The organism is Rhizobacter sp. P5_A1, assembly GCF_056400745.1.
The window spans coordinates 1-55,812 of record NZ_JBFUKR010000004.1; the positions used below are offsets into that span (position 1 = coordinate 1).

58 protein-coding genes and 1 tRNA gene (1 of these 59 only partly in view) are annotated in these 55,812 nt (G+C 70.1%); 41 read left to right on the forward strand and 18 right to left on the reverse strand.

What is annotated here, in order from left to right; all coding sequences use genetic code 11:
• The 11 genes from AC1DTW_RS05200 to AC1DTW_RS05250 form a co-directional block, all read left to right on the forward strand.
• The coding region (locus AC1DTW_RS05200; RefSeq protein WP_477979843.1) for a hypothetical protein at nt 1-373 on the forward strand (373 nt) is incomplete at its 5' end.
• Nucleotides 374-464: 91 nt separating this feature from the next.
• Nucleotides 465-1,160 carry a P-loop NTPase family protein gene (locus AC1DTW_RS05205; protein WP_477979845.1) on the forward strand — a complete coding sequence of 232 codons (696 nt, stop codon included), beginning with the start codon at nt 465-467 and terminating at the stop codon, nt 1,158-1,160.
• Nucleotides 1,161-1,196: 36 nt separating this feature from the next.
• Entirely contained in the window at nt 1,197-2,717 is a 1,521-nt protein-coding gene (locus AC1DTW_RS05210) for an alkaline phosphatase D family protein (RefSeq protein WP_477979847.1), read from the forward strand.
• Nucleotides 2,718-2,779: 62 nt separating this feature from the next.
• Entirely contained in the window at nt 2,780-3,289 is a 510-nt protein-coding gene (locus AC1DTW_RS05215; RefSeq protein ID WP_477979849.1) for an RDD family protein, read from the forward strand.
• 24 nt (nt 3,290-3,313) lie between these two features.
• Nucleotides 3,314-4,021 carry an RDD family protein gene (locus tag AC1DTW_RS05220; RefSeq protein ID WP_477979851.1) on the forward strand — a complete coding sequence of 236 codons (708 nt, stop codon included), beginning with the start codon at nt 3,314-3,316 and terminating at the stop codon, nt 4,019-4,021.
• Nucleotides 4,018-5,043, forward strand: coding sequence for a stage II sporulation protein M (locus tag AC1DTW_RS05225; RefSeq protein ID WP_477979853.1), 1,026 nt, complete (start codon nt 4,018-4,020; stop codon nt 5,041-5,043). The genes AC1DTW_RS05220 and AC1DTW_RS05225 overlap by 4 nt, the downstream gene beginning before the upstream one ends.
• Complete coding sequence (locus AC1DTW_RS05230) at nt 5,033-5,767, forward strand: hypothetical protein (RefSeq protein WP_477979855.1); 735 nt, start codon at nt 5,033-5,035, stop codon at nt 5,765-5,767. The genes AC1DTW_RS05225 and AC1DTW_RS05230 overlap by 11 nt, the downstream gene beginning before the upstream one ends.
• 4 nt (nt 5,768-5,771) lie before the next feature.
• Nucleotides 5,772-6,563 (forward strand): DUF4129 domain-containing protein, encoded by a 792-nt coding sequence (locus tag AC1DTW_RS05235; protein WP_477979856.1) that lies wholly within the window; start codon nt 5,772-5,774, stop codon nt 6,561-6,563.
• Nucleotides 6,560-7,897, forward strand: a complete 1,338-nt coding sequence (locus AC1DTW_RS05240) for a DUF4350 domain-containing protein (RefSeq protein ID WP_477979858.1) — start codon at nt 6,560-6,562, stop codon at nt 7,895-7,897. The genes AC1DTW_RS05235 and AC1DTW_RS05240 overlap by 4 nt, the downstream gene beginning before the upstream one ends.
• Nucleotides 7,898-7,913: 16 nt before the next feature.
• Entirely contained in the window at nt 7,914-8,906 is a 993-nt protein-coding gene (locus AC1DTW_RS05245; RefSeq protein ID WP_477979860.1) for an AAA family ATPase, read from the forward strand.
• A gap of 16 nt (nt 8,907-8,922) precedes the next feature.
• Nucleotides 8,923-10,296, forward strand: a complete 1,374-nt coding sequence (locus tag AC1DTW_RS05250; protein WP_477979863.1) for a DUF58 domain-containing protein — start codon at nt 8,923-8,925, stop codon at nt 10,294-10,296.
• Here the strand turns inward: AC1DTW_RS05250 and AC1DTW_RS05255 are convergent.
• From AC1DTW_RS05255 to mdtD, 3 genes are all read right to left on the reverse strand, one after another.
• Nucleotides 10,293-10,910 (reverse strand): hypothetical protein, encoded by a 618-nt coding sequence (locus tag AC1DTW_RS05255; protein ID WP_477979864.1) that lies wholly within the window; start codon nt 10,908-10,910, stop codon nt 10,293-10,295. The genes AC1DTW_RS05250 and AC1DTW_RS05255 overlap by 4 nt on opposite strands.
• Before the next feature lie 82 nt (nt 10,911-10,992).
• The gene (locus tag AC1DTW_RS05260) at nt 10,993-13,404 is read right to left on the reverse strand and encodes a UvrD-helicase domain-containing protein (protein ID WP_477979866.1); all 2,412 of its coding nucleotides are present in this window, start codon (nt 13,402-13,404) and stop codon (nt 10,993-10,995) included.
• A 38-nt stretch (nt 13,405-13,442) separates the two neighbouring features.
• The gene (gene mdtD / locus AC1DTW_RS05265) at nt 13,443-14,846 is read right to left on the reverse strand and encodes a multidrug transporter subunit MdtD (protein ID WP_477979868.1); all 1,404 of its coding nucleotides are present in this window, start codon (nt 14,844-14,846) and stop codon (nt 13,443-13,445) included.
• A gap of 128 nt (nt 14,847-14,974) precedes the next feature.
• Here mdtD and AC1DTW_RS05270 point away from each other — a divergent pair, with 128 nt between their 5' ends.
• From AC1DTW_RS05270 to AC1DTW_RS05285, 4 genes are all read left to right on the forward strand, one after another.
• A complete protein-coding gene (locus AC1DTW_RS05270; protein ID WP_477979870.1) occupies nt 14,975-15,952 on the forward strand; it encodes a GMP reductase in 978 nt (325 codons plus the stop codon).
• A 74-nt stretch (nt 15,953-16,026) separates the two neighbouring features.
• Nucleotides 16,027-16,320, forward strand: coding sequence for an AbrB/MazE/SpoVT family DNA-binding domain-containing protein (locus tag AC1DTW_RS05275; RefSeq protein WP_477979872.1), 294 nt, complete (start codon nt 16,027-16,029; stop codon nt 16,318-16,320).
• A 17-nt stretch (nt 16,321-16,337) separates the two neighbouring features.
• Nucleotides 16,338-16,712, forward strand: coding sequence for a type II toxin-antitoxin system VapC family toxin (locus AC1DTW_RS05280; RefSeq protein WP_477979874.1), 375 nt, complete (start codon nt 16,338-16,340; stop codon nt 16,710-16,712).
• Between the two features lie 29 nt (nt 16,713-16,741).
• On the forward strand, nt 16,742-19,609 hold the full coding sequence (locus AC1DTW_RS05285; RefSeq protein WP_477979876.1) for a valine--tRNA ligase: 2,868 nt from the start codon (nt 16,742-16,744) through the stop codon (nt 19,607-19,609).
• On the opposite strand, the gene AC1DTW_RS05290 is transcribed toward AC1DTW_RS05285, so the two are convergent.
• Complete coding sequence (locus tag AC1DTW_RS05290; protein ID WP_477979879.1) at nt 19,551-20,528, reverse strand: NAD(P)-dependent oxidoreductase; 978 nt, start codon at nt 20,526-20,528, stop codon at nt 19,551-19,553. The genes AC1DTW_RS05285 and AC1DTW_RS05290 overlap by 59 nt on opposite strands.
• A 102-nt stretch (nt 20,529-20,630) precedes the next feature.
• Between AC1DTW_RS05290 and galU the strand changes: the two genes are divergently transcribed.
• Nucleotides 20,631-21,497 (forward strand): UTP--glucose-1-phosphate uridylyltransferase GalU, encoded by an 867-nt coding sequence (gene galU / locus AC1DTW_RS05295; RefSeq protein ID WP_477979881.1) that lies wholly within the window; start codon nt 20,631-20,633, stop codon nt 21,495-21,497.
• A 5-nt stretch (nt 21,498-21,502) separates the two neighbouring features.
• On the opposite strand, the gene AC1DTW_RS05300 is transcribed toward galU, so the two are convergent.
• From AC1DTW_RS05300 to AC1DTW_RS05315, 4 genes are all read right to left on the reverse strand, one after another.
• Entirely contained in the window at nt 21,503-21,730 is a 228-nt protein-coding gene (locus AC1DTW_RS05300) for a sulfurtransferase TusA family protein (protein WP_477979883.1), read from the reverse strand.
• 26 nt (nt 21,731-21,756) lie between these two features.
• A complete protein-coding gene (locus AC1DTW_RS05305) occupies nt 21,757-22,311 on the reverse strand; it encodes an NUDIX domain-containing protein (protein WP_477979885.1) in 555 nt (184 codons plus the stop codon).
• Nucleotides 22,308-23,240 (reverse strand): cysteine synthase CysM, encoded by a 933-nt coding sequence (gene cysM, locus AC1DTW_RS05310; protein ID WP_477979887.1) that lies wholly within the window; start codon nt 23,238-23,240, stop codon nt 22,308-22,310. The genes AC1DTW_RS05305 and cysM overlap by 4 nt, the downstream gene beginning before the upstream one ends.
• Before the next feature lie 56 nt (nt 23,241-23,296).
• A tRNA-Leu gene (locus AC1DTW_RS05315) sits at nt 23,297-23,381 on the reverse strand.
• Between the two features lie 149 nt (nt 23,382-23,530).
• Between AC1DTW_RS05315 and AC1DTW_RS05320 the strand changes: the two genes are divergently transcribed.
• Nucleotides 23,531-24,118: a rhomboid family intramembrane serine protease gene (locus tag AC1DTW_RS05320; protein WP_477979889.1), complete on the forward strand. Its 588-nt coding sequence runs from the start codon at nt 23,531-23,533 to the stop codon at nt 24,116-24,118.
• Between the two features lie 11 nt (nt 24,119-24,129).
• On the opposite strand, the gene AC1DTW_RS05325 is transcribed toward AC1DTW_RS05320, so the two are convergent.
• Nucleotides 24,130-25,023, reverse strand: a complete 894-nt coding sequence (locus AC1DTW_RS05325) for an SDR family oxidoreductase (RefSeq protein ID WP_477979891.1) — start codon at nt 25,021-25,023, stop codon at nt 24,130-24,132.
• 83 nt (nt 25,024-25,106) lie between these two features.
• On the opposite strand from AC1DTW_RS05325, the gene AC1DTW_RS05330 reads away from it, so the two are divergent.
• The 24 genes from AC1DTW_RS05330 to AC1DTW_RS05445 all read left to right on the forward strand — a co-directional run bounded on the left by AC1DTW_RS05330 (nt 25,107) and on the right by AC1DTW_RS05445 (nt 47,916).
• Nucleotides 25,107-26,147, forward strand: coding sequence for a CDP-6-deoxy-delta-3,4-glucoseen reductase (locus AC1DTW_RS05330; RefSeq protein WP_477979893.1), 1,041 nt, complete (start codon nt 25,107-25,109; stop codon nt 26,145-26,147).
• 51 nt (nt 26,148-26,198) lie between these two features.
• Entirely contained in the window at nt 26,199-26,768 is a 570-nt protein-coding gene (locus AC1DTW_RS05335) for a cytochrome b (RefSeq protein WP_477979895.1), read from the forward strand.
• Entirely contained in the window at nt 26,765-27,340 is a 576-nt protein-coding gene (locus AC1DTW_RS05340; protein WP_477979897.1) for a YceI family protein, read from the forward strand. Before AC1DTW_RS05335 ends, AC1DTW_RS05340 begins: the two co-directional genes overlap by 4 nt.
• 16 nt (nt 27,341-27,356) lie before the next feature.
• On the forward strand, nt 27,357-28,337 hold the full coding sequence (locus AC1DTW_RS05345) for a Bug family tripartite tricarboxylate transporter substrate binding protein (protein WP_477979899.1): 981 nt from the start codon (nt 27,357-27,359) through the stop codon (nt 28,335-28,337).
• A 141-nt stretch (nt 28,338-28,478) separates the two neighbouring features.
• Nucleotides 28,479-28,748, forward strand: coding sequence for a phosphopantetheine-binding protein (locus tag AC1DTW_RS05350; protein WP_477979901.1), 270 nt, complete (start codon nt 28,479-28,481; stop codon nt 28,746-28,748).
• A 23-nt stretch (nt 28,749-28,771) separates the two neighbouring features.
• Complete coding sequence (locus AC1DTW_RS05355; RefSeq protein ID WP_477979903.1) at nt 28,772-29,434, forward strand: COG4648 family protein; 663 nt, start codon at nt 28,772-28,774, stop codon at nt 29,432-29,434.
• Nucleotides 29,431-30,816 carry an AMP-binding protein gene (locus AC1DTW_RS05360; protein WP_477979905.1) on the forward strand — a complete coding sequence of 462 codons (1,386 nt, stop codon included), beginning with the start codon at nt 29,431-29,433 and terminating at the stop codon, nt 30,814-30,816. The genes AC1DTW_RS05355 and AC1DTW_RS05360 overlap by 4 nt, the downstream gene beginning before the upstream one ends.
• 5 nt (nt 30,817-30,821) lie before the next feature.
• On the forward strand, nt 30,822-31,142 hold the full coding sequence (locus tag AC1DTW_RS05365; RefSeq protein WP_477979907.1) for an ApeI family dehydratase: 321 nt from the start codon (nt 30,822-30,824) through the stop codon (nt 31,140-31,142).
• On the forward strand, nt 31,139-32,110 hold the full coding sequence (locus AC1DTW_RS05370; protein WP_477979909.1) for a lysophospholipid acyltransferase family protein: 972 nt from the start codon (nt 31,139-31,141) through the stop codon (nt 32,108-32,110). The genes AC1DTW_RS05365 and AC1DTW_RS05370 overlap by 4 nt, the downstream gene beginning before the upstream one ends.
• Nucleotides 32,079-32,726 (forward strand): LolA-related protein, encoded by a 648-nt coding sequence (locus AC1DTW_RS05375; protein WP_477979911.1) that lies wholly within the window; start codon nt 32,079-32,081, stop codon nt 32,724-32,726. The genes AC1DTW_RS05370 and AC1DTW_RS05375 overlap by 32 nt, the downstream gene beginning before the upstream one ends.
• An 8-nt stretch (nt 32,727-32,734) precedes the next feature.
• The gene (locus AC1DTW_RS05380; protein WP_477979913.1) at nt 32,735-35,134 is read left to right on the forward strand and encodes an MMPL family transporter; all 2,400 of its coding nucleotides are present in this window, start codon (nt 32,735-32,737) and stop codon (nt 35,132-35,134) included.
• Between the two features lie 31 nt (nt 35,135-35,165).
• Complete coding sequence (locus AC1DTW_RS05385; protein ID WP_477979915.1) at nt 35,166-36,002, forward strand: polysaccharide deacetylase family protein; 837 nt, start codon at nt 35,166-35,168, stop codon at nt 36,000-36,002.
• 16 nt (nt 36,003-36,018) lie between these two features.
• A complete protein-coding gene (locus AC1DTW_RS05390) occupies nt 36,019-37,203 on the forward strand; it encodes a beta-ketoacyl-[acyl-carrier-protein] synthase family protein (RefSeq protein ID WP_477979917.1) in 1,185 nt (394 codons plus the stop codon).
• A complete protein-coding gene (locus tag AC1DTW_RS05395) occupies nt 37,200-38,000 on the forward strand; it encodes a beta-ketoacyl synthase chain length factor (RefSeq protein WP_477979919.1) in 801 nt (266 codons plus the stop codon). The genes AC1DTW_RS05390 and AC1DTW_RS05395 overlap by 4 nt, the downstream gene beginning before the upstream one ends.
• Nucleotides 37,997-38,470 carry a hotdog family protein gene (locus tag AC1DTW_RS05400; RefSeq protein ID WP_477979921.1) on the forward strand — a complete coding sequence of 158 codons (474 nt, stop codon included), beginning with the start codon at nt 37,997-37,999 and terminating at the stop codon, nt 38,468-38,470. Before AC1DTW_RS05395 ends, AC1DTW_RS05400 begins: the two co-directional genes overlap by 4 nt.
• Entirely contained in the window at nt 38,467-39,213 is a 747-nt protein-coding gene (gene fabG / locus AC1DTW_RS05405; RefSeq protein ID WP_477979923.1) for a 3-oxoacyl-ACP reductase FabG, read from the forward strand. Before AC1DTW_RS05400 ends, fabG begins: the two co-directional genes overlap by 4 nt.
• A 115-nt stretch (nt 39,214-39,328) precedes the next feature.
• A complete protein-coding gene (locus tag AC1DTW_RS05410) occupies nt 39,329-39,607 on the forward strand; it encodes a ribbon-helix-helix protein, CopG family (protein ID WP_477979925.1) in 279 nt (92 codons plus the stop codon).
• 3 nt (nt 39,608-39,610) lie between these two features.
• Nucleotides 39,611-41,635 carry a hydrogenase 4 subunit B gene (hyfB, locus tag AC1DTW_RS05415; protein ID WP_477979927.1) on the forward strand — a complete coding sequence of 675 codons (2,025 nt, stop codon included), beginning with the start codon at nt 39,611-39,613 and terminating at the stop codon, nt 41,633-41,635.
• A 6-nt stretch (nt 41,636-41,641) separates the two neighbouring features.
• A complete protein-coding gene (locus AC1DTW_RS05420) occupies nt 41,642-42,589 on the forward strand; it encodes a respiratory chain complex I subunit 1 family protein (RefSeq protein WP_477979929.1) in 948 nt (315 codons plus the stop codon).
• A gap of 261 nt (nt 42,590-42,850) precedes the next feature.
• Nucleotides 42,851-43,510 carry a formate hydrogenlyase gene (locus AC1DTW_RS05425; protein WP_477979931.1) on the forward strand — a complete coding sequence of 220 codons (660 nt, stop codon included), beginning with the start codon at nt 42,851-42,853 and terminating at the stop codon, nt 43,508-43,510.
• Between the two features lie 13 nt (nt 43,511-43,523).
• Complete coding sequence (locus AC1DTW_RS05430; protein WP_477980241.1) at nt 43,524-44,981, forward strand: hydrogenase 4 subunit F; 1,458 nt, start codon at nt 43,524-43,526, stop codon at nt 44,979-44,981.
• Nucleotides 44,982-44,984: 3 nt separating this feature from the next.
• Nucleotides 44,985-46,538: a hydrogenase large subunit gene (locus AC1DTW_RS05435; RefSeq protein WP_477979933.1), complete on the forward strand. Its 1,554-nt coding sequence runs from the start codon at nt 44,985-44,987 to the stop codon at nt 46,536-46,538.
• Nucleotides 46,539-47,078, forward strand: a complete 540-nt coding sequence (locus AC1DTW_RS05440; RefSeq protein ID WP_477979935.1) for an NADH-quinone oxidoreductase subunit B family protein — start codon at nt 46,539-46,541, stop codon at nt 47,076-47,078. It begins immediately after the preceding gene.
• Between the two features lie 271 nt (nt 47,079-47,349).
• A complete protein-coding gene (locus tag AC1DTW_RS05445; protein ID WP_477979938.1) occupies nt 47,350-47,916 on the forward strand; it encodes a PEP-CTERM sorting domain-containing protein in 567 nt (188 codons plus the stop codon).
• A gap of 48 nt (nt 47,917-47,964) precedes the next feature.
• On the opposite strand, the gene AC1DTW_RS05450 is transcribed toward AC1DTW_RS05445, so the two are convergent.
• From AC1DTW_RS05450 to AC1DTW_RS05490, 9 genes are all read right to left on the reverse strand, one after another.
• A complete protein-coding gene (locus AC1DTW_RS05450) occupies nt 47,965-48,744 on the reverse strand; it encodes a glycosyltransferase family 2 protein (protein ID WP_477979940.1) in 780 nt (259 codons plus the stop codon).
• The gene (locus tag AC1DTW_RS05455; protein WP_477979942.1) at nt 48,741-49,472 is read right to left on the reverse strand and encodes a lysophospholipid acyltransferase family protein; all 732 of its coding nucleotides are present in this window, start codon (nt 49,470-49,472) and stop codon (nt 48,741-48,743) included. Before AC1DTW_RS05455 ends, AC1DTW_RS05450 begins: the two co-directional genes overlap by 4 nt.
• An 8-nt stretch (nt 49,473-49,480) precedes the next feature.
• Complete coding sequence (locus AC1DTW_RS05460; protein ID WP_477979944.1) at nt 49,481-50,359, reverse strand: MipA/OmpV family protein; 879 nt, start codon at nt 50,357-50,359, stop codon at nt 49,481-49,483.
• The gene (locus tag AC1DTW_RS05465) at nt 50,356-51,345 is read right to left on the reverse strand and encodes a chorismate transformation FkbO/Hyg5 family protein (protein WP_477979965.1); all 990 of its coding nucleotides are present in this window, start codon (nt 51,343-51,345) and stop codon (nt 50,356-50,358) included. The genes AC1DTW_RS05460 and AC1DTW_RS05465 overlap by 4 nt, the downstream gene beginning before the upstream one ends.
• Nucleotides 51,346-51,365: 20 nt before the next feature.
• A complete protein-coding gene (locus tag AC1DTW_RS05470) occupies nt 51,366-52,697 on the reverse strand; it encodes an NAD(P)/FAD-dependent oxidoreductase (protein WP_477979967.1) in 1,332 nt (443 codons plus the stop codon).
• A gap of 153 nt (nt 52,698-52,850) precedes the next feature.
• Nucleotides 52,851-53,564 (reverse strand): ABC transporter ATP-binding protein, encoded by a 714-nt coding sequence (locus tag AC1DTW_RS05475; protein ID WP_477979969.1) that lies wholly within the window; start codon nt 53,562-53,564, stop codon nt 52,851-52,853.
• A gap of 11 nt (nt 53,565-53,575) precedes the next feature.
• Nucleotides 53,576-54,352, reverse strand: coding sequence for an ABC transporter ATP-binding protein (locus AC1DTW_RS05480; RefSeq protein ID WP_477979971.1), 777 nt, complete (start codon nt 54,350-54,352; stop codon nt 53,576-53,578).
• A gap of 14 nt (nt 54,353-54,366) precedes the next feature.
• On the reverse strand, nt 54,367-55,527 hold the full coding sequence (locus AC1DTW_RS05485; protein ID WP_477979973.1) for a branched-chain amino acid ABC transporter permease: 1,161 nt from the start codon (nt 55,525-55,527) through the stop codon (nt 54,367-54,369).
• A 13-nt stretch (nt 55,528-55,540) separates the two neighbouring features.
• A protein-coding gene (locus tag AC1DTW_RS05490; RefSeq protein ID WP_477979975.1) for a branched-chain amino acid ABC transporter permease crosses the window boundary here: on the reverse strand, nt 55,541-55,812 show its 3' end. 652 nt of this gene lie beyond the right edge of the window; only the last 272 of its 924 coding nucleotides appear in the window; the start codon falls outside the window, past its right edge; the stop codon is at nt 55,541-55,543.

Genomic DNA, 55,812 nt, shown 5'->3' on the forward strand with positions numbered 1-55,812 from the left:
GTGTGGCGGCGCGTACTGGGCCGCCGCGGCGCGCGGCGCGTTCGCACCCGACGCGGCCTGGTCGGCGGCCGATCCGCGGCTCGCGGCCTGCCGGCCCGATTGCGCCCGCCTGCCGGCCGGCGTGCCGATCTTCCAGCCCTTCGTGTACTCGCTCGACGTGCTGCTGCCGCTCGCCGAGCTGCGCCAGCAACGCCACTGGGTGCCGGCGCGCGCAGCGCTCGCGCCCGAGCTCGAAGCCTGGACCGGCGTGCCGCTGCTGGAGCTGCTGATCTGGTTCGAGGCCGCGTGCGGGTGGGCGATTGCGTTGACCTGGTTGGCCGGCCTGTTCGGCCTGACCCACCGCGATCGCGGGTTCGAGCTCGAGCCGACCTGAGGCCGATCAGGCCGGCGCTCGCGCCGAAGGGTCCGGAACTTGCTGCCGCGAGAAGCATGCAGAATCGGCGGCACAACCAAGGGACCCATTGATGGCGCATATCCATTTCATCGGCGGCGAAAAAGGCGGCGTCGGCAAATCGCTGACCGCACGCGTGCTGGCGCAGTACATGATCGACAAGAACATGCCGTTCCTCGGCTTCGACACCGATCGTTCGCACGGCGCGCTGATGCGCTTCTACGCCGCGTATGCATCGCCGGTCGTGATGGACCACTACGAGGCGCTCGACGTGATCGTCGAGGCCGCGGCCTACCAGCCCGAGCGCCGCATCCTCGTCGACCTCGCGGCACAAACGCACGAGCCGCTGGTCCAGTGGATGGAAGACGCCGGCGTCATCAACATGGCCGAAGAGATGGGCATGACGATCCACTATTGGCACGTGATGGACGCCGGCAAGGATTCGGTCGACCTGCTGCAAAAGCTGCTCGACCGCTTCGGCACCGGGCTGAACTACGTGCTGGTGCGCAACCAGATCCGCGGCAACGACTTCTCGGTGCTCGAGCAGTCGGGCCAGCAGCAGCGCGCGCTCGAACTGGGCGCGAAGATCATCTCGGTCAAGCGTCTGCACGACGGCGTGATCCAGAAGATCGACGCCGGCAGCAGCAGCTTCTGGAAGGCCAAGAACCCGCAGGAGCCGAACAGCGGCGGCCTCGGCCTGATGGACCGCCAGCGCGTCAAGATGTGGCTGCGCGATGTGTACCGCGAGATCGACGATGTCGGCGTGTGAGCTCGCCGGCAACGTGATCGACACGACCGTGCCGTGATGCGGACGAGCCGGCGCCTGCTGCTGCAAGGGGCGGCGGCCCTCACCTTCGCCCCCGCGCTGCTGCGCCACGCGCGCGCCGACGCTGCGCCGCGCTTCGCGCTCGGCATCGCCTCGGGGCAGCCGCGCGCCGATCGCATCGTGCTCTGGACGCGCCTCACCGGCGCCGGGCTGCCCGCGCGCGTGACGGTCGAATGGGAGATCGCGCGCGACGAGGCCTTCACCGACATTGCGGCACGCGGCGAAGAAGTCGCCGAGTTCGAGGAGGCGCACAGCGTGCACGCCGAGCCCGCCGGCCTCGCGCCGGCGCGCTGGTACTGGTATCGCTTTCGCGCGCTCGGCGCGCAGAGCGCGGTCGGCCGCACCCGCACCGCGCCGGCGCCGGACGCCGCGAGCGCGCCGCTGAACTTCGTGATCGCGAGCTGCCAGCGCTACGACGTCGGCCACTACGCCGCATGGCGTCACGTGGCCGCCGAATCGATCGACCTCGTGATCTTTCTCGGCGACTACATCTACGAATATCCATCGAGCCCGAAGGCGGTGCGCCCGGTCGAGGGCGGCCTCGTGCGCACGCTGGCGCAGTACCGCGCGCGCTACGCGACGCACAAGAGCGACCCCGCGCTGCAGGCCGCGCACGCCGCGGCGCCGTGGCTGCTGGTCTGGGACGATCACGAGGTCGGCAACGACTATGCCGGTCTGCAGGGCCAGGATCTGCAGCCCGATTTCGCCGCGCAGCGCGCGGCGGCGTACCGCGCGTACTGGGAGCACATGCCGTTCCCGAAATCGGCGCGTCCGGCGATCGACGGCGGGATGCGCGTCTTCGACCGGCTCGACTGGGGCACGCTCGCGCGCATCCACCTGATCGACGACCGCCAGTACCGCGATGTGCAGGTCTGCCCGAAACCCGGCCAGGGCGGCTCGAACACCGTCGCGCTGAAGACCTGCCCCGAGTTCCTCGACCCGAAGCGCACGCTGCTCGGCGCGGCACAGGAGCAATGGCTCGCGCAGGGCTGGGACATGCGCCGGCCGTGGAACCTGCTCGCGCAGCAGACGCTGATGGCGCGCTGCGCCTGGAGCGACCCGTCGGACGGCGCCGGAACCTACTGGACCGATGGCTGGGACGGCTACCCCGCCGCGCGCCAGCGCTTGCTCGGCGCCATCGCGCAGCGCCAGGTTCCGGGCGTCGTCGTGCTCGGCGGCGATGTCCACGCGAACTATGTCGCCGACCTGAAGGCCGACTTCGACGACCCGGCCGCGAAGGTCGTCGCGAGCGAGTTCTGCGGCACGTCGATCACCAGCCTCGGGCTCGCGCAGGCGCGCCTCGACGGGATGCGCGCATTCAACCCGCACCTGCGCTACGCGCGCAGCGATCAGCGCGGCTACCTGCGCTTCACGGCCGATGCGAAGCAGCTGGACGTGCAGCTGCGCGTCGTCGACAACGCGCTCGACCCGGCCAGCGGCATCGCGACCGCGGCGCGCTTCGTCGTCGCGGCGGCGCGGCCCGGCGCCGTCGCGGCCTGACACCGGCGCGGCCGCGGCGCTCGGCTAACATTCGCACACAACTCGCTCAAATCGGAGGATGAATGAGCACTGCACCCGACACGACGAACCGCTTCGCCCCGCCGACCGCCCACGTCGAGGATGTCTCTGCAGACGGCAGCCCCGAGCTCGGAGGTCGCGGCGCCCGGCTCGGCGCGGTGCTGATCGACGGTCTGATCCAGGGCGGCATCTACTACGCGCTGGCGTTCACGGTGTTTCCGGCACTGATCCCGTCGGGCACGCAGTCCTTCGGTCGCTTCGTGCTGCAGCTGATCGTCAGCCTCGTGCTGTTCACCGCATTGCAGGGTTACCTGCTGATGACCCAGGGCCAGACCATCGGCAAGAAGCTGCTCGGCCTGCGCATCCTGCGCAGCGACGGCGAGCGCGTCGACATCCTGCGCGTGCTCGGGCTGCGCACGTTCGTCGGCTGGGCCCTGACGATGGTGCCGTTCATCGGCGGCGTCTATGCGCTGGTCGATTGCCTGCTGATCTTCCGCGCGTCGCACAAGTGCCTGCACGACAACATCGCGGACACCATTGTCGTAAAGGCTTGACGCAGCACCCCCGAGGCGCGTGACGTGAGCGCGCCGCTCGACACGGTCTTCACCGCCGAGACGCCCGAAGGCATCGCGCTCGAGCTGCGCCCGGCCGGGCTGGTCGCGCGCGGCTACGCGTTCGTGATCGACGCGGCGATCCGCCTCGCGGTGCTGATCGCGGCGGCCGGCGCGCTGGCGGCGATGTCGCGCTTCGGCGCCGGCATCTACCTGATCCTGTTCTTTCTGCTCGAGTGGTTCTACCCGGTGCTGTTCGAGCTGCTGCCGGGCGCGGCGACGCCGGGCAAGCGCGCGGTCGGGCTGCGCGTCGTGATGGACTCGGGACTGCCGGTCACGCCGGCGGCGTCGCTGGTGCGCAACCTGCTGCGCGCCGCCGATTTCCTGCCGGTGCTCTACGGCCTGGGCGGCTTGATGCTGCTGCTGCGCCCGGACTTCAAGCGCCTCGGTGACCTGGCGGCCGGCACGCTGGTCGTGCACACAAACGCCGCGACGCTGCACGGCCCGCTCGGCGGCGCCGATCCGCTCGCGCCATCGCGGCCCCTGTCGACGCGCGAACAGGCCGCGGTGATCGCCTGGGCCGGCCGCGCGACGCGGCTCACCGAAGCCCGGCTCGGCGAACTCGCCGTACTCGCCGGCACGCTCGCCGGCGTCACGACCACGCGCGAACCGGACCCTGCACGCGCGACGAAGCGGTTGCTCGGCGTCGCGCAATGGCTGATTGGCAAACGATGACCCCGTTGCAGTTCGAGGCGGGCTACCGGCCGCTTTGGGATGAGCTCGAAGCCGCCCTCGCACATCTCGACGCCGGCCAGCGCACGTGGTTCAGGCGCACGCCGAAAGGCGCGTCGACCGAGGCCGCGGTGCGACCCGACGCTGCCCGCATGGCCATGCTCTATCGCAGCGCCTGCGAGCACCTCGCGCTGGCGCGCGCGCGCGCATACCCGGCCCACCTGACCGCGCGGCTCGCCGCGCTGACGCAGCGTGCCCACGAGCTGATCTACCGGCGCAGCGACTATGGCGTCGCGCGTCTGGCACGCCTGTTCCTGATCGACTTCCCGCAGGCGGTGCGGGCGCACTGGCGCTACGTGCTGGTGGCCGGGCTCGTGTTCGGCCTGCCGCTCGTGCTGCTGGGCATCGCGACCTATGTCGACCCCGGCTTCATCCTGACGATGCACGACGCGCAGACCGTGCGCGGCTTCGAGGCGATGTACGGCCCCGAGGCCGCCAGCATCGGCCGCGAGCGCGGCGCGCAGACCGACTGGCTGATGCTCGGCTTCTACATCCGCAACAACATCGGCATCGCGTTCCAGTGCTTCGCGGGCGGCATCTTCGTCGGCCTCGGCAGCCTGTTCTTCCTCGCCTACAACGGCATCGTCGCGGGCAGCCTCGCGGGCTACCTGACCGCGCGCGGCCACGGCCAGACCTTCTATTCGTTCGTGATCACGCACGGCGCGTTCGAACTGACCGCGATCGTGCTCGCCGGCGCCGCGGGGCTGCGCCTCGGGCACGCACTGCTCGCGCCCGGCCGGCGCACGCGCCGCGCCGCACTCGAAGCGGCCGCGGCCGAGGCGGCGGTGCTGGTCTACGGCGTGGTCGCGATGCTGCTGATCGCCGCCGGCATCGAGGCGTTCTGGTCCTCGGCGCGCTGGGTCGCGCCGACGGTCAAGTTCGGCGTCGGCGGCGCGTGCTGGGCGCTCGTGATCGCCTACCTCGTCTGGCAAGGCCGGCCGCGCGGAGCGAAGCGTGCAAGTTGAGACCCTCGCGCTGCAGCTGCGGCCGCGCTCGATGAGCGAGGCGGTCGACCTCGGCATCCGGCTCGTGCAGGCGAACGCGCGCTCGGTCTGGGCCACGTTCGCGCCTGTCTACGCGCTGGTCGCGATGATCGCGCTGGCCAGCGGCGCGATCGCCGAGTGGTTGCCGGCGCTGCTCATCTTCTGGCTCAAGCCCTGGCTCGATCGCACGCTGCTGTTCGTGCTGTCGCGCGCCGTCTTCGGCACGCCGACGCGGCTGATCGATGTCTGGATCGCGCGCCGCGAGGTCGGGTGGTCGATGCTGCTGCCGACGCTGACGACGCGCCGCCTGTCGCCGTGGCGCTCGTACACGCAGCCCGCGCTGCAGCTCGAGGGCCAGCGCGGCACCGGGTGGCGTGCGCGGCGCAGGCAGTTGCTGCGCGGCAAGCAGGGCGCCGCGATCGGCATGCACCTGGTGTTCGCGCACTTCGAGGTGCTGCTGCTCGTCAGCGCGATCGCGCTGGCCGCGCTGTTCGCACCGCAGGATGCGCGGCTCTCCGTCTGGGGTGCGCTGTCGCAGAGCGAAGGTCCGGCGGCCTCGATGCTCGTCGCCACCGTCTACGCAGGCCTGGTGCTGCTGCTCGAGCCGTTCTATGTCGGCGCCGGCTTCGCGATGTACCTGAACCGCCGCGTCGAGCTCGAGGCCTGGGATATCGAACAGGAGTTCCGGCTTGCGTTCGCGGCCTGATGCGATGAGGTCGCTGCGCCAGCTCACGTTCGCCGCGTTGCTCGCCTCCGTCGGCAGCGCCTGGGCCGCCGAACCCGTGGCACCCGCCGCCTCGGCGCCGCTGACGATCGACCCCGTGCGCAGCGTCGTCGCCGAGATGCGTGCCGACCCGAGTTTCACGAACCGCCACACCGAGCGGCGGCTGCGCTGGATCGACAGCGCGGCATCGAAGCCGCCGCCGGGCCAATCGCCGACCTGGCTGCGCGGCCTGGCGCGCTGGCTGTCCGAGGGCGGGCGCGGGCTGGTCTGGGTGCTCGGCGCGATCGCGGTCGCGATGTTCGCGGTCTTCGTCTGGCGCTGGGCCCGCGTCACGGCCGACGATGTGCGTGCACGCGCCGCGCTGCGCCCCAGCCATGTCAACGACCTCGACATCCGCCCCGAGAGCCTGCCCGACGACATCGCCGGTGCCGCGCGCGCGCTGCTGCAGCGCGGCGAGCAGCGCGCGGCCCTGTCGCTGCTGTACCGCGGCGCGCTCTCGCGGCTGGTGCACGACCACGGCCTGGCGATCCGCGCCGCGAGCACCGAGGGCGAGTGCCTGCGGCTTGCGCAGCGCGCGTTGTCGAGTGACGCCGGTGCGTACTTCGAGCGCCTGGTGCAGGCCTGGCAGACCGAGGTCTACGCCGGCCGCAGCATCGACGGCGCGAGCCTCGAGGCGCTGTGTGCAGAGTTCGATGCACACTTTGCCACGCGTCAGCCCACCGCGCCGCCGCCGGCGGGCAACGCGGTACCGACACGACCCCGCGGAGCTGGCGCATGACGCTGACGCGCGAACACGGCCTCTGGGCGATCGTCGCGGCGGTGCTGGTCGCCGGGGGGGTCTGGGCCGCGCGCCATACCGAGTGGATCGACGAGGAAGTTCGCGACCCGCCGACCGGCGAACTGCGGCGCGATCCCGATCTGCGCCTGAAGCACGTGCTGACGAAGCTGGGCGTCAAGGTGGCCGCACCCGGCAACCTCGACCAGCTGCCGCCGATCGGCGCGACGCTGGTGCTGAGCTCATGGAACTGGAACCTGTTCCCCGAACGCGAGGCCGCACTGCGGCGCTGGGTCGAGGCCGGCGGCGAGCTCGTCGTGCCGAGCTTCAACTTTCGCGACAAGGGCCTGGGCTGGGTGCCGGTCAAGGCGGTGCCGTTCCCGCGCGCGCCAACGCCCGGCGCATCGCAGCCCGCCGCGCGCGTCGAGCCCGCGCACGACGGCGAAGACGATGAAGACGACGACAGCGACGACGCGCCCCGCAAGCCGGCAGCGCCGCCCGCATCCGCACCCGCACCCGCGAGGCCGGCATCGGCCCCGACCTTCGACCCGGCGCTCGCCGCGCGCCGCGGCTGCCCCGGCGTCAACGAACCCGCCGGCGTGACGCCCGCGTTCGACGCGACCCCGCGCGGCTTCTCGACCTGCATGTCGCTCGGCGCGACCCTGCAGACGCGCGCGCCGCTGCTGTGGGCGCTCGACGGCCCGCTCGGCCATGTGCTCGTGCGCGTGCCGCTCGGACGCGGCCGCGTCACCGTCGCGAGTGCGCCGCTGCCGTCGGGCAACGACGAGCTGCTCGAGCGCGACAACGCGCTGCTCACGCTGGCAGCGCTGCGTGCGCAACCCGGCCGCGAGGTCTGGCTGGTGCGCGAAGAGGCGCGACCGCCGCTGCTCGCATTCCTGTGGAACACCGGCGCGCCGGCGGTGTTGCTCGGCGCTGCGGCACTGGCGTTCGCACTGTGGCGTGGCGCACGCCGCTTCGGCCCGCGCAGCGCGACGCCGGCGCTGGCCCGGCGCTCGATGGCCGAGCAGATTCGCGGCACCGCCGCCTTCATCGCGCAGCGCGGCAGCCCGGCCCTGCACACGGCGCAGCTGCGCGCGTTGAACGAGACGGCGGCGCCGCGCATCCGCGGCTTCGACGCGATGATCCTCGGCCAGCGTGCACAGGCGATCGCGACGCTGACAGGCCTCGACGCGCACACGCTCGCGCACGCGATGAACCCGTCGCTGAACGCGACGCCGACGCGCCACCCCGCCGCCGCGCTCGCGCTGATCGAAACCGCGCGACGCCGCCTGCTGCAAGCGACACGCCGACCCGCCTTCCCCAACGAATCCCGCTGACAAGGAACAACCAGCCATGCAACTCAACCCCGACGACATCACGCGCGCCGCGGCCGCGCTCGGCGCGCTGCGCGACGAGGTCGGCAAGGCCGTGGTCGGCCAGCGCGCGGTCGTCGACCAGACCCTGATCGCGCTGGTCGCCTCCGGTCACGTGCTGATCGAAGGCGTGCCGGGCCTCGGCAAGACGCTGCTGGCGCGCGCGCTCGCGAAGGCGCTGGCGCTCGACTGCACGCGCGTGCAGTTCACGCCCGACCTGATGCCGTCGGACATCACCGGCCACACGGTGCTCGACTCGAACGCCGCCGGCGCGGTCGACCTGAACGCGCTGCGCGTGCGCCGCGGCCCGGTGTTCACGAACCTGCTGCTTGCCGACGAGATCAACCGCGCGCCGGCGAAGACACAGAGCGCGCTGCTCGAGGTGATGCAGGAGTACCAGGTCACGATCGAAGGCCAGACGCTGACGCTCGCGAAGCCGTTCATGGTGCTCGCGACGCAGAACCCGCTCGAGACCGAAGGCACCTACCCGCTGCCCGAGGCGCAGCTCGACCGCTTCCTGTTCAAGATCGAGGTCGGGTATCCGTCGCTCGAGGAGGAGGCGGCCGTCGTCAAGCTGACGACGCTGAACCAGGCCGGCGATCAGCTGCCGCTCGCCGCCGTGCAGCCGCGCCTCGACCAGCGTGCGGTGCTGTCGCTGCAGCGGATGGCGGCGCATGTGCGCGTCGACGACAAGGTGCTCGATTACGCGGTGCGCATCGCGCGCACCACGCGCGACTGGAACGGCCTGGCCGTCGGTGCCGGTTCGCGCGCCGCGATCGCGCTGGTGCGCGCCGCGCGCGCCGCCGCGCTGCTGAACGCGCGCGACTTCGTCACGCCCGACGACATCAAGCAGTACGCGCTGCCGGTTCTGCGCCATCGCGTGCTGCTCGCCCCCGACGCGCAGCTCGAGGGCCGCAAGGTCGACGAGCTGTTGGGTGCGCTGCTCGACAGCGTCGAGGCGCCGCGTCTGTGAGCCGGCACGGACCGCGATGCGCCTGAGCATCCTGCCGTCGCGCGCGAGCGTCTGGGCGCTCACGGCGCTCGCGCTCGGCTGCGCGATCGCGCTCGTCGCCGGCGTGCCGCTGGCGGCGATGGCGCGCGGCGTCTCGAGGCTCGCGCTCGTGCTGCTCGGCGTCGCCGCGCTCGATGTGAGCTGGAGTCTGATCGCCTGGAGGCGCGCGCCGCTGCAATGGCAGCGCCGGCTGCCGGCGGCGTTCGCGATCGGCGTGCCGCACGCGCTGACCGGTGCGTTGGTCAACGAGGGCGCGCGACGCTGGCGCGTTGCGCTGTTCGATCACGTCGATCCGAGTCTGGCCTTCGAAGGCCTGCCGCGCACGCTGACCGTGCCGGCGCGCGCGCGCGTCGAGGTCGGCTACCAGATCACGCCGCGACGGCGCGGCCTCGTGACGTTCGCGCCGGCCGATCTGCGCGTGCGCACCGTGCTCGGCAGCTTCGAGCTGCTGCTGCGCGCCGGTGTCGACGAATCGCGGCGCGTCTACCCGAACTTCGCCGCGGTCGCGCGCTACGCCTGGCTCGCGAGCGACAACCGGCTCGCCGAGATCGGCATCAAGACCGCGCCGCGGCGCGGCGCCGGCACCGACTTCAAGCAGCTCGCCGAGTACAGGCCGGGCGACTCGATCCGCCACATCGACTGGAAGGCGACGCTGCGCCACCGGCGCCCGATCGTGCGCGAGTACCAGGACGAGCGCGATCAGACCGTGCTGTTCCTGCTCGACTGCGGCCGCCGCATGCGCGCCGACGAGGGTGCTGCCGCGAGCGGCGGCGGCAGCCACTTCGACGAGGCGCTGAACGCGCTGATGCTGCTCGCGCACGTCGCGCTGAAGGAAGGCGACGCGGTCGGCGCGATGACCTTCGGCACCGAGCCGTCGAACGCGCGCCACTTCGCGCCGCGCAAGGGCCATGCGTCGCTGAACGCGCTGATCGCCGCGATCTACGACATCGAGCCGCGTGCGACCCACTCCGACTACCTGAGCGCCGCGGCCGAGGTGATGCGCGTGCAGCGCAAGCGGGCCCTCGTCGTCGTGCTGACGAACTTCCGCGACGAGGACAGCGCCGAGATCGAACCGGCGCTGCGCCTGCTGCGCTCGCGCCACCTGGTGCTGCTCGCGAGCCTGCGCGAAAGCGTGCTGCGCAGACTCGCCGAGCAGCCGCTGGGGGCCGGCGTCGGCGGCGACGCGACAGCGGTCGAGATCGCCGGCGCGCACCTGTTCGCGCAGTCGCGCCGCGACGCCTTCGCGCGGCTCGCGACGCGCGACGGGCTGCTGATCGACGTCGAGCCCGCGCAGCTGCCGGCGCAGCTCGTGAACCGCTACCGCGCGGTCAAGCGGGCTGGATTGCTTTAGAACAACCCGGCGCTGCCGGCCGCGTCGAGCACGCTCTTCGAGAGTTCGGCGAACTGCTCGTTGATGTTCGACGACGGCGGCGCGCTGGCGCGCGCGGTCCACATCAGCCGGCCCGAGGCGACATCGGTGACGCGGCCGCTCGCCGCATAGCCCTGGCTGACCTGGCCGCCGCCGATCGGCGCCGACACGCCGATGCCGCCGGCCGAATGGCGCCCGAAGCCGAAGCCGCCGATGCCGATCGAGACGCCCTGGCTGACGCTCTGCGAGCTCAGGCCCACCGTGACGCTGAGCACCGCCTTCGCGCCGCTGGCGCGCGCCGCCGGCAGGTACTGCACATCGGAGACGCCCGGCTGCGCTGCCTCGACCGTACCCGGCGCGGGCAGCACCGGCCGCATGCCGCGCGCGCTCAGATCGGCGAGGACCTGGTCCTCGCAGATGCGCTTCAGGACCACCTCGCGGGTCTCGCAGCTGACGAGCACGGTCGCGCCGCGCAGGTAGGCGGCCGGCAGGTCGACGCTGCGCCATTGGGCATCGACCTGGGTCGTCGCGCAGCCGGCGAGCAGCGCGGCGGCGCAGACGGGCGCGGCGAAGAAGAGGCGAATCGTGGTGGGCATCGTGGTCTCCGGGCAATCCGATGTTCGAAGCATAGGCACCTCGGCGCGCGCTTCCAAGCCTGTGCGCCGATGCGACGGGCTCTCAGGTGATCGGCGTGAGCTTCGCGACCGACAGCGCGAGCCACTTCATGCCGTGGCGGCCGAAGTTGACCTGCGCGCGCGCGTCGACGCCCGAGCCCTCGAGCGTGACGATCACGCCTTCGCCGAACTTGGTGTGGAACACGCTCTGGCCCGAGCGCAGCCCGTGGCTCGGTGCCTTCGGCACGAGGGCCGGCGCGCTCGGCAGGCCGCTGACGTTGCCGGCGCCGACGATCGAATGCAGCCCGGAGCCACGCGACCACGCGGCCTGGTAGTCGCGCTGGAAACCCGAGCCGAAGCCCTGGTTGCGCGGCGTGATCCACTTCAGCGCGCCTTCGGGCAGTTCCTCGAGAAAACGGCTCTTGACGTTGTAGCGCGTCTGGCCGTGCAGCATGCGCGTCTGCGAGAAGCTCAGGTACAGGCGCTTGCGCGCGCGTGTGATCGCGACATACATCAGCCGGCGTTCCTCCTCGAGCCCGTCGGGATCGGCGGCCGAGTTCTCGTGCGGGAACAGGCCTTCCTCGAGGCCGGTGATGAAGACGCAGTCGAACTCCAGGCCCTTGGCCGAATGCACCGTCATCAGCTGGATCGCGTCCTGCCCGGCCTGGGCCTGGTTGTCGCCGGCTTCGAGCGAGGCGTGGGTCAGGAACGCGGCGAGCGGCGACATGATCTCGCCAGTCTCGGCATCGGGCGCGAGATCGGGCGCGGGCGTCACGATGCGCCCGCTCGCCGGCTCGGCACCTGGCGTGTTGAACTCGGCGCGACCGCCCTCGCGGTCACCGTGCTCGTCGACCGGCAACGCGACCGCATCCTTGCCGAAGCCCTCCTGTGTCACGAAGGCCTCGGCGGCGTTGACGAGTTCGTCGAGGTTCTCGAGCCGGTCGCGGCCTTCCTTGTCGGTCTTGTAGAAATCGACCAGGCCGGAAGCGCCGAGCATGTGCTCGATGATGTCGCGCAGGGTCATGCCGCGGGTCTTCTCGCGCATGCCGTCGATCAACGCGACGAAGCCCTGCAGGTTCGACCCGGCCTTGCCGCTGAGCGCGCCGACGCTCTGGTAGAGGCTGCGGCCCGTGGCTCCGGAGGGGCCACTTCCGTGGCCCTGGCGCGCGGCATCCTGCAGCTGCTCGACCGAGCGCGCGCCGATGCCGCGGGTCGGGAAGTTCACGACGCGCAAGAAGCTCGTGTCGTCGCTCGGGTTCTCGATCAGCCGCAGGTAGCTCAGCGCGTGCTTGACCTCGGCGCGCTCGAAGAAGCGCAAGCCGCCATAGACCTTGTACGGGATGCCGGCGTTGAACAGCGCGCTCTCCATCACGCGGCTCTGTGCGTTGCTGCGGTACAGCAGCGCGATGTCGCTGCGCGGTGTGCCCTCGCGGTGCAGTTGCTGCGCCTCTTCGACGAACCACTGCGCCTCGGCGAAATCGCTGGTCGCCTCGCGCACGCGCACCGGCTCGCCGGGGCCGGCCTCGGTCGTCAGGTTCTTGCCCAGGCGCTGCGTGTTGCGCGCGATCAGCTCGTTGGCGGCGTCGAGGATGTTGCCGAACGAGCGGTAGTTGCGTTCGAGCTTGATCACGCGATCGACCTTGAACTCGCGCTCGAACGCGGCCATGTTGCCGACCTGCGCGCCGCGGAACGCGTAGATGCTCTGGTCGTCGTCGCCGACCGCGAACACCGCGGTGTGCGGGCCCGCGAACATCTTCAGCCACGCGTACTGCAGCTTGTTCGTGTCCTGGAACTCGTCGACCAGGATGTGACGAAAGCGATGCTGGTAATGCTGGCGCAGCGCGTCGTTGTCGCGCATCAGCTCGAAGGTGCGCAGCATCAGCTCGGCGAAGTCGACCACGCCCTCGCGCTGGCACTGGTCTTCATAGGCCTGGTAGACCTGCACCTGCACGCGCGATTGCTCGTCCTTGACCTCGCAGTCCTTCGGGCGGTAGCCGTTCTCCTTCGCGCCGGCGATGAACCAGGTCACCTGCTTCGGCACGAAGCGCTCCTCGTCGAGGTTCACCGCCTTGATCACGCGCTTGACGGCCGAGAGCTGGTCGGCCGAGTCGAGGATCTGGAAACCCTGCGGCAGGCCCGCGAGCTTCCAGTGCGCGCGCAGGAAGCGGTTGCACAGGCCGTGGAAGGTGCCGATCCACATGCCGCGCACGGGGATCGGCAGCATCGCGCCGAGGCGCGTCAGCATCTCCTTCGCGGCCTTGTTCGTGAAGGTCACCGCCATCACGCCGCCGGGCGACAGCTGACCGGTCTGGATCAGCCATGCGATGCGCGTCGTCAGCACGCGCGTCTTGCCCGAGCCGGCGCCGGCGAGGATCAACGCGGGGCGCGCCGGCAGCGTCACCGCGGCGAGCTGTTCGGGGTTCAGGTTGTGCAGCAGCGGCGAGGCGCCGCCGCCGGCTTCGGGTTCAAATGCCATGCGCCGATTGTCGGCGACGCTGGCGATGACCCTTCGATTCAGGATTCGTCGACGACCGTCGCCGGCCCGGCCGGGCCTTCGCCGCGGCCGAGCTGGAAGAAGATCGCCGCGGCCACCGCCGAGAGCGCGCCCATGCACAGGTAGGTCGCGTGGAAGGTGTGCACGAGGTCGGGCCGCGCCGAGGTCGGCGGTGCGAATGCGGCGAGCAGCGCGCCGGCAGCCGCGACGCCCAGGCTCATCGACAGCTGCATCACGACCGAGAGCAGGCCATTGCCGCCGCTCGCGCGCGCCTCGTCGAGATCGCCGAGCGTCAGCGTGTTCATCGCGGTGAACTGCATCGAGTTGCAGACGCCGAACAGGCCGAGATAGACCAGGATCGCCAGGTGCAGCGTCGTGTGCCCGACGAGCGCGAAGCCGGCGATGAAGCCGCCGAGCAGCAGCGTGTTGACGACCAGCACGCGGCGGTAGCCGAAGCGCTTGATGACCCGCTCGGCAAAGAACTTGATCAGCATCGCGCCGACGACGGTCGGCACCATCGTCAGCCCGGCGACGCTGGGCGAGTAGCCGAGACCGACCTGCAGGAACAGCGGCGTCAGGAACGGCATCGCGCCGCTGCCCAGCCGCGCGAACAGGTTGCCCAGGATGCCGACCGAGAAGGTCGGGATCTGGAACAGCGTCAGGCTGAACAAGGCCTTCTCGGTGCGCGCCGCGTGAACCCAGTAGGCCGCCATCGCGCCGAGCCCGCCGATCACGAGCAGGATCGACACCGCAGCGCTCAGCGCGTGCTCGCCCAGCCCCTGCAGCCCGAGCGACACCATCACGAGCCCGAGCGAGAACATCGCGAAGCCGGGCCAGTCGAAGCGCTGGCCGGTCGCGCCGCGCAGGTCCGGCATGTAGCGCAGCGTGGCGAACACACCGAGCGCGCCGACCGGCAGGTTGATCAGGAACACCCAGTGCCAGGTCGCGACCTCGACCAGCCAGCCACCCAGCGGCGGGCCGACGAGCGGGCCGACGAGGCCGGGAATCGTCACGAACGACAGCACCTTCAGCAGCTCGCTGCGCGGGAACGCGCGCAGCACCGTCAGCCGGCCGACCGGCAGCAGCAGCGCGCCGCCGACGCCCTGCAGCACACGCGCCGCGACCAGCCACGGCAGCGACGGCGACAGCGCGCACAGCAGCGAACCGAGGCTGAACAGCAGGATCGCCGCGAGAAAGGCGCGCCGCGTGCCGAAGCGGTCGGCGAGCCAGCCGGAGGCCGGGATGAACAGCGCCACCGTCAGCATGTAGGCGATCACGACCGACTGCATCCGCAGCGGGCTCTCGCCCAGGTCCTTCGCCATCGTCGGCAGCGTGGTGTTGAGGATCGTGCCGTCCAGCGTCTGCATGAAGAACGCGATCGCGACGACCCAGGGCAACAGGCGTTTGGTGGCGGGATCGAGCAAGCGGCAAAGCTCCGTGGGCGGGTTGTCGGGGCCTCAGTTTAGGTCGGTGTGGGGACAGGCACAGCCGCGTAGAATTCGTCACCGGGCCCAAATTTTGGCGCCCGGTTTTTTATGGGCGGGCGCAAATCATGGAAATCTTCGACTACGACAACATCCTCTTGCTGCCACGCAAGTGCCGGGTCGAAAGCCGGTCGGAGTGCGATGCGTCGATCCAGTTCGGCGCGCACCGCTTCAACCTGCCGGTCGTGCCGGCGAACATGAAGACCGTCGTCGACGAGCCGATCACCGAGTGGCTGGCCGCGAACGGCTACTTCTACGTGATGCACCGCTTCGACATCGACAACCTCGCCTACGCACGCAAGATGCGCGGCAAGGGGCTGATCGTCTCGATCAGCTCGGGCGTCAAGCCGGCCGACTACGCGGCGATCGACCGCCTCGCGGCCGACGGCGTCGGCGCCGACTACATCACGATCGACATCGCGCACGGCCACGCCGAGAGCGTGCGCAAGATGATCGAGTACATCAAGAACAAGCTGCCCGCCACGTTCGTGATCGCCGGCAATGTCGCGACGCCCGAAGCGGTGATCGATCTCGAGAACTGGGGCGCCGACGCGACCAAGGTCGGCGTCGGCCCAGGCAAGGTCTGCATCACGAAGCTGAAGACCGGCTTCGGCACCGGCGGCTGGCAGCTCTCGGCCCTGAAGTGGTGTGCGCGCGTCGCGACCAGGCCGATCATTGCCGACGGCGGGATCCGTGACCACGGCGACATCGCGAAGAGCATCCGCTTCGGCGCCTCGATGGTGATGATCGGCTCGCTGTTTGCGGGCCATGAAGAGTCGCCGGGCCAGACGGTCGAGGTCGACGGCAAGCTCTACAAGGAGTACTACGGCAGCGCGTCCGACTTCAACAAGGGCGAGTACAAGCACGTCGAAGGCAAGCGCATCCTCGAGCCGATCAAGGGCCACCTCGCCGACACGCTGCGCGAGATGCGCGAGGACGTGCAGAGCTCGATCTCGTACGCCGGCGGCACCAGGCTCGCCGATCTGAAGAAGGTCAACTACGTCGTGCTGGGGGGCGAGAACGCGGGCGAGCACCTGTTCATGTAGGGCCTCGGGCGTTTCATGGCGCATTCCTTACCCGATTACAATCGAAAGGAATCCACGCAAGACAAGGAACCGCGATGCTCGCCACACTGACCAGCAAGGGCCAGGTCACGCTGCCCAAGGAAATTCGCGACGCGCTCAAGCTCGATGCCGGCGCCAAGCTCGACTTCCTCCTGCAACCGGACGGCAGCCTGACCGTTCGGCCGCTGACGCGGTCGGTGTCGGCGATCGTCGGGCTGCTGAAGCGTCCGGGCCGCGACGTGCTCAGCGTCGATGCGATGAACACCGGGGTCGCACGCCACCTCGCCGACAAGCACGAGCGCATCCGCCGTGACGCGGTGCGTACCAAGCCGGCCAGGCCGCCGCGGTGATCGGACTCGACACGAATGTGCTGCTGCGCCTGCTGCTGAACGACGACGCGGCGCAAGCGCGCCGAGCGCAGCAGGAGGTCGAGGCCGCCGAGGCCGCCGGGCGGCCGCTCTGGCTCAACGACATCGTGCTGGCCGAAGCCGTCTGGACGCTGCGCGGCAGCTACGACATGTCGAAATCGGAACTGGTCTCGATGCTGCAGGGCCTGCTCCAGACGGCCTCGTTCGCCTTTGAAAGCCGGGACGTTCTGGCCGCGGCGTTGGCGCTGTACGAGCGGTCGTCGGCGGATTTCCCGGATTGCCTGATCGCCGCGAAGAACGCCACTGCCGGCTGCGACTACACCGCCACGTTCGACCGCGCACTGCGGTCCCTGCCGGCGATCAAGCTGTTGTGATGCCGACCGCTGCTTCTAAACTTGTCACCATGACCGAACTCGCCAAATCGTTTGAACCCGCCGCCATCGAGGCCCGCTGGGCGCCGCTGTGGGAGCGCAGCGGCGTCTATGCGCCGACGCTCGATGCGAGCAAGCCTTCGTTCAGCATCCAGCTGCCGCCGCCGAACGTGACCGGCACGCTGCACATGGGGCACGCGTTCAACCAGACGATCATGGATTCGCTGACGCGCTACCACCGGATGCGCGGCGACAACACGCTGTGGGTGCCCGGCACCGACCACGCCGGCATCGCGACGCAGATCGTCGTCGAGCGCCAGCTCGAGCAGCAAAAGGTCAGCCGCCATGACCTCGGCCGCAAGAACTTCGTCGCGAAGGTCTGGGAATGGAAGCAGGAATCCGGCGCGACGATCACGAACCAGATGCGCCGCATGGGCGCGAGCGTCGACTGGTCGCACGAGTACTTCACGATGGACGAGAAGCTCTCGACCATCGTCACCGACACCTTCGTGAAGCTGCACGAACAGGGCCTGATCTATCGCGGCAAGCGCCTGGTGAACTGGGATCCGGTGCTGAAATCGGCCGTCTCGGACCTCGAAGTCGTCAACGAAGAGCGCAGCGGCTTCATGTGGCACATCCTGTACCCGTTCTCCGATGGGCCGCTGCCCGGTGCGGACGGGCAACCGATGCGCGGGATGCACATCGCGACGACGCGGCCCGAGACGATGCTGGCCGACGGCGCGTTGGCGGTCCACCCCGACGACGCGCGCTACAAGCACCTGGTCGGGCGCTATGTCGACCTGCCGCTGTGCGACCGGCGCATCCCGATCATCGCCGACGACTTCGTCGATCGCGAGTTCGGTTCGGGCGCGGTCAAGATCACCGGCGCGCACGACTTCAACGACCATGCCTGCGCGCTGCGGCACGACCTGCCGATGATCACGATCTTCACGCTCGACGCGAGGATCAACGACAACGGCCCGATCGCCTACCGCGGGCTGGATCGCTACGAGGCACGCAAGGCCGTGCTGCGCGACCTCGATGCGCAGGGCTTCCTCGAAAAGGCCGTGCCGCACCAGAACACGGTGCCGGTCTGCGAGCGCACCGGCCAGGTGGTCGAGCCGATGCTGACCGAGCAATGGTTCATGGCGGTCAGCAAGCCCGCGCCCGACGGCCGGAGCATCGCGCAGAAGGCGATCGATGCGGTGGCTTCGGGCGAGGTCAGGTTCGTCCCCGAGAACTGGGTCAACACCTACGACCAGTGGATGAAGAACATCCAGGACTGGTGCATCTCGCGCCAGCTCTGGTGGGGCCACCAGATTCCGGCCTGGTATGGGAGCGGCGGCGAGATCTTCGTCGGCCGCAACGAGGACGAGGCGCGCGCGAAGGCGACAGCCGCCGGCTATGGCGGCACGCTGACCCGCGACGAGGACGTGCTCGACACCTGGTACTCGTCGGCGCTGGTGCCGTTCTCGACCCTGGGCTGGCCAGAGCAGACGAAGGAGATGGACCTGTTCCTGCCGTCGAGCGTGCTCGTGACCGGTCACGACATCATCTTCTTCTGGGTCGCCCGCATGATCATGCTGACGACCCACTTCACCGGCCGCGTGCCGTTTCGCACCGTCTACATCCACGGCATGGTGCGCGACAGCGAAGGCAAGAAGATGAGCAAGTCGGAGGGCAACGTGCTCGACCCGATCGACCTCGTGCAAGGCGTCGATCTGGCGACGCTGATCGAGAAATCGACGACCGGGTTGCGCCGTCCCGAGACGGCGCCCAAGGTCGCGGCCCGTGTGACGAAGGAGTTCCCCGACGGCATGCCGGGGTACGGCGCCGACGCGCTGCGCTTCACGATGGCCTCGTACGCGAGTCTGGGTCGCAACATCAATTTCGACACCAAGCGTTGTGAAGGCTATCGCAACTTCTGCAACAAGCTCTGGAACGCGTCGAAGTTCGTGCTGATGAACTGCGAGGGTCAGGATTGCGGGCTCAAGGAGCACACGAAGGCCGAGTGCGCGCCGGGCGGTCCGGCGCACGGCTACCTGGGCTTCAGCCCGGCCGACAAGTGGATCACGAGCGAGCTGCAGCGCGTCGAAGCCGCCGTCGAGTCTGGCTTTGCCGACTACCGGCTCGACAACGTCGCAAACACGATCTATTCGTTCGTCTGGGACGAGTACTGCGACTGGTACATCGAGATCGCCAAGGTGCAGATCCAGACCGGCACCGAAGCGCAGCAGCGCGCGACGCGCCGCACGCTGATCCGCGTGCTCGAAACCGTGCTGCGCCTGATGCACCCGGTGATGCCGTTCATCACCGCCGAGCTGTGGGACACGGTCGCCGCGGTGGCCGGCCGCAAGGCCGACGGTGCGAACATCGTGACCGCGCCGTACCCGAAGGCGCAGCTCGACCGGATCGATGCCGGCGCCGATGCCTGGGTCGCGAAGCTGAAGACCGTCGTCGGCACGAGCCGTGCGTTGCGCAGCGAGATGAACCTGTCGCCGTCGGCACGCGTGCCGCTGTACGTGATCGGCGACGACGCGTTCATCGCGCAGGCCGAGCCGCTGCTGAAGGCGCTCGCGAAGGTCTCGCAGGTGCAGCGCTTCGACAGCGACGCGGCGTTCGCACAGGCGACACGCAGCGCCGCGGTGTCAGTGGCCGGCGAATCGCGCCTGGCCTGGCATGTCGAAATCGATGTGGCGGCGGAGACCGAGCGCCTGGGCAAGGAGATCGCGCGGCTCGAGGGCGAGATCAGCAAGGCCGCCGGCAAGCTGGCGAACGAGAGCTTCGTCGCGCGTGCGCCGGCCGCCGTCGTCGCTCAGGAGCAGCAGCGCGTCGCCGATTTCACGGCGACAGTGGCTCGGTTGCAAGATCAGCGGGCTCGCCTGGTGCCGTCGCCTTGAAGCTGCGCACGGCGGTGCCCGCCGTGCCAAGCATCTCGTCGATGCGCTTTGCCACGGCCCACGCGCTGCGCAGGCGCGACTCGCGCGTCGTGCTGGCGACGCGCGGCGTGATCTGCAGGTTCTCGATGCCGTGCAGCGGCCGGCCCTCGTCGAGCGCGCCGGGCTCGAGGCTGTCGAGCCAGGCCGCGGCGATGCGGCCGCGGGTCAGCGCCTCGGCGAGCGAGGCTTCGTCGAACAAGCCCGAATGCGCAATGCTGACCAGCACCTGATCCGGTTTGCAGAACGGCAGGAAGCGGTCGCCGAGCAGGCCGTGGTAGCGGCTGAAGTAGCTCAGCTGCACGCACACCGCATCCGATTGCTCGAGCAGCTCGCGCAGGCCGAGCGGCTTGACGCGCCAGCGCGCGAAGACGCTGTCGCTGGCGTGCAGTGCCGGGTCGTAGCCGACCATCTTCGAGCCGAAGCCGGCGAGCATCTGGGTCATCGTGCGCGCGGCCGGCGCCATGCCGATCAGGCCGACGGTCGCGGCGCCGAGCTCGCGGCCGACGAGCATGCCGTCAGAGCCGACGACCGGCACGCGGCGCAGCAGCGACAGCAGCGCACCGATCATGAATTCGGCCTCGGCCTGCGCAGTGGCGGTGAGGCCGCGCACGACCTCGACGCGCGCCCTGGCACAGGCCTCGAGGTCGATGTTCTCGGCGCCGGCGCTGACCCGGCCGACGGCGCGCAGCACCGGCGCGTAGTGCAGCGCCTGGGCGTCGATCGTCACCGTCGGCGGGACGATCAGCGCACGCACGTTGTAGAGCGCCTGGCGGAATGCGCGCGGGTCTGCAGCGAGCTCGGGCGCGTAGAGAAGTGCGTAGCGCGACTGCAGCCACTGCATCACTTCGGCTTCGAGCGGTTCGATGATCAGCAGATCCATGCGCTATGGAGCCATCGTGAGGTGTTGTCTGACGGGTTTCCCCGGGAGGCCGTGCCAGAATGAAGCCACACCGAATGAACCAGTGAAGGGCATTGTAAGTAAATGTTAGTCACCAAAGCGATTTTTCCCGTGGCCGGCCTGGGCACGCGTTTTCTGCCCGCGACCAAGGCTCAACCCAAGGAAATGCTGCCGGTCGTCGACAAGCCGTTGATCCAGTACGCCGTGGAGGAAGCCTATGCCGCAGGCGTCCGCGAAATGATCTTCGTGACGGGCCGTCACAAACGCCCCATCGAGGATCACTTTGACATGACTTTCGAGCTCGAGGTAGCCCTCGAACAGGCGGGTAAGCAAGAGTTACTGGACGTCGTGCGCAGCGTCAAGCCCGACGACATGGAGTGCATCTATGTGCGCCAGCCGCAGGCGCTGGGCCTGGGCCATGCGGTGCTGTGCGGCCAGCGGCTGGTCGGCAACCACCCGTTCGCGGTGTTGCTGGCCGACGACTTGATGGTCGGCGCGAAGCCGATCCTGCAGCAGATGGTCGAGCAGTACAACGAGTGGCGCGTGTCGATCCTGGCGGTCCAGGAAGTGCCGGCCGCGCACACGCGGCGCTACGGCATCGTCGATGGCGTGACGGTCAACGACCATCTGATGGACGTGAGCCGGATCGTCGAGAAGCCGGCGCCGGAGGACGCGCCGTCGCTGCTCGGCGTCGCCGGCCGCTACATCCTGACGCCGGGCGTATTTCATGAGATCGCGAACCAGCAGCGCGGCGTCGGCGGCGAAATCCAGCTGACCGACGGCATCGCCGGGCTGTTGCGGCGCGAGAAGGTGTTCGCCTACCGCTACGACGGCAAGCGCTACGACTGCGGCAGCAAGGAAGGGTTTCTGCAGGCCAATGTCGAACTGGCGCTCGCGCACCCGGTGCTCGGCCCGGCCTTTCGCGACTACCTCAGGGGCGTGTCGATCTGAGCCTCTCAGCGCCGCCGCAGGAAGTGGATGAACTCGTCGGCGCTGGTTTCCTGCTCGACGAGCTCGTTGCCGGTCTGGCGCGCGAAGGCTTGAAAGTCACGCATCGAGCCCGGGTCGGTCGCGACCACCTTCAGCACCTCGCCGCTGCGCATGTCGGCCAGTGCCTTCTTCGCCTTCAGGATGGGCAGCGGGCAGTTCAGGCCACGGGTGTCGAGTTCTTTCTGGGCTTGCATGGCGGTCCTTGTGAGGCGGCTCGATTTTAGGCCGCATCCGCAGCTGGCCGCGGCGGCAGATCGACCCACTGCGGCGTGATGCCGCGGCCCGTCAGCCAGTCGGCGACCGCGTAGCCCGTGCCGGCGCGCCAGCACTTGATGTCTTCGGGGCGAAACAGGCGGTACTCGGCGAGCTCGGGTGACAGCGAAATCTCGCCGCGCGCGACCGCGTGGTACGCGACGATGATCTGGTTCATGCGCTGGAAATCGTAGACGCCGACCAGCTTCAGCGCGTCGACCTTGAGGCTGGTTTCTTCGAGCACCTCGCGCGCGATGCCTTCTTCGGGCGTTTCGCCCGCCTCCATGAACCCGGTGATCAGCGCGAACATGCGATGCGTCCACGCGGCATTGCGCGCCAGCAGCACCAGGCCGTCGCGATCGGCGCATTCGACGATCGCGGCGAGCACCGGCGTCGGGTTGTTCCAGTGCGTGAAGGTGCAGGCCGGGCAACGCAGGCGGGCCTTGTCGCCGCCGTCTTCCATCAGCGTCAGCAACTGCAAAGGCGTCGCGCAGTTCGGGCAGAACTTGAACGATGGGCTCATGCGGGGAAGACGCCGGTCGACAGATACCGATCGCCGCGGTCGCAGACGACGAACACGATCGTCGCGTTCTCGACCTGCGCCGCGATCTGCATCGCGACCCAGCACGCGCCCGCGGCCGAGATGCCGGCGAACAGGCCTTCCTCGGCGGCCATGCGGCGCGCCATCTGCTCGGCGTCGGCCTGGCTGACGTAGACCATCTCGTCGATGAAGGTCGGGTCGTAGATCTTCGGCAGGTAGGCCTCGGGCCACTTGCGGATGCCCGGGATGCGCGAGCCTTCGCTCGGCTGCGCGCCGATCACGCGAACGCTCTTGTTCTGCTCCTTCAGGTACTTCGACACGCCGGTGATCGTGCCGGTCGTGCCCATCGCGCTGACGAAGTGCGTCACGCGGCCCTTCGTGTCGCGCCATATCTCGGGGCCCGTGGTCTCGTAGTGGATGCGCGGGTTGTCGGCGTTCGCGAACTGATCGAGCACGCGGCCCTTGCCGTCCTTCTGCATCTGCTCGGCCAGATCGCGCGCGTACTCCATGCCGCCGGAGCGCGGGGTCAGGATCAGCTCGGCACCGAAGGCCTTCATGGTCTGCGCGCGCTCGACGCTCAGGTCCTCCGGCATGATCAGCAGCATGCGGTAGCCGCGGATCGCCGCGGCCATCGCGAGCGCGATGCCGGTGTTGCCCGAGGTCGCCTCGATCAGCGTGTCGCCGGGCTTGATCTCGCCGCGTTCCTCGGCCCCCCGGATCATGCCGATCGCCGGCCGGTCCTTCACCGAGCCGGCCGGGTTGTTGCCTTCGAGCTTGCCGAGGATGACGTTGCCGCGCTGCTCGTTGGCCAGGCCCGGGATGCGCATCAGGCGCACCAGCGGCGTGTTGCCGATGACGTCTTCGACGCTGTTGTACTTGGGGGCGGCCTTGCTTCGGGACGAAACGCTCATGAACTCTCCTCGGCGCGATTCTCGCAGGCCGTGGACAAGCGCGCTCGATCAGGGCTTGGTGCCTCGGGTCGGAATCGAACCGACACTCCTTGCGGAACGGGATTTTGAGTCCCGCGCGTCTACCGATTTCGCCACCGAGGCCGGTGCTGTAGAGGGCGGAATTCTGCCACAGCGCCGCTCCCGCCCGAGCGAGCACACCCGCGTCGGCGCGATGGGTTCGGCGCCGCGCCCGCGGCTTTCGGATCGGCCCTTAGACTCCGTCCTCCTGCCGTCGAAATGAGAGTTTGCGCATGCCGCCGTTGCCCCCCGTGACCCAAGCCCTGCTGCTGATCAACGTCGCGGCGTTCTGCATCGAACTGTTCCTCGGCCCCTGGTTCACGCGCGCGCTCGCGCTGTGGCCGCTCAGCGATGGCTTCCTGCCCTGGCAGGTCGTCAGCTACGCGTTCCTGCACGGCAGCTTCATTCACCTGTTCTTCAACATGCTCGGGCTGTGGATGTTCGGCTCCGACCTCGAGCGCCTGTGGGGGCCGAAGCGGTTCCTGCAGCTGTACATCGCGAGCGTCCTGACGGCCGCGCTCGCGCAGCTGCTCGTCGCCGCGTTGACCGGCGCGATCTACCCGACCATCGGTGCCTCGGGCGGCCTGTTCGGGCTGCTGCTGGCCTTCGGCATGATGTTCCCGAACCGCATGATCATGCCGCTGTTCCCGCCGATCCCGATGAAGGCGAAGGTGTTCGTCGCGGTGTTCGGCGCGCTCGAGCTGATGTTCGGCGTGACCGGAACGATGCCGGGTGTCGCGCACTTCGCGCACCTGGGCGGCATGCTCGGCGCCTTCCTGCTGATCCGCTACTGGCAGGGTCGCGCGCCGTTCGGCAAGTAGCCCGTCGCCGGTCAGGCGATCAGGCCTTCGGCAACCGTCGGGTAGCGCAGTCGCAGGCGCAGCTCGCGCTTCAAGCGGTCGTTGATCAGCCGGCGCGATTCGCCCATGAAGCTGAGCTGCATCGGCGACAGCGTCTCGCGCGCCCGATCGAGCGAGACGCGCGGCGGGCGCGGCAGGCCTTCGAGGTCGGCGGCGAGGTCGAAGTAGTCGCCCATCTTCAGTTCGGTGTCGTCGCTGACGTGCACCGCGCGTTGCGGCAGGCCGCGCTGCAATGCGGCGACGCAGGCACGCGCGAGGTCGTCGGCATGGATGTGGTTCGTGAACACGTCGTGCGCCGCCTCGAGCACCGGCGCGCCGCGCGCAAGGCGCTCGCGCGGGTGCCCGCCGGCGCGGTCGCCGGCGTAGATGCCGGGGATGCGCAGCAGCGTCACGCGCGCACCGAACGCGCGGCCGTACCAGCGCAGTCGCTGCTCGGCGTCGACACGGCGGCGCGCGCGATCGGTGCCGGGATTCGGCGCGCGCGTCTCGTCGATCCGTGCGCCCGCGCAGTCGCCGTAGACGCCGCTGGTGCTGGCATACACGATGCGCCGCACGCGCCCCTTGCGTGCGAGCGCCTGCAGCAGGTGGGCGGTGCGCGGGTCGGTGTGCCCGCTGGCCGGCGGCGGCGCGAGGTGCAGCACCGCATCGGCCAGGCCGGCGAGCCGCGCGAGCGTGGCGGGCACATCGAGGTCGCCGAGCAACGGCTGCACGCCGGCGCGGCGCAGCACCTCACAACGCTCGGCGCTGGTCGTCAGCGCGATCAGGCGCCAGCGACCGCGCAGCAGCCGCACGACGCGCAGCCCGACATCGCCGCAACCGACGATCAACAGCACGGGTCGCTTGAAGCGGGTCGAGCGCTCGCTCACGTGGGCGTCATGGGGAAATGGGATGTGCAGGCAAAATCACCGGCTCAGTTTAATGAGAACGCTTCGCTGCGCTCGCCCCTTCCATGCCCTTCACCGTTACCGTTCAACCCAGCGGCCGCACTTTTTCCGTCGACCGCGACGAACCGATCCTGAGCGCCGCGATCCGCCAGGGCGTCGGCCTGCCCTACGGTTGCAAGGACGGCGCCTGCGGCACCTGCAAGTGCCGGATGCTCGAGGGTCGCGTGATTCACGGTGCGCATCAATCGAAGGCGCTGAGCGCCGACGATGAGGCAGCCGGCTGGATTCTCGCGTGCCAGGCCGCGCCGCAGACCCACATCGTGCTCGAGGCCCGCACGGTGCCCGGCGCCGGCGAATTCGCGATCCGCAAGATGCCGACACGCGTGACGACGATCGCGCGGCCCGCGCCCGACGTCGCGATCCTGCAGATGCAGCTGCCGGCGAACGACCGGCTCGAGTACCACGCCGGCCAGTACGTCGAGTTCATCCTGCGCGACGGCTCGCGCCGCAGCTACTCGATGGCGAATGCGCCGCACACCCAGCTCGACAGGCCCGGCATCGAACTGCATGTGCGCCACCTGCCCGGCGGCAAGTTCACCGATCACGTGTTCGGCGCGATGAAGGAGAAGGACATCCTGCGCATGGAGGGCCCGTTCGGCAGCTTCTTCCTGCGCGAGGACGCCGACGAGAAGCCGATGATCCTGCTCGCCTCGGGCACCGGCTTCGCGCCGATCAAGGCGATCATCGAGCAGATGCAGTTCAAGCACAGCCAGCGTCACGCGGTGCTGTACTGGGGCTGCCGCAGCAAGGCCGACCTGTACCTGCACGACTGGGCACTGAACGCCGCGGCGGCGATGCGCAACCTGACCTACATCCCGGTGCTGTCGGAGCCGACGCCCGAAGACGCCTGGACCGGGCGCACCGGCCTCGTGCACCAGGCCGTGATGCACGACCACCCGAACCTGATGAACCACCAGGTCTACGCCTGCGGCGCCCCGATCATGGTCGAGTCGGCGCAGCGCGATTTCGTGCTGAAGTGCGGGCTGCCGGACGACGAGTTCTACGCCGACGCGTTCACGTCGGAAGCCGACAAGCATGGCGCGTAGCGCCATGCCTGCGTCGCAGGCTCGCTCCGCGAAGCGAAGCTGAGGCTCGAAGTGCCGGCCGAAGACACAAGCGCTCGCTACGGCGCGGTCGCGATCGCGTTCCACTGGGTGCTCGCGCTCGCGATCGTCGGCTCGTTCAGCGTCGGCCTGTACATGGCCGATCTGCCGTTCTCGCCGGCGCGCGTCAAGCTCTTCAACTGGCACAAGTGGGCCGGCATCACGATCCTCGCGTTGTCGGCGGCGCGGCTGCTGTGGCGGCTCGCGCACCGGCCGCCGGCCTTGCCCGACCGCGTGCGCGCGGCGATGCCCGGATGGCAGCATCGCGCGCACCACGCGACGCATGCCCTGCTCTACCTGTTCTTCTTCGTCGTGCCGCTCACCGGCTGGGCCTACAGTTCGGCCGCCGGGTTTCCGGTCGTCTGGTTCGGCGTCTTGCCGCTGCCCGACTGGGTAGCCGTCGACAAGGATCTCGCCGACGCGGTGCTGAAGCCGCTGCATCACGCCTGCGCGTTCGGGCTGGCGGCGCTGGTCGCGCTGCACGTGGCAGCCGCCTGCAAACACCAGTTCGTCGATCGCGATGGATTGTTCTGGCGCATCTGGCCGCGGAGGATCGAATCTTGAAGAACTTGAAGGCCTTGCCCGGCGCGCTGCTCGCACTGGCGGCGCTGGCCGGCCCCGCGCACCCACAACCCGCCGCGACGCTCTTGCCCGCGCAGAGCGAGATCGCGTTCACGAGCACGCAGATGGGCGTGCCGGTCGACGGCCGCTTCCGCCGCTTCGACGCGAAAATCGCACTCGATCCCAAGCAGCCGCAGACCGGCAGCGTGTCGCTCACGATCGATGCGGGCAGCGCGACGCTCGGCGTGCCCGAGAGCGACACCGAACTCGCCAAGCCGAACTGGTTCGACACCGCGAAGTTTCCGCAGGCGACCTTCCAGTCGACCGGCGTCAGGAGTCTCGGTGTCGGCAAGTTCGAGGTCGCCGGCACGTTGTCGATCAAGGGCCGCGCGCAGGCGATCGTCGTGCCGGTCACGCTGGCGCAATCGGGCGCGACTTCCACCGCCACCGGCAGCTTCACGATCAAGCGCCTGACGTTCCGGATCGGCGACGGGGAGTGGGCCGATACCTCGATGGTCGCCAACGACGTGACGGTGCGCTTCCGCCTCGCGCTGGCCGGCCTGCCACCGCTTTGACATCACCGACGCGCCCATGAAGAAGACGAAGTTCATCGCCCCGCTGCTGCTCGCGTTCGCCGCATTCAGCGCCTGCGCGCAAAGCGCCAAGCCGATCCGACTGATCGTGCCCTACCCGCCCGGCGGCCCGCTCGACATCGTCGCGCGCGCGCTCGCCGAGAAGGTGCAGCCGACGCTCGGTACCGTGATCGTCGACAACCGCCCCGGCGCCGGCGGCAACCTCGGCGCCGATCTCGCCGCGAAGGCAGCGCCCGATGGCACGACGCTGGTGATCGGCGCCGTCGCAACGCACGCGATCAACCCCTGGCTCTTCGCGAAGATCCCGTACGACCCGATCCGCGACTTCACGCCGATCACGGGCATCGCGCAGGTGCCGAACGTGCTCGTGATGAACACGCAGCGCGCCGACGCGCTGCAGATCCGCAGCGTCGCCGACCTGATCGCCTACGCGAAGAAGAACCCCGGCAAGCTGAACTATGGCTCGGGCGGCAACGGCAGCGCCGGCCACCTGGCCGGCGAGATGTTCAAGTCGCAGGCCGGCGTGTTCATGGTGCACATCCCGTATGCCGGCGGCAACCCGGCGCAGCTGGCGCTGCTGTCGGGCCAGGTCGACCTGACCTTCGACAACCTCGCATCGGCGGCCGCGAACATCCGCTCCGGCAAGTTGCGCGCGATCGCACTGACGACGAGCGCGCGCTCGTCGGCGATGCCCGATCTGCCGACGATCGCCGAAGGCGGCAAGGCGCTGGGTCTCGGCCAGTTCAGCATCAACACCTGGTTCGGGCTGTTCGGCCCGGCCAAGCTGCCGGGCGAGACGACGCAGCGCCTGAACAAGGCCTTCGTCGATGCGCTGAACTCGCCCGATCTGAAGGCGCGGCTCGCGAGCCTGATGGCCGAGAACGCCGCCTCGACACCCGAGCAGTTCGGCGCCTTCGTGAAGAGCGAGCTCGTGAAGTACGAACGCGTCGTCAAGGCCAGCGGCGCGACGGTCGAGTGAAGGCGGTGGCGCGGCACTCCCTTTGTTAAACTCGCCCCCGCGGCGCCGGCATGGGCCGGCACCGGAACCTTCGATTTTCCTTGGGCGCTTGCCCGCTCTGCGCACTGCGCGGCGACACCTGCCCCACGGGCCCCAGCAGCAATGACCTCCGTCCAAACCGATCTGCAGCGCGAAATCGCTGCACTCCTCGTCGAAGCCCTGAACCTGGACATCGCGCCCGAATCGATCGACCCGCAGGCGCCGCTGTACGGCGAGGGCCTCGGCCTCGATTCGATCGACATCCTCGAGGTCGCGCTGGTCGTCTCGCAGCGCTACGGCTTCCAGCTGCGCTCGGACGACGAAGACAACGTGCGCATCTTCACCTCGCTGGCCAGCCTGACCGAGCACATTTCCACGCACCGGGCCGGTTGAGCCTCGCCGCTGGAGCGTTCGCCATGCCCACCCGCCTCGGGATCCGCGTCGCCGCGATCGTGCTGGCCAGCGCGCTGTACGTGCTCGGCAGCCATTGGCTGATGACACGTGCGGCGGCCTCGCCGTGGAACGTCGTCGGCGTGCTGACGCCGATGCTCGCGGCGATCGCGCTCGGTGCCTGGCGCGGCGGCCAGCGCGGCCTCGGCGCGATGGCCGCGCTGGCGATCGCGGCGCTGTGCGCGCAGGCCCTGCTCGGCGTGCAGGTGTCGCCGCAGCGGCTCTATCTGGCGCAGCACGTCGGCATCAACCTGTTCCTCGCGGTCGGCTTCGGCAGCACGCTGCGCGCCGGGCAGGCACCGCTGATCTCGACGCTGGCGGCGCGCCTGCATCGCGACTTCACACCGGCGATGGCGGCCTACACGCGCAACTGCACGCTGGCCTGGACGCTCTACTTCGTCGCGATCGCGCTCGTTTCGGTCGCGCTCTACGCGGCGGCGAGCTTCGACACCTGGGCGCTGTTCGCCAACCTGCTGTCGCCGCTGTCGGTGGCCGCGATGTTCGGCGGCGAGTACCTGCTGCGCTATCGCCTGCATCCGGAGTTCGAGCGCGCGAGCCTCGCCGATGCGATCCGCTCGTACCTGCACAGCACGGCGAAGGCCCCGCCGCCGCGCGACTCGGCCGCATGAGCTCCGCCCGGCCGCTGGTCACCGGCGACGACCTCGACGCGCCGCTGGCCTGGCGCGACGGCCACGCGATCACGCGCCGCGCGTACCTGGCGGATGTGCACGCGCTCGCCGCGCGCCTGCCCGACGCCGGCCCGATGCTGAACCTGACCGCCGATCGCTATCGTTTCGCGGTCGGCCTCGGTGCGGCGATGCTGCGCGGCCAGAGCAACCTGATGCCGCCGAACCACACGCCCGACACTGTCGAGCGGCTGCGCGGCCTGTTCCCGACGGTCTATGGGCTGACCGATGCGCCGCGCGACGAGCTGGCGCTGCCGATGGTCCGCCACATCGACGCATCCGCCGCACAGGCCGCCGCGGATGCGCCCGCCGGCGTCCCGCCGATCGACGCCGACCTGCTCGCCGCGCAGGTGCTGACCTCCGGCTCGACCGGTGCGCCGTTGCCGCATGCCAAGCATTGGGGCCTGCTGGTGCGCAACACGCAGGCCGGTGCACGGCGCCTCGCGCAGCAGATGGGCTGCCGCGATCTGGCCGGCGTGACGCTGGTCGCCACCGTGCCGGCACAGCACATGTACGGCTTCGAATCGAGCGTGCTAATCGCGCTGCTCGGCGGTGCCGCGTTCGACAGCGCGCGGCCGTTCTACCCGGCCGACATCGCCGCCGCACTGACGCGCGCGCCGCGCCCGCGCATGCTCGTGACGACGCCGTTCCACCTGAAGATGCTGCTCGACTCCGGTGTCGCGCTGCCGGCGATCGACCTGACGCTGTGCGCGACGGCGCCGCTGGCGCCGCAACTCGCGGCGCGCGCCGAGGCCGCGCTCGCCGCGCCGCTGATGGAGATTTACGGCTGCACCGAGGCCGGACAAGTCGCGTCGCGGCGCAGCACCGAGGGCCCCGACTGGCTGACCTACGACGGCCTGCGGCTGAGCGGCGACGGCGCCGAGACCGTCGTCCAGGGCGGCCACGTGCCGCAGCCAACGCTGCTCGCCGACGTGCTCGAGGTCATCGACCCGCAGCGCTTCCGCCTGCTCGGCCGTTCCAACGACCTGATCAACATCGCCGGCAAGCGCAGCTCGCTCGGGCACCTGAACTTCCACCTGAACTCGATCGCCGGCGTGCAGGACGGTGCGTTCTGGCTCCCGCCCGATCCGGACGGTGGCGGCGTCGTGCGACCGGTCGCGTTCGTGGTCGCGCCGGCGCTCGCGGCGCCGGGCGCGCACGAGACGATCCTCGCGGCGCTGCGCCAGCGTGTCGACGCCGCGTTCCTGCCGCGGCGCATCGTCGCAGTGGCGGCGCTGCCGCGCGAGCCGGGCACCGGCAAGCTCCCGGCCGGGCCGTTCGCCGCCTGGGCCGAACGCGCGCTGGCCGCGGCGCCGAAGGGCTGACGGCGATGAGCGCGCAGACGGTCGCCTCGGAGGTCACGCTGCAGGTCGCGCCCGATCACCCGGCGTTCGCGGGGCACTTCCCCGGCCAGCCGCTGCTGCCCGGCGTCGTGCTGCTCGCCGAGGTGCTCGAAGCGGTGCTCGATGTCCCGGCGCTGGCCACGCTCGTCGGCGCTGCACCGCGCATCGCCGCCGCGAAGTTCCTGGCCCCGGTGCGGCCGGGCGCAGCGCTGACGATCCGGCTCGACCCGGGTCCGCGCGGCGTTCGCTTCGAGGTCCGCGAAGGCGAGCGCATCGCGGCCTCGGGCCAGTTCGAGGCCTCGGCGTGAGCACGCCGGCCGACCGCGCCCCTGGGTCCTGGGCCGCGGACCGGGAGCGCAGCAACCTGTGGGCGCTGCGCCTGATGCGCTGGATCGCGATCGGCGCGGGCCGCCCGCTCGCGCGTTGCGTGCTGCACCCGATCACGCTGTACTTCCTGCTCGTGCACGGCAAGGCGCGGCGCGCGTCGCTGAACTACCTCGTGCGCGCACTCGGCCGACCGCCGACCTGGGTCGACGCCTACCGGCACATCCACCGCTTCGCATCGACGATCCTCGACCGCGTCTACTTCCTGCAGGAGCGTTTCGAGCAGTTCGAGATCGGCGCGAGCGGCGGCGCCGCGATCGATGCGCCGCTGGCCGCGGGCGAAGGCGTGATGCTGGTCGGTGCGCACCTCGGCAGCTTCGAGGCGCTGCGCGCGACCGCGCAGGGCCGCGGCGCGCGCGTCGCGATGCTGATGTACGAAGACAATGCGCGGCTGATCAACGCGACCCTCGCGGCGGTCGCGCCGCATGCGCAGCTGCAGACGATCGCGCTCGGCCGCCCCGGCGCGATGCTCGCGCTGCGGCGCTGGCTCGACGAAGGCGGCCTCGCCGGCTTGCTCGCCGATCGCACGCTGCCCGGCAACTCGCCGCGTTCGCGCACGCTGCGGCTGGACTTTCTCGGCGAGCCCGCGCGCTTCTCCGACGGGCCGTTCCGGCTCGCCGCGATGCTGCACCGACGCGTCGTGTTCATGGCCGGGCTGTACCACGGCGGCCATCGCTACGAGCTGCGCTTCGCCGAGCTCGCCGACTTCCGGCCGCAGGCCGAGACCTGCGGGCTGGACACCGACACCCGCGTGCGCGAGGCGATGCAGCGCTACGTGACCCTGCTCGAAACCCTGTGCCGCGAATCGCCGTACAACTGGTTCAACTTCTTCGACTTCTGGGCCCCCGAGGCCGCTGCCGATGCTGCCGACACCCCGACCGCCGCGCATTGAACGGCGCACCGCGCTCGCGCTGCTGCTCGCGGCAGTGGCCGGGTTCGCCGCGCCCGCGCCCGCGCAGGCCGCGTTCGACCTGGGCCAGCTGATGCAGACGCTCGCGCAGGTCAAGGCCGGCGAAGCCACGTTCACCGAAACGCGCACGGTCGCGATGCTCGAGCGCACGCTCGAATCGAGCGGGCGCCTCAGCTTCGCGGCGCCCGACACCTTCGTGCGCGAGACGCTGCGGCCGCGCCGCGAGAAGGTCGCGGTCGTCGGCAACACCGTGACGATGAGCATCGGCACGCGCAGCCGCACCGTGCCGCTAGATTCGGTGCCCGAGGCGGCGGTGATCATGGAGGCGATCCGCGGCACGCTGACCGGCAACCGCGACGCGATCGAGCGCAACTTCGCTCCCGCGGTCAGCGGCACGCCGCAGCGCTGGCTGCTCGAACTGAAGCCGCTCGAGCCGCGCCTGCGCGAGCTCGTGATCGCGGTGCGCGTGAGCGGCGAGAAGGCGCTGGTGCGCGAGGTCACCGTCGCGATGGCCGACGGCGACCGCTCGGTGATGACGATCGACCCCATCGTGCCGACATCGCCGCCCGCGCCGAAGCCGGCGAGCGGGCCGAACTGACGGCCCCGATGCCTGTCGCCCGCCTGCGCGCGCTCGCCGAGTTCGCACGCCGCCGCGCGGTCGCGCTGTGGTTCGCGTGCGTCGTGATCGCCGCGCTGATCAGCGTGCGCACGAACTACGTCGCCGACCTGTCGGCCTTCCTGCCGTCGGCGCCGAGCGCCGAGCAGGCGGTGCTGCTCGACCAGCTGAAGAGCGGCGTCGCGGCGCGCCTGGTGCTGATGGGCATCGAGGGTGGCACGCCGGCGCAGCGCAGCGCGGCGTCGCTGCAATTCGCGCAGGCGCTGCGCCGGAGCGGCGCGTTCGACGCGGTCCACAACGGCGACAACGCCGGCTTCGAGGCCACCGGCAAGTTCCTGTTCGAGCACCGCTACCTGTTCAGCCCCGCAGTCGATGCGCAGCGCTTCACGGTCGAGGGGCTGCGCACTGGCATCCTCGACGCGACCGCGCTGCTCGGCACGCCGGCCGGCGCGATGATCAAGCCGGTGATCCTGCGCGACCCGACCGGCGAGACCGTGCGCATGGCCGAGGCGATGCTGCCGTCGCAGGCGCCGCGCAGCGACGGTCGGGTCTGGATCTCGCGCACCGCCGCGCGCGCGGTGCTGATCGCGACGACGCACGCCGACGGCGCCGACCTCGATGCGCAACAGCGCACGCTGCAGCTGATCGGCACGAGCTTCGCGCCGTTCGAGGCGCAGGGGCTGAAGCTGATCGTGTCGGGTTCGGGGACGTTCGCGGTCGAGTCGCGCACACAGATCAAGTCCGAGGTCGAGCGCCTCGCGATCGCCGGCGGCGTCGCGATCGTCGGCCTGATGCTGCTCGCGTTCGGCGGCTCGCTGCGCACGCTCGGCGTCGCGCTGCTGCCGGTCGGCTCGGGCGTGCTCGCCGGCATCGCCGTCGTCAGCGGGGTCTTCGGCAACGTGCACGGCATCACGCTGGGCTTCGGCACGACGCTGATCGGCGAAGCCGTCGACTACGCGGTCTACTACCTGATCCAGGCGCGTCCGGCCGCCGGCAGCGCGGCCGGCGCCGGCGCACGGCACTGGGTCGCGACCAACTGGCCGACCGTGCGCCTGGGCCTGTGGACCTCGGTCTGCGGCTTCGCGGCGCTGCTGTTCTCGGGCTTCCCCGGGCTTGCGCAGCTCGGCCTCTTCTCGATCGCCGGCCTCAGCGCCGCAGCGTTGACGACGCGCTGGGTGCTGACCCGCACCTCCCCCGACGGCGCGCCCGGCATGGGGCTGCGCCGCCATCTCGGGCGCTTCGTCGGCTGGTGCACCGCCGCGCTGCCGCGGCTGCGCTGGCCGCTCGCCGTGGTCGCGCTGCTCGCCGCGGCCGCGCTCGCGTGGCTGCCATCGCCCTGGCATGGCGACCTGGCCTCGCTGAGCCCGGTCGGTGCGGCGAAGATGAGGCTCGATGCCGAGCTGCGCGCGGATGTCGGTGCGACCGACGCCGGCACGCTGGTCGCCGTGACGGCGCCCGACGAGGCCGGCGTGCTCGCCGCCACCGAGGCCGCCGGCGCCCGGCTCGACGCACTTGTCGATGCCGGCGTGCTGGCCGGCTACGAATCCCCGGCGCGCCTGCTGCCGAGCCCGGCAACGCAGAAGGCGCGGCGCGATGCGCTGCCCGATGCCGCGACCCTGAACGCGCGCCTCGCCGAAGCCACCGTCGACGGCCCGCTGCCCGCGGCGCGCCTCGGCGGCTTCGTCACCGACGTGCAGGCCGCGCGCCAGCAGCCGCTGCTGACGCGCGCGTCGCTGCGCGGCACGCCGCTGTACGCCGCGCTCGACGCGCTGCTCGTGCCCGGCAGCGGCGCGCGGCCGTGGCGCGCGCTGCTGAGCCTGCAGGCCGGCGCGCAGCCGATCGATGCGGCGCGTCTGCGCAGCGCGCTCGCCGACGTGCCCGGCGCGCAGGTCGTCGACATCGGTGCCGAGCTCGGCACGCTGTATGCGCGCTACCTGCACGAGGCCGGGCTGCAGGCGCTGCTCGGCGCGCTCGCGGTGTGCGTGCTGCTCGCGCTGCACCTGCGCTCGCTGAAGCGGCTGTGGCGCATCGCGCAGCCGGTCGCGGCCGCGGTGCTGATCGTGCTCGCGCTGTTCAGCGCGAGCGGCGCAGCACTCGGCATCCTGCACCTGGTCGGGCTGCTGCTGACGGTCGCGATCGGCTCGAACTACGCGCTGTTCTTCGACCAGATCCGCGCCCGGCAGGACGCGGCGCCGAGCGGCGCGCCGCTCGTGATCGACAACGACACGCTCGCCTCGCTGGCGCTGGCGAACCTGACCGCGGTGATCTCGTTCTGCCTGCTCGCGTCGTCGAACATCCCGGCGCTGTTCGCGATCGGCCAGGTCGTGGCACCGGGCATCCTGCTGAGCCTGGTGCTGTCGGCCGCGTTCATCCCGACGCGCGGGCGCTGAGAGGCTGACAGGCGTGGGAAAATCCGCTCCCATGCGCGCCCCGTCGACCACCGCGACCGCGAGCGCCGCCCTGCCCCGCTGGCGCTGGCCGGCGCTGCTCAAGGCCAGCGCCGCCTGCCATGTCGGCGCCGCCGGCCTCGCGCTCGCGCAGCCGGCGCTGTGGCCATGGGCGCTCGGCGCGGTCGCGCTCGATCACGCGCTGATCACCGGCGCCGGCCTGTGGCCGCGCTCGACCTGGCTCGGCGCGAACCTGCTGCGGCTGCCGCCGGCGTCGATCGCGCGGCGCGAGATCGCACTGACGATCGACGACGGCCCCGACCCGCAGATCACGCCCGCGGTGCTCGACCTGCTCGACGCGCACGCCGCGCGCGCGACCTTCTTCTGCATCGCGCGCCACGCCGAGCAGCATGCCGCGCTGTGCCGCGAGATCGTGCGGCGCGGCCACAGCGTGCAGAACCACAGCTTCGACCACGTGCACACCTTCTCGCTGCTCGGCCCGCGCGCGCTGCGGCGCGAGATCGCGCGCGCGCAAGATGCGCTCGCGCAGGTGACCGGCCAGCGCCCGAGCCTGTTTCGCGCGCCGGCCGGACTGCGCAACCTGTTCCTCGACAAGGTGCTGCACGAGCTCGACCTGCAACTCGTCGCGTGGACGCGGCGTGGCTTCGACACCGTGCAGCGCACGCCCGCCGACGTGCTAGCGCGGCTGACCCGCGAGCTCGCGGCCGGCGACATTCTGCTGCTGCACGACCACAACAGCGCGCGCACGACCGACGGCCGGCCGGTCACGCTCGCGGTGCTGCCCACGCTGCTGCAGCGCTTCACGCAGCTCGAGCTGCGCGCGGTGACGCTGCCCGAGGCGCTCGCATGACGGCCGCGGGGTGCCGATGAGGCCGCTGCCGATCCGCGCCTTCACGTTGACGAGCGCACTCGGCGCCGGCAACGCGGCCACCACCGACGCGTTGCGCGCGCAGCGCAGCGGCCTCGCGCCGCTGCGCTTCCTCGATCTGCCGCTGTCGACCTGGGCCGGCGAGGTCGACGGCGTCGACGCGGTGCGCGTTCCCTCGCATCTGGGCGAATTCGATTGCCGCAACAACCGCCTCGCCTGGCTCGCACTGCAGCAAGACGGATTTCTCGACGCCGTCACCGCGGCGCGCGCGCGCTGGGGCGCGGGCCGAGTCGGCGTGTTCCTCGGCACCAGCACCTCGGGGCTGCTGCAGACCGAGCTCGCCTACCGGCGCCGCGGCGCCGACGGCGCGCTGCCGGCCGACTTCCACTACGGGCCGACGCAGAACACCTTCTCGGTCGCCGATTTCGTCGCGCGCGCGTTGCGGCTCGACGGGCCCTGCTGGGTCGTCTCGACCGCGTGCTCGTCGAGCGCGAAGGTCTTCGGCAACGCGGCGCGACTGATCGCGGCCGGGCTGATCGACGCCGCGGTCGTCGGCGGCGTCGACAGCCTGTGCCTGACGACGCTGTACGGCTTCAACTCGCTCGAGTTGTTGTCGAACGAGATCTGCCGACCCTGGGACGCGGCGCGCAACGGCCTGTCGATCGGCGAGGCGGCGGCGTTCGCGCTGCTCGAGCGCGTGGCCGATGGGCCGCCGCAGGGCTGGCTGCTCGGCGTCGGCGAGAGCAACGACGGCTACCACATGAGCACGCCGCACCCCGAAGGCCTGGGCGCGATCGCCGCGATGCGCTCGGCGCTGGCCGATGCCGGCCTGCAGCCCGCCGACATCGACTACATCAACCTGCACGGCACCGCGACGCCGAGCAACGACGCGAGCGAAGACGCTGCGGTCGCGTCGGTGTTCGATGCCGCGACGCCGTGCAGCTCGACCAAGGGCGCGACCGGCCACACGCTCGGCGCCGCCGGCGCCGTCGAGGCCGCGATCGCGCTGCTCGCGCTGCGCCACGGGCTGCTGCCGGCCGGGCTGAATGTGCTGGGCCGCGATCCGACGCTGCGCATGCGTTACCTCGTCGAAAACCGCGCGGCCCCGCTGCGCCGCGTGCTGTCGAACTCGTTCGGCTTCGGTGGCTCGAACGCGAGCCTCGTGCTGGGGGCTGTGGAATGAGCGGATTGACGGTCTGGGTCCAGGGCATTGGCCTGCTCGGGCCGGGGCTCGGCTCGTGGGCCGGGTCGCTCGATATGCTGCGCGGCGCGCAGCCGTATGCCGCCACGCCGACCGCGCTGCCCATGCCGATGCGCCTGCCGCCGGCCGAACGCCGCCGCGCCGGCGCGGCCGTGAAACTCGCGCTGGCGGTCGCCGACGAAGCGGTGACGCAGGCAGCGCTCGAGCCCGCCCGGCTCGCGACCGTGTTCACCTCGAGCAGCGGCGAAGGCGTGAACTGCCACGCGCTGTGCGAGACGCTCGCGATGCCGGCGCCGATGGTCTCGCCGACCCGCTTCACGAACTCGGTGCACAACGCCGCAGCAGGCTGCTGGCACATCGCCGTCGGCAGCCGCGCGGCGTCGACCAGCCTGTGCGCGTTCGACGGCAGCTTCGGCGCCGGGTTGATCGAGGCCGCGACCAGCGTGCTGAGTTGCGGCGAGCCGGTGCTGCTGGTCGCAAGCGATTCGCCCTACCCGGAGCCGCTGCATGCGGTGCGGCCGTTGCCCGATCACTTCGGTCTCGCGCTGGTGCTGGCGCCGGCGCCGAACCCGGCCTCGATCGCCGCGCTGACGATCGCGACGGTCGACGCGCAGCACGCGGCGACGCGTTGCGCCGACGCGGCCCTCGAAACGCTGCGCCGTGCGATTCCCGCCGCCGCCGCGCTGCCGCTGCTGCTCGCACTGGCGCGCCGCGGACCGCGCGAGCGCGTGGTGCTCGACTACCTGGGCCGGATGCGGCTGCAGGTCGATCCGTCGTGAACGCGAACGCCGGCCTGGCCCACGACGGCATCGCCGCGCTGATCCCGCACAGCGGCACGATGTGCCTGCTGGCGCGCCTGGAGCAATGGGATCTGCAGCACATCGTCTGCGCCGCCGACAACCACCGCGCCGCCGATCACCCGCTGCGCACCCGGCGCGGCCTGCTCGCACCGTGCGCGATCGAGTACGCGGCGCAGGCGATGGCGCTGCACGGCGCGCTGATCGGCCGCGCCGCGGGCACGCCGGCGACGCCGGGCTACCTCGCGAGCGCGCGCGGCGTGCGACTGCACGTGCTGCGGCTCGACGATCTGCCGGCGGCCCCAGATGCAACCGACGAGTTGCGCATCGAGGCCACACGCCAGGCCGGCGACGCGCAGCAGATCCTGTACACCTTCACGGTCCGCCATGCCGGCCGCCTGCTCGCCGAAGGGCGCGCGGCGGTCGTGCTGAACACCGCACTCGCCGCATGACCGAAGCTCTCGCGAAGACATCCAAACGCGCCCTCGTCACCGGCGCCAGCGGCAGCCTCGGCCGCGCGATCGCATGGCGCCTGGCGCGCGACGGACTGCATGTGATCGTGCACGCGAACCGCCGCCTCGACGCCGCCGCCGCACTGGCCGACGAGATCAGCGCGGCCGGCGGCAGCGCCGAGCCCGTCGCGTTCGACGTGACCGATCGTGCCGCCACGCACGCCGCCTGCGCGAAGCTGCTCGAGGCGGGCCCGATCCAGGTGCTCGTCAACAACGCCGGCACGCACGACGACGCCGCATTTCCGGCGCTGCGTGAGGCGCAATGGCACGACGTGATGGCGGTCTCGGTCGACGGCTTCTTCAACGTCACGCAGCCGCTGAGCCTGCCGATGATCCGCACGCGCTGGGGCCGCATCGTCAACCTGTCGTCGGTCGCCGCGCTGACCGGCAACCGCGGCCAGGTCAACTACGCGGCCGCGAAGGGCGCGTTGAACAGCGCGACGAAGGCGCTCTCGCTCGAACTCGCGAGCCGCGGCGTCACGGTCAACGCGGTCGCGCCCGGGATCATCGATTCGGGCATGGCCGCACAGGCCGGCTTCGACAAGGCGACGATCGAGCGCCTCGTGCCGTGCAAGCGCGCCGGCCGCGCCGACGAGGTCGCCGCGCTGGTCGCGTTCCTCGCGTCGGACGACGCGGGCTACATCAGCGGCCAGATCATCTCGATCAACGGCGGCATGGTCTAGGGGCCCCGGTCGGCAGAGAAAGTTCGGTCCGGGCGCGTGCGCTCGCGATGCACATGCCAGTCATGTACGATGTGCATCAGATGTCATCGCCCGGACACTCGATGCCGAGGGATCCATGGAGCTCAAGACCGCACGGTTGACGCTGCTGATCGATCCGAACAAGAAGGCCGCGTTCGAAAGCCTGTGTGCGCGGCAGGACCGCACGGCGTCGCAGGTGGTCCGGCAGCTCATTCGCAACTACCTTGCCGAGCACGGCGTCGAGTTCGTCGCCAGCGGCATGCCCGTCGACGAGCCTGCGCCTGGCGCCTCCTTGCCGCCGCGCACCGGCCGGGCTGTAAAACGCAGGCCCGCGGCCGTTGCCAAGAAGCCCCCGACGGGCCGTCGCAAGACCTGAGCCGTGACCAGCCCGAGCGCCGCCCCGTGGCTGCTGCACCTCGACGGGGTGCTGATCGTCATGGCAGCCTGGCTGGCGGTCGGCGCCGCGGGGGTGTTCGCGCTGCGCCGGTTCAGGTTCGTGTCCCACGCACTGTTCCCGGCCGGCGGCGTGCTCGGGCTGGCGCTGTTCGGCATCGCACTCGCGGCGCTTCCGGGCACGGCCGAGATCGCGGTGCTGCCGATCGGCCTGCCGGCGCTGCCGTTCCACCTGCGGCTGGACAACCTGTCGGCGTACTTCCTGATGGTGATCGGCGCCGCGTCGGCCGGCATCTCGGCGTTCGCGGCCGGCTACTTCCGCAAGGGCGAAGGCACGCCGCCGGGGCTGCTGTGCCTCGAGTACCACGTGTTCCTGGCCAGCATGGTCGGCGTCGTGCTGGCCGACGATGCCTACTCGTTCATGGTGATGTGGGAGACGATGGCGCTGGCCTCGTTCTTCCTCGTCACCGCGAACCACCGCGTGCCCGAGGTTCGCAGCGCCGGCTACCTGTACATCACGGTCGCGCGCATCGGCGCGATCGCGATCCTGTTGTGCTTCGGCGTGCTGCAGGCGAACACCGGCGACTACACCTTCGCGAACATGCGGGCGCAGGCGCTGACGCCGTTCTGGGCCTCGATCGGCTTCATGCTGGCGCTGTTCGGCTTCGGTGCGAAGGCGGGCGTGCTGCCGCTGCATGTGTGGCTGCCGGAGGCGCACCCGGCCGCGCCTTCCCCGGTCTCGGCACTGATGAGCGGCGTGATGCTAAACACCGCGATCTACGGCCTGCTGCGCGTCTCGCTCGATCTGCTGCACCTGCAGCTCTGGTGGTGGGGCGGCCTGCTGCTCGCGATCGGCCTGGCGACCGCGCTGTTCGGCGTGGTGTTCGCAGCGGTGCAGACGGACATGAAGCGCCTGCTCGCCTACTCGTCGATCGAGAACATGGGCCTGCTGTTCGTCGGCATGGGCCTGACGCTGATCTTCGCCGCCTACGAGATGCGGCCGATGGCCGCGCTGGCGCTGACGGCGACGCTGTACCACGTCGCCAGCCATGCCTGCTTCAAGAGCCTGCTGTTCCTCGGCACCGGCAGCGTGCTGCACGCCACCGGCGAGCGCAACCTGGGCAAGCTCGGCGGCCTGATCCGCACGATGCCCTGGGTCGGCTGGCTTGCGTTGCTCGGTGTGCTGGCCAGTGCCGGGCTGCCGCCGCTCGGCGGTTTCGTCTCGGAGTGGCTGCTGCTGCAGAGCTTCCTGTTCACGCCGGGGCTGCCGGTGCCGCTGCTGACGATGCTGATCCCGGTCGTCGCGGCGCTGATCGCGCTGGTCGCGGCGCTCGCGGGCTACACGATGGTCAAGTTCTTCGGCGTGATCTTCCTCGGCCAGCCGCGCGAGGCGAAACTCGCCGAGGCCCACGATGCCGGCGCCTGGGAGCGCGGCGGGATGATGTGGCTGGCGCTCGGCTGCATCGCGCTCGGTCTGCTGCCGACTCAGTTCATCCAGCTGATCGACCCGGTGACGCAGCAGCTGGTGCGATCGGGCCTCGGCGCGCACGTCGCCGGCAGTGGCTGGCTGCTCGCGCCGAACAGCCTCGCGCAGGCGAGCTACGGGCCGGTCATCTTCCTGCTCGGCATCCTGGCGAGCTTCGCGATCGCCTATGTGCTGGTGCGCCGGCTCTACCACGGGCGGATGCGCCGCGCACCGCCCTGGGCCTGCGGCTTCCCGTGGGGCACCGCGCGCATGCAGGACACGGCCGAGGGATTCGGCCAGCCGATCCGCCAGATCTTCGAACCCTTCTTCGTGATGCGGCGCGAACTGCCGACACCGTTCGACGAACGGCCGCACTACCGCGTCACGGTCGAGGATCACTTCTGGCGCTGGCTCTATGTGCCGCTGGCCGACCTGGCCAACTACCTGGCCCGCTTGGTGGGCCTGATGCAGCAGGGCCGCATTTCGGTCTACCTGCTGTACAGCTTTCTGACGCTGGCGGCCACGCTGCTGGCGGTGATGCGGTAGCCAAGAATGACCTTCACGGGAGTCCTCTCGCAGCTGCTCGAGATCGTCATCGCGATCGCGCTGGCGCCGCTGCTGACCGGCTGGGTGAACCAGTGGCGCGCGTGGCTGCAGAACAAGTCGGCGCCGAGTCTGTGGCAGCCGTACCGGGTGCTGCACAAGCTGTTCAACAAGGAGTCGATGGTCGCCGAGCACGCATCGCGCCTGTTTCGCACCGCGCCCTATGTCAAGTTCGGATGCATGGTGCTCGCCTGCGCGATCATCCCGACGCTGTCGACCGACCTGCCGCTGGCGCCCGCAGCGGATGCGATCGCGCTGGTCGGGCTGTTCGCGCTCGCGCGCGTCTTCATCTCGCTGGCCGCGATGGACATCGGCACCGCCTTCGGAACGATGGGGGCGCGGCGCGAGATGCTGGTCGGCTTTCTGGCCGAGCCGGCGCTGCTGATGGTGCTGTTCTCGGCCTCGCTGATCTCGAAGTCGACCTCGCTGACGACGATCGTCGAGACGCTCGCGCACCGCGACCTCGCGATCTACCCCGGCCTGGCCTTTGCCGGCGTCGCGTTCACGATGGTGTCGCTGGCCGAGAACGCGCGCGTGCCGGTCGACAATCCCGCGACACACCTCGAGCTGACGATGCTGCACGAGGCGCTGATCCTCGAGTACTCGGGCCGGCATCTCGCGCTGCTCGAGTGGGCGGCTAGCCTGAAGCTCTTCGCGTACTCGTGCATCGGCCTCGCGCTGTTCTTCCCGTGGGGCGTGGCCGAGGCGCAGGCGCCACTGGAGATGCTGCTCGCGCTGCCCGCGCTCGTGCTCAAGCTCGCGATCGGCGGCTTCCTGCTCGCGGTGCTCGAAACGGTGAGTGCCAAGATGCGCATCTTCCGCGTCCCCGAGTTCCTGGCCACCGCGTTCCTGCTCGCGGTCATCGGGATGTTGGTCCATCTGCTGCTGGCGCGGTGATGAGGGCGCCGATGCTTCGCGGACCCATCGCCGGACCAAGCGCGGCGCGTCGCGGCAGGGTCGGGCCGCTTGCGGCCCAAGTCCGCGTGTCTGAGGCCCGTACTCGGGCCGAGTTTGCGGACTTGCCCTGCGGAGCGAGCAGCGCAGGGCACCCCTCGCGCAGCGAGGGGCGCGGCTTCAGCCCTCGACGGCCTGGCCGCTCTCGCCCTTGCTGCTCCAACATCCGCGAAGAGTCTGTGTGCAGCTGGCGGTACTTCTGACATGAGCGCCCTGCTGACCCAGTTCGTCAACCTGCTCGGCGCGGTGCTGCTGATGCTCGCGTTCGCGATGATCGCGCAGCGGCGCATCCTGTCGCTGATCTACCTGTTCACGATGCAGGGCGCGACGCTCGCGCTGGCCACCGCGGTCGTCGGCTACGTGACGAACCAGCATCATCTGTACCTGTCGGCAGGCCTGACCTTCCTGCTCAAGGTGCTGCTGATTCCCTACCTGCTGCACCGCGTGATCGACCGGCTCGGCATCCGCCGGGACGTCGAGACCTTGATCAACATCCCGACGACGATGCTGATCGGCATCGGCGTCGTGATCTTCGCGTTCAACCTCGCGATACCGATCTCGCAGCTGTCGTCGGCGCTCGCCAGCGGCACCTTGGGCATCGCACTGGCCTGCGTGCTGCTGTCGTTCCTGATGATGATCACGCGCGCCAAGGCGGTGCCGCAGGTCATCGGTTTTCTGGCGATGGAGAACGGCCTGTTCTTCGCGGCAACCTCGGCCACCTACGGCATGCCGATGGTGGTCGAGCTCGGCATCGCGCTCGACGTGCTGGTCGGCGTGCTGATCCTCGGCGTGTTCATGTTCCAGATCCGCGAGCAGTTCGACAGCCTGGACATCCGCAACCTCGAGAAGCTGAAAGAAGACTGAGTTGCAACTCGAACTGAACGCCCTGGCCTTCCTGCTCGCCTGCCCGCTCGCCGGCGGGCTGGTGCTGGCGCTCGTGGGCCACCACGACAACGCGCGCGACATCAATGTCGCGTTCAGCTTCGGCACCTTCGTCGCGGCCTGCGCGCTGACCGCACGCATCGTCGCCGACGGACCGATGCTGGTGTGGGAGCGCGAGTTCTACATCGATGCGCTGAATGTCTTTCTGGTCACGCTGACCGCGTTCGTCGGGCTCACGACCTCGATCTTTTCGCGACCCTACATGCGCATCGAGCGCGACCGCGGCAAGATGACGCCGCCGCGGCTGCGCCTGTACCACAGCATGTACCAGCTGTTCAGCTTCACGATGCTGCTCGCGCTGACGACCAACAACATGGGGATCGTCTGGGTCGCGATGGAAGCCGCGACCCTGACCACCGTGCTGCTCGTCAGCGTCTACCGCAGCGCGGCCAGCCTCGAGGCGGCGTGGAAATACTTCATCCTGTGCGGCGTGGGCATCGCCCAGGCGCTGTTCGGCACCGTGCTGCTGTACATGGCCGCCGAGAAGGTCATCGGCCCCGAGGGCGGCGCGCTGCTCTGGACCCATCTCGATGCCGTGAAGGGCCAGCTCGACCCCAACGTCATCACGCTGGCCTTCGCGTTCCTGTTCATCGGCTACGGCACCAAGGTCGGCCTGGTGCCGGTGCACAACTGGCTGCCGGATGCGCACGCCGAAGGGCCGACGCCGGTGTCGGCGGTGCTCTCGGGCCTGCTGCTGAACGTCGCGTTGTACGCGGTGCTGCGCTGCAAGGTCTTGACCGACGGCGCACTGCACAACAGCCAGCTGTCGGGCCGGCTGATGATGGGCTTCGGGCTGCTCTCGGTCGTCGCGGCGGTGTTCTTCCTGATCCGCCAGCGCGACGTGAAGCGGATGTTCGCGTACTCGTCGATCGAGCACATGGGGATGATGACCTTCGCGTTCGGCATGGGCGGCCCGATCGCGAGCTACGCCGGCCTGCTCCACATGACGGTGCATTCGCTGATCAAGTCGGCGATCTTCTTCGCGGTCGGCCACGCGACGCAGAAGGCCGGCACGCAGATCATGGAACACATCCGCGGGCTGATCACCGTCAGCCCGACGGTCGCCTGGGGCCTGATGCTGGGCGCGCTCGCGATCCTGGGCATGCCGCCGTTCGGGGTGTTCGCGAGCGAGTTCCTGATCGTCACCACGGCGATGCGCGAGCAGCCCTGGGCCACGCCGTTCCTGCTCGTCGCGCTCGGCCTGGCCTTCGCCTCGGTGTTCAGCCGGGTGCAGCCGATGGTGTTCGGTGCCACCAACGTCCAGCCGCTCGCGCACCCGCCGGCGCTGGTCCCGGTGTTCGTGCACCTCGCGCTCGGCCTGATGCTGGGCCTGTACATCCCGCCGTACCTCGACGGCTGGTATCGCCAGGCCGCGGCGATGCTCGGCAACTGAGCGATGACGACGCCAGCACTGTCGGACCTCGGGCTCGCGCTGCGGCGGCTGCTGGCGCCGTTGCCGATCTGGCATGCGCGCGTGGACCGCGAGCGCTGGTCCGCCGCAACCCGCGCCATCGCCGATCGGGGCGGCCGGCTGGTCGCCGTCTGGGGCATCGATCGGCACGCCGGCGAAAGCGCCGTCTGCGCCGCGCTCGCGCTGCCGGAGGGGCTGGGCTGGCTCGAACTGCCGCTCGATGCGTCGACACCCGGCTTCCCGGATCTGTCGCCGGTGTTCCCGTGCGCCCGGCGCATGCAGCGCGCGATCACCGACCTCTCCGGTCTGCGCGCCGACGGTGCCAGCGACACGCGCCCGTGGCTCGACCACGGCGTGTGGGCGCCCGGGCCGGCGCCGTTGCAGCACGGCAGTCACCCCGCGCCGACGAGCGCCGGCACGCTGCCCGCCGACTACCCGTTCGTGCGCGTCGAAGGTGACGGCGTGCACGAGATCGCGGTCGGGCCGGTGCACGCCGGCATCATCGAGCCGGGTCACTTCCGCTTCTCGGTCGTCGGCGAGAAGGTGCTGCGCCTGGAGGCGCATCTCGGCTACGTGCACAAGGGCATCGAGCGGCGCTTCACCGAACTCGCGCCGCTCGACGCGCACCGGCTCGCCGGCCGTGTCTGCGGCGACTCGACCGTGGCCTTCGCGTGGGCCTACTGCATGGCGCTCGAGTCGGCGTGGGGCTGCGAGATCCCGACACGGGCGGCCTGGCTGCGCGCGCTGCTGCTGGAGCGCGAGCGCGTCGCCAATCACCTGGGCGATCTCGGCGCGCTTGGCAACGACGCCGCGCTGTCGTTCGGCCTCGCGCAGTTCTCGCGCCTGCGCGAGGACTGGCTGCGTCTGTCGGCGCAGGCCTTCGGGCATCGGCTGATGATGGACACGGTCGTGCCCGGTGGCGTCGCGATCGACCTGTCGCCGCCGATGCGCGATCGGTTGCGGCAGCAGTGCAACGCGATCGAGCGCGAGGTTCGCGTGCTGAAGAACGCCTACGACGAGCATGCCGGCCTGCAGGACCGCTTTCTCGGCACCGGCCGGGTCGCGCCGCAGCTGGCCGCGCAGCTCGGCCTCACCGGGCTGGCGGGGCGCGCCAGCGGGCAGGCCTTCGATCTGCGTTGCGCACCCGGCTGGGCGCCCTACGACGATCTCGCGGTGCAGATCGCGACCCACCAGGACGGCGACGTCGCAGCCCGCGTCGGCGTGCGCTTCGACGAGCTGCACGAATCGCTGCGGCTGATCCGCGCGCTGTGCGACGGCCTGCCGCAAGGCGGCGTCCGGGCCGCGCTGCGCGCCGCTTCGGAGCGCTCGATCGGTGCCGGCCGGGTCGAGGGCTGGCGCGGCGAGGTGTTCGTCGCGCTCGAGCTCGGCGCCGCCGGCGAGATCGTGCGCTGCCACTGCCACGATCCGTCGTGGCAGAACTGGCCGGTGCTCGAACACGCGGTGATCGGCAACATCGTTCCGGACTTTCCGCTGATCAACAAGTCCTTCAACCTCAGCTACTCCGGGCACGACCTCTAGATGTGGCACGTCCTCAAGCAAATCGTTCGCACCGGCATCGTCACCGAGCCAGCGCCGCAGGTGGCCGATGCCGATGGCGCAGCGGTGCAGCGCATCCATCAAGACCTGCTCGCGATCCTCGGCCAGGCGTTGACGATCCGTCAGGTCGATGCCGGCTCGTGCAACGGCTGCGAGCTCGAGATCCACGCGCTGAACAACCCCTACTACAACATCGAGGGGCTGGGGATCAGGTTCGTCGCGAGCCCGCGCCATGCCGACATGCTGCTCGTGACCGGGCCGGTCTCGCGTCACATGGAGGAGGCGCTGCGTCGAACCTTCGAGGCGACGCCCGAACCGCGTCTCGTCGTCGCGGTCGGCGACTGCGGCTGCAGCGGCGGCATCTTCGGCGAAAGCTACGCGAGCTGCGGCAAGGTCGCCAACGTGATCCCGGTCGATGCCGAAGTGCCGGGCTGCCCACCGCCGCCGCTCGAGATCCTGCGCGGCATTCTCGGCGCCGTGCGCCAGCGCCGGCCGCAACGGCAGCGCCGCGCGCCCGTCTGACCGCGCGCACCTGGAGCTGCTGCATCTTTGGGCAGCCGCGCCGAGACCGCGTCGGCGCTGCGCTTCGAGCAGGCATCCTGCGGATGTCCACAGGCTTTTCCACCGCCACTGTGCACAAGCTCACACGCGACAGTTGTTTTGATGAGTCCGCCCCCGCAGCCGCGGGGGGCGCGTGGACCGCACGACTTCGCACAATTCATTCCACGCCAGGCCTTTGCCTTCTGCATCTGCATGGCCTTCCGTTCAAACGTTCAAACCCTTGGGAGCAAAGATGAAGATTTCCACCCGTATCCTGCGCAAGGCCCTCGCGCTTGCATTCCTCGGCTCGGTCGGCTCGGCGTTCGCCACGGACCTGCCGGCCGTCATCGCCCCCTGCGCGGTGACCGACATCACCGTCAACGCCCAGGATTGCCGCGGCTTCTACGGTGACCAGTGGCTCAGCGGCAATGCCGGCGACGTGGCCGTGCAGGTCGAAGCGCTCAGCCAACTCGGCTTTGCCTGGGACGGCGTCACGACCGTGGTGCCCGACAACCAGTCCGGCCTCGGTGGTGCCACGCTGCTGAACTTTGCGGTGCCGCTGACGGGCATCAGCTACATCGGCATTCACTACGGCGGTGGCGCAGCCAGCCCCGTTCCTGGCCAGGACACCACCGCGTTCTACCGCCTCGACGCCGGCGCGGGCCTGGACTCGCTGACGCTGAGCTTCGGCGCGAGCTCGGACATCAAGGTCTACTCGACCGTCCCGGCCGTTCCGGAGCCCGAGACCTACGCGCTGATGCTCGCCGGTCTGGGTGTGGTCGGCTTCGTCGCTCGCCGCCGCAACCGGCAAGCTGCCTGAGTCTCGCTTCGTTGCGGCGAACCCCGCTGCGGCGGGGTTTTCTCTTTTCTACAGCGTCTGAAACGGCGGCCGCCGCAGCGCGCGGCGCAGCAACAGGCTCGGCAGTCGCAGCGCGAATTCGAGCATCAGCCGCAGGTGCATCCAGGTCAGCAGCACGTTGTCGCGCCCGTAGCGGAAGTGCGAGACGCCGCCCTCCTCGGCCGACAGGTAGCGCACCGGCGCGGCGATGTTCACCGGCTTGACGCCGCGCCAGGCGAGGCGCACGACGGCCTCGGTGTCGAAATCGAAACGGCGCATCCAGGGCTGACGGCGCATCACCGCGATCAGGTCGTCGACCGGATAGACGCGAAAGCCGTAGAGCGAATCGTCGATGCCGGCGCCCAGCGTCTCGAGATTCGTCCACCAGTTCGAGATGCGCCGGCCGCGCACGCGCAGCAACGGCGCCGAGGCATCGAACACCGGGCGGCCGAGCACCATCGTCTCGGGCTGCTCGGCCGAAGCCTGCATGAACGCGGGGATCAGCTCGGCCGGGTGCTGGCCGTCGGAGTCCATCGTCAGCGCGTGCGTGAAGCCGGCATCGCGCGCGGCCTGCAGCCCGTGCAGCACCGCCGCGCCCTTGCCGGCGTTGGCGGGCAGCTCGATCAGCTTCAGCCCCGGGTCGGAGGCGGCGATCTCGCGCAGGCCGGCCGGCGTGCCGTCGGTACTGCCATCGGTGACGACCCAGACGGGGTTCCAGCGCGCGCGCGCCGCACGCACCGTGTCGAACACCTTCGGCCCGGTGTTGTAGCTCGGGATCAGCAACAGGTGCGTGCGCGAAGCGGGGTTCATCGCCGCAATTCTTCCGCGAAATAGGCCTCGAGCCGCTTCAGCAATCCCTGATGGTCGGCCTCGGGCGCGAAACGCGCGCCGAGCCGCACGCTGAAGACCACCGGGAACTGCGGCGTGCGGTAGATTGGCCAACCCTTGCCCAGGTAGGGCGAGTCGGACTCGATGATCACGGTCTGGATCGGCACCTGCGCCATGTGCGCGATCAGCGTCACGCCGGGCCGGAACGGGTTGATCGGCGACTGCACCGTGCGCGTGCCTTCGGGGAACAGCACGAGCTGTGCGCCCGCCTGCAGGTTCGCGATGCAGCTGCGGATCATGCCGCGCGGCGGATCGTTGCGGATGTAGCGCGCGAGGCGTGCGCCGGCACCGAGAAACGGATTGCGCATCAGGCTCGCGCGCATGATGCAGATGCCGCGCGGCACGCGCGCGATCACGAGCAGCGCATCGAGCATGCTCGGGTGGTTCGCGGCGATGATCAGACCGGCGTCGCGCCGCAGCGCATCGAGCGCGGCGTAGTCGATGCGCATCAGGCCGAGCCACTGCGCGCAGGCCCAGAAGCCGCGGTAGACCGACGAGATCGCCGCACGCCCGACGACCACGCCCTGCTCACGCGTCAGGAACGGGTACAGCACGAAGCAGACGAGGTTCCAGCTCAGCGACATCGCACCGAGGTGCAACAGCAGCACGTAGAACAGAACGCTCTGGAACAGACGCCGCAGGAGACTCAAACAGCACCTCAGTCAGTGCCCGCCACGAGCTCGGACGAAGTCGCCAGAATCCATGAAACGCCGAAGCCGAAGGTCACGGCCGCGCTGCGACGCAGCAGCGGGCTGTCGTCGAACGTGGCGCCGCGGAAATTGTCGTAGCGCACGAACGCGCCGACCCAGGCGTTGCCGAAGCGGCGCGACGTGGCCGCCAGCGCGCGCCAGCCGGCGTACCCGCCGTGGGCCTGGTACACGGGCCGATCCGGCGTCGCATAGGCCGCATCGACGCCGTAGTAGTACTGGTGGAACTTGCGATCCGCGAACACCGGCCCGGTCAGCATGCCCAGATTCCAGCCGCCGCCGAGGCCGCCGATGTCGAGGTTCAGGTTCGGCGAGAAGGTCGTGCCGACGAAGCTCGGCGAGCGCTCGATCGTCACGGCGCCGCGCAGCGGCAGGCGCAGGTCGATTTTCCAGCGCTCCTTCGGCGAACTCGCGAGCGTGATGTTCAGGTTCGGCCCGAGCTCGAAAGTGCCCGACAGGTTCGGCATGCCTTCGCGCGCTGCGTTGCGGCTGCTGCGCGTCGGCGTCGATGCGGCGACACTGACATCGACCTTGATGCGCTGCGAATCGAACAGCAGCGCCCGCGCGCCGTCGCGGTCGGCCTTCAGCCAGGTGCCGCGATAGACGATGTAGGGCAGCGGCAGCAGGTAGTAGTGGCTCTGGTCCGAGCCGGGGTAGTCGGGCAGCCGCAACCCGGCGACGCCGAGACCGAGCTCCCACAGCGGACGTTTCGCGCCCGGGTTCAGACCGGCATCGACATCCGGGCCGGGCTCGACCGGATCGGCGCTGCAGACCGGCACCGCCAGTGCCGCCGCGAGCAGCAGCGCGGCGCTTCGAACGGCATTCGTCATGCGCCGCCCCCGACCTGCGCGAAGACGTGCGCTTCGATCTCGACCAGCAGATCGGCGCGGCAGATGTCGGCCTGCAGATAGATCGCATCGCGCGCCGCAGCGCTGTCGGCACCGACCGCGCGTTCGAAGACCTCGCGCACGATCGCGAGATGCGCGGCATCGCGCACATACACCGTCGGGATCAGCGCGTCGGCAGGGAACGCCGCGCCCGCGCGCTCGGCCGCGATCTGGCGCAAGGTCGCGATGTTGCGCAGGCTCTCTTCGGTCTGGCGGCGCACGTCACCGATGTGCAGCGTCGCGTGGCCGACGATGCTCGCGGTGCCGGAGATGAACAAGGCCTGGCGCGCGCCGCCGATGTCGACCAGCGCGGCGCGCGAGAACGTCGGCGTGCGCGGGCCATAGACGTCGGGATAGCGGTAGGCGCTGATCTGGCGCGGGTTCTCGATCGCCAGCGGCGGCCTGCGCCCGGCCAGGAAGTAGACGCGCAGCGGGCCGCCACGCGTGCCGAGCGCACAGGCGGCCGGCGCACCCTCGAACGCGCTGCGGCGCGCATCGACGAAGGCCTGCTGGCGGCCGACGTTGAACTGACGGTAGCGCTCGCTGCCACCGGTTTCGCGGTTGATGTCGGCGAGGTAGTTCCACAGCCGCAGCAGGTGCGGGCAGTCGTTCGCGGCGAGCACCTCGAACAGATCGTTGTAGGCGCGCTGCGTCGCGGCCTGCAGGCCGTCGGTGCGATCGTCGATCTCGGCCAGGCCGTGCAGCCAGTGGCCGTCGGTCGTGTAGCGCACGCTGCCATGCCGATGCTCGGCGCTCGGCGCCGCGCTGCTCCAGGCGTCGAAGACATCGCCATCGGGTGCGAGCAGCGCCGCGTCGAGCGCGCCTTCGCCGAGCCCGACCCGACGACCGCCAAGCGCGGCCGGTGCGGCGCCGAGCGCCGCCAGCCGCTGCCGGCGGAAGACGAGCGGCTCGGGAGCCGCGACAACCACGGGCGACCTCGCAGCAACACTCACGCGGCAGAGCCCTCGACGTCGCGGATGTTGACGCGGCGGCGCCGCCAGGCCCGCACCGTGCGGCCCAGGTTGCCGATCGAGACCAAGTAGTACAGCGCCTTCATGATGCGCAGCGAGCCCCAGATCGGCGTCTTGCCGAAGATGTCGCCGGCGAGCAGCGACAGCAGCGCTTCCTTCACGCGCATCGGGTTCTGCGGCTCCATGAAGAACTCGCGCATCGTCGGGTTCGTGACGCGGAAGATGAACCACGAGAACTCGCGCGGGCCGAGGCGCATGCGCTTCTCGAAACGCGCGCGCGCGGCGGCCGCCTCGCGCGGCTTGTCGAGCGTCGTCTCGATCACGTCGGCCCCTTCGAAGCCGCTTTGCATCGCGAGGAAAACGCCCGACGAGAACACCGGGTCGATGAACGCGTAGGCATCGCCCAGCATCAGGTAGCGCTCGCCGCTGCAGTGCGAGCTGCTGTACGAGTAGTTGCCGGTCGCGTAGACCGCCTCGTCGACGAGCTGCGCCGCTTCGAGTCGCTTCGCGAGCTCGGGGCACAGCGCGATCGTGTCGCGGAAGAACTCGGGCAGCGGCCTCTTGTTGCGCGACTTCAGGTAATACGGCCAGCAGACCGCGCCGATGCTGGTCGTGCCGTCGGCCAGCGGAATGAACCAGAACCAGCCGTGGTCGAACCACAGGATCGTGATGTTGCCCTCGAGCTTGCCTTCGAGGCGCTGCGCGCCGGTGAAGTGGCCGTAAAGCGCCGAACTGTTGTGCTGCGGATTCTTCTGCTTGCACTTGAAGTGGTTCGCGAGCAGCGTGTCGCGGCCGGTCGCGTCGACGAGGAACTTCGTGCGCCAGGTCTGGCGGGCGCCATCGTCCAGCTCGACCTGCACCGTTGCGCCATCGGCGTCGAACGCGACTTCGCGGACCTGGTGGCCTTCGAGCGTGCGCGCGCCCTTCGCGCCGGCGTTGCGGAACAGGATCTCGTCCATCTCGGAGCGGCGCACCTGCCACGCGTAGGGCATGCTCTTGTCCCACGCGTCGGCGAACTCGACGAAGGCGCGGTGCTCGTGATCTGGCGAGACGAACTCGACGCCCCACTTCTGCATGCCGATCGCCTCGATCCGCTCGCGCAGGCCGAGCCGATCGAACAGCTGCGCATTCGCCGGCAGCAACGATTCGCCGATGTGAAAACGCGGGTGATGCGCCTTCTCCAGCATCACGACATCGCGGCCGCGCTCGGCGAGCACGGCACTGATCGTCGCGCCGGCCGGGCCGCCGCCGACGACGAGCACGTCGCAGCGAAATTCGGCGCTCGCCGGGGTGGAATGGGGCATGTTCATGGCCGGCGAATTGTATCGTCAGCACTCCGCGCGGCCGGGCCCCCGGTCGCGGGCTTCGGGCCCGCTTGAGGCATCTCAGGCCAGCGCCGGGCCGCCCCAAGCGGCCCGAGCTCCCCTCGGGGGACGACGCCGCAGGCGTCTAGGGGCGGACAGTCACTCGCCGAGGTAGGCGGCGCGCACTTTCGGGTCGTTCAGCAGCTGCTTCGCATCGCCGCTCATCGTCACTTCGCCCGAGTCCATCACGTAGCCGCGCGACGCGAGCTGCAGCGCGCGGCTTGCGTTCTGCTCGACCAGCAGCACGGTCGTGCCGCGGCTGTGGATGTCGTTGACGACCTCGAAGATCTTGTCGACCATGATCGGCGAGAGGCCCATCGAGGGTTCGTCGAGCAGCAGCACCTTCGGCTGCGCCATCAGCGCGCGGCCCATCGCGAGCATCTGCTGCTCGCCGCCGCTCATCGTGCCGGCGAGCTGGTTGCGGCGCTCCTTCAGGCGCGGAAAGATCGCGAACACCTTGTCGATGTCGGCATCGACCTGCTTGTCGTTGCGGACGAACGCGCCCATCTGCAGGTTCTCGGTGATCGTCATGCGCGTGAAGGTGCCGCGGCCTTCGGGCACCATCACGAGGCCCTGCTTGACCAGGTCCCACGGGCCCTGGCCCTTGATCGACTTGCCGAGGTATTCGATGTCGCCACCGACCGCCGGCTGGATGCCGGTGATCGCCTTCAGCGTCGTCGTCTTGCCCGCGCCGTTCGCACCGATCAGGCTGACGAGCTCGCCTTCGTGCACTTCGAAGGTCACGCCCTTGACGGCCTGGATGCCGCCATACGCGACCTTCAGCCCGGTGACCTTGAGCAGAGTATTTGCCATGAATGTATTTCTCAGTGCGTCTTGTGCTCGGCGCCGAGGTAGGCCTCGATCACCTTCTCGTTCTTCTGCACCTCGGCCGCGGTGCCCTCGGCGATCTGCTTGCCGTAGTCGAGCACGGTCAGGCGGTCGCACAGGCCCATCACGAGCTTCACGTCGTGTTCGATCAGCAGGATCGTGCGGCCGTCCTTGCGGATCCGGTCGATCAGCTCGCGCAACACGATTTTTTCGCTCGCGTTCATGCCGGCGGCGGGCTCGTCGAGCGCGATCAGCTTCGGGTCGGTCGCCAGCGCACGGGCGATCTCGAGGCGCCGCTGGTCGCCGTAGCTGAGCGTGCGCGCCTTGTATTGCGTGAAGCGGCCGATGCCGACGTAGTCGAGCAGCTCCTGCGCGCGCTTCGCGATCAAGGCCTCTTCGGCCATGAAGCCGCTGGTGCGCAGCACGGCGCCGACCAGACCGGAGCCGGTGCGCACGTGGCGCCCGACCATCACATTCTCGAGCGCGGTCATCTCGGCGAACAGGCGGATGTTCTGGAAGGTGCGCGCGATGCCGGCCTTCGCGACCTCGTGCACTGCCGTCGGCTTGTAGGGCTTGCCGCCGAGCTCGAAGCTGCCGGAGTCGGGCGCGTACAGGCCGGTCAGCACGTTGAAGAACGTCGTCTTGCCGGCACCGTTCGGGCCGATCAGCCCGTAGACCTGGCCCTTCGTGATCGTGATGCCGACATCCGACAACGCCTGCAAGCCGCCGAAGCGCTTCGAGACGCCGCTGACCTTGAGAATGGTTTCACTCATCGTGGCGCTCCTGCTCACTCGATGGTCGGCACGATGGACGTGGCCGGCGGCGGTATCTGCTCGCCCGGCGCCAGGCGCGCGTGCGGGTTCACTGGCAGCGTGTCGGGCGTCACGTCCTTGCCGTGCTCGGGCGAAGGCCACAGGCCGCGCGGGCGCGACAGCATGATGCCGATCATCGCCAGCGCGATCAGCAGCTGGCGCAGGATCGACGCGTCGAGCCGCCCATCGCTCCACTGCTGCAGCGGCCCCGCCACGTAGCGCAGCACCTCGGGCAGCGCCGACAGCAGCAGCGCGCCGACGATCACGCCGGGCAGGTGGCCGATGCCGCCGAGCACGACCATCGCGACGATCATCACCGACTCCTGCAGGCTGAACGACTCCGGCGAGATGAAGCCCTGGAAGCTCGCGAACATCGCGCCCGAGACGCCGCCGAAGGTCGCGCCCATGCCGAACGCGAGCAGCTTCAGGTTGCGCGTGTTGATGCCCATCGCCTTCGCGGCGATCTCGTCCTCGCGGATCGCCATCCAGGCGCGCCCGATGCGGCTGCGCTCGAGGCGGTAGCAGACCAGGATGCCGATCAGCACGAGCGTGAGGAACAGGTAGTAGTAGTTCGTGACCTTCGGGAACTCCATCCCGAACAGCTCCTGCGTCTTGCCGAAGTGGATCCCGAACATCGAGATGTCGTCGATCCCGGTGATGCCCTTCGGGCCGTTCGTGATGTTGACCGGCGCATCGAGGTTGTTCATGAACACGCGCACGATCTCGCCGAAGCCGAGCGTGACGATCGCGAGGTAGTCGCCGCGCAGCTTCAGCGTCGGCGCGCCGAGCAGCACGCCGGCGCCGCCGGCCAGCACCGCGCCGAGCGGGATGATCACCCACCACGGCGTGTGCAGCCCGTTCGGGAACATCGCGGCGATGCCGGGGAAGGTGTCGGTCAGTTGCGGCGACGCGAGCAGGCCGAACATGTAGGCGCCGACGGCGTAGAACGCGACGTAGCCGAGGTCGAGCAGCCCGGCGAAGCCCACGACGATGTTCAGGCCGAGCGCGAGCAGCACGTACAGCAGCGCGATGTCGATGATGCGGACCCAGGCGTTGCCGGCCTGCTGCGCGAGCAGCGGCAGGATCAGCAGGCCGATCGCCACGATCACGATCTTGAGCGTCTTGTTGTCTTTCATGATCGTCTCCTGGTCAGGCGCGGTCTGCGACACGCTCGCCGAGCAGGCCTTGCGGTCGCAAGGTCAGCACGAGGATGAGCACGATGAACGCGAAGATGTCCTGGTAGTTGCTGCCCAGCACGCCGCCGGTGATCGCACCGATGTAGCCGGAGCCGAGCGACTCGATCAGCCCGAGCAGCACGCCACCGACCATCGCGCCGGCGAGGTTGCCGATGCCGCCGAAGACCGCCGCGGTGAAGGCCTTCAGGCCCGGCAGGAAGCCCATCGTGTGCTGCACCGAACCGT

Coding starts and splice junctions, on each gene's coding strand:
- AC1DTW_RS05205 (WP_477979845.1), top strand. CDS start 465: ATGGCGCATATCCATTTCATCGGCGGCGAAAAAGGCGGCGTCGGCAAA.
- AC1DTW_RS05210 (WP_477979847.1), top strand. CDS start 1,197: ATGCGGACGAGCCGGCGCCTGCTGCTGCAAGGGGCGGCGGCCCTCACC.
- AC1DTW_RS05215 (WP_477979849.1), top strand. CDS start 2,780: ATGAGCACTGCACCCGACACGACGAACCGCTTCGCCCCGCCGACCGCC.
- AC1DTW_RS05225 (WP_477979853.1), top strand. CDS start 4,018: ATGACCCCGTTGCAGTTCGAGGCGGGCTACCGGCCGCTTTGGGATGAG.
- AC1DTW_RS05235 (WP_477979856.1), top strand. CDS start 5,772: ATGAGGTCGCTGCGCCAGCTCACGTTCGCCGCGTTGCTCGCCTCCGTC.
- AC1DTW_RS05240 (WP_477979858.1), top strand. CDS start 6,560: ATGACGCTGACGCGCGAACACGGCCTCTGGGCGATCGTCGCGGCGGTG.
- AC1DTW_RS05245 (WP_477979860.1), top strand. CDS start 7,914: ATGCAACTCAACCCCGACGACATCACGCGCGCCGCGGCCGCGCTCGGC.
- AC1DTW_RS05250 (WP_477979863.1), top strand. CDS start 8,923: ATGCGCCTGAGCATCCTGCCGTCGCGCGCGAGCGTCTGGGCGCTCACG.
- AC1DTW_RS05255 (WP_477979864.1), bottom strand. CDS start 10,910: ATGCCCACCACGATTCGCCTCTTCTTCGCCGCGCCCGTCTGCGCCGCC.
- AC1DTW_RS05260 (WP_477979866.1), bottom strand. CDS start 13,404: ATGGCATTTGAACCCGAAGCCGGCGGCGGCGCCTCGCCGCTGCTGCAC.
- AC1DTW_RS05270 (WP_477979870.1), top strand. CDS start 14,975: ATGGAAATCTTCGACTACGACAACATCCTCTTGCTGCCACGCAAGTGC.
- AC1DTW_RS05275 (WP_477979872.1), top strand. CDS start 16,027: ATGCTCGCCACACTGACCAGCAAGGGCCAGGTCACGCTGCCCAAGGAA.
- AC1DTW_RS05285 (WP_477979876.1), top strand. CDS start 16,742: ATGACCGAACTCGCCAAATCGTTTGAACCCGCCGCCATCGAGGCCCGC.
- AC1DTW_RS05290 (WP_477979879.1), bottom strand. CDS start 20,528: ATGGATCTGCTGATCATCGAACCGCTCGAAGCCGAAGTGATGCAGTGG.
- galU (WP_477979881.1), top strand. CDS start 20,631: ATGTTAGTCACCAAAGCGATTTTTCCCGTGGCCGGCCTGGGCACGCGT.
- AC1DTW_RS05300 (WP_477979883.1), bottom strand. CDS start 21,730: ATGCAAGCCCAGAAAGAACTCGACACCCGTGGCCTGAACTGCCCGCTG.
- AC1DTW_RS05305 (WP_477979885.1), bottom strand. CDS start 22,311: ATGAGCCCATCGTTCAAGTTCTGCCCGAACTGCGCGACGCCTTTGCAG.
- cysM (WP_477979887.1), bottom strand. CDS start 23,240: ATGAGCGTTTCGTCCCGAAGCAAGGCCGCCCCCAAGTACAACAGCGTC.
- AC1DTW_RS05320 (WP_477979889.1), top strand. CDS start 23,531: ATGCCGCCGTTGCCCCCCGTGACCCAAGCCCTGCTGCTGATCAACGTC.
- AC1DTW_RS05330 (WP_477979893.1), top strand. CDS start 25,107: ATGCCCTTCACCGTTACCGTTCAACCCAGCGGCCGCACTTTTTCCGTC.
- AC1DTW_RS05345 (WP_477979899.1), top strand. CDS start 27,357: ATGAAGAAGACGAAGTTCATCGCCCCGCTGCTGCTCGCGTTCGCCGCA.
- AC1DTW_RS05350 (WP_477979901.1), top strand. CDS start 28,479: ATGACCTCCGTCCAAACCGATCTGCAGCGCGAAATCGCTGCACTCCTC.
- AC1DTW_RS05355 (WP_477979903.1), top strand. CDS start 28,772: ATGCCCACCCGCCTCGGGATCCGCGTCGCCGCGATCGTGCTGGCCAGC.
- AC1DTW_RS05360 (WP_477979905.1), top strand. CDS start 29,431: ATGAGCTCCGCCCGGCCGCTGGTCACCGGCGACGACCTCGACGCGCCG.
- AC1DTW_RS05365 (WP_477979907.1), top strand. CDS start 30,822: ATGAGCGCGCAGACGGTCGCCTCGGAGGTCACGCTGCAGGTCGCGCCC.
- AC1DTW_RS05375 (WP_477979911.1), top strand. CDS start 32,079: ATGCTGCCGACACCCCGACCGCCGCGCATTGAACGGCGCACCGCGCTC.
- AC1DTW_RS05380 (WP_477979913.1), top strand. CDS start 32,735: ATGCCTGTCGCCCGCCTGCGCGCGCTCGCCGAGTTCGCACGCCGCCGC.
- AC1DTW_RS05385 (WP_477979915.1), top strand. CDS start 35,166: ATGCGCGCCCCGTCGACCACCGCGACCGCGAGCGCCGCCCTGCCCCGC.
- AC1DTW_RS05390 (WP_477979917.1), top strand. CDS start 36,019: ATGAGGCCGCTGCCGATCCGCGCCTTCACGTTGACGAGCGCACTCGGC.
- AC1DTW_RS05395 (WP_477979919.1), top strand. CDS start 37,200: ATGAGCGGATTGACGGTCTGGGTCCAGGGCATTGGCCTGCTCGGGCCG.
- fabG (WP_477979923.1), top strand. CDS start 38,467: ATGACCGAAGCTCTCGCGAAGACATCCAAACGCGCCCTCGTCACCGGC.
- AC1DTW_RS05410 (WP_477979925.1), top strand. CDS start 39,329: ATGGAGCTCAAGACCGCACGGTTGACGCTGCTGATCGATCCGAACAAG.
- AC1DTW_RS05420 (WP_477979929.1), top strand. CDS start 41,642: ATGACCTTCACGGGAGTCCTCTCGCAGCTGCTCGAGATCGTCATCGCG.
- AC1DTW_RS05425 (WP_477979931.1), top strand. CDS start 42,851: ATGAGCGCCCTGCTGACCCAGTTCGTCAACCTGCTCGGCGCGGTGCTG.
- AC1DTW_RS05435 (WP_477979933.1), top strand. CDS start 44,985: ATGACGACGCCAGCACTGTCGGACCTCGGGCTCGCGCTGCGGCGGCTG.
- AC1DTW_RS05440 (WP_477979935.1), top strand. CDS start 46,539: ATGTGGCACGTCCTCAAGCAAATCGTTCGCACCGGCATCGTCACCGAG.
- AC1DTW_RS05445 (WP_477979938.1), top strand. CDS start 47,350: ATGAAGATTTCCACCCGTATCCTGCGCAAGGCCCTCGCGCTTGCATTC.
- AC1DTW_RS05450 (WP_477979940.1), bottom strand. CDS start 48,744: ATGAACCCCGCTTCGCGCACGCACCTGTTGCTGATCCCGAGCTACAAC.
- AC1DTW_RS05460 (WP_477979944.1), bottom strand. CDS start 50,359: ATGACGAATGCCGTTCGAAGCGCCGCGCTGCTGCTCGCGGCGGCACTG.
- AC1DTW_RS05470 (WP_477979967.1), bottom strand. CDS start 52,697: ATGAACATGCCCCATTCCACCCCGGCGAGCGCCGAATTTCGCTGCGAC.
- AC1DTW_RS05475 (WP_477979969.1), bottom strand. CDS start 53,564: ATGGCAAATACTCTGCTCAAGGTCACCGGGCTGAAGGTCGCGTATGGC.
- AC1DTW_RS05480 (WP_477979971.1), bottom strand. CDS start 54,352: ATGAGTGAAACCATTCTCAAGGTCAGCGGCGTCTCGAAGCGCTTCGGC.
- AC1DTW_RS05485 (WP_477979973.1), bottom strand. CDS start 55,527: ATGAAAGACAACAAGACGCTCAAGATCGTGATCGTGGCGATCGGCCTG.